This window comes from Dyadobacter diqingensis, from assembly GCF_024220585.1.
GTDB classification, from domain to species: domain Bacteria; phylum Bacteroidota; class Bacteroidia; order Cytophagales; family Spirosomataceae; genus Dyadobacter; species Dyadobacter diqingensis.
Genome location: NZ_JAMXKF010000010.1, coordinates 1 through 57,671, shown reverse-complemented (window position 1 = coordinate 57,671; position 57,671 = coordinate 1). Strand labels below are relative to the sequence as shown.

The 57,671-nt window shown below is 43.7% G+C and carries 51 protein-coding genes and 1 riboswitch (1 of these 52 running past the window's edge); of the genes, 18 read left to right on the top strand and 33 right to left on the bottom strand.

The window, feature by feature from the left end; all coding sequences use genetic code 11:
* The 15 genes from M1L62_RS23415 to M1L62_RS23345 all read right to left on the bottom strand — a co-directional run.
* Positions 1 to 579: the 5' portion of an ankyrin repeat domain-containing protein gene (locus tag M1L62_RS23415; RefSeq protein ID WP_254562068.1), read on the bottom strand. The gene continues 264 nt to the left of window position 1, outside the view; the window shows 579 of its 843 coding nt (coding positions 1–579); the start codon lies at positions 577 to 579; its stop codon lies beyond the left edge, outside the window.
* Positions 580 to 733: 154 nt separating this feature from the next.
* Positions 734 to 1,174, bottom strand: a complete 441-nt coding sequence (locus tag M1L62_RS23410; RefSeq protein ID WP_254562067.1) for a hypothetical protein — start codon at positions 1,172 to 1,174, stop codon at positions 734 to 736.
* 110 nt (positions 1,175 to 1,284) lie between these two features.
* Positions 1,285 to 2,703 (bottom strand): enolase C-terminal domain-like protein, encoded by a 1,419-nt coding sequence (locus M1L62_RS23405; RefSeq protein ID WP_254562066.1) that lies wholly within the window; start codon positions 2,701 to 2,703, stop codon positions 1,285 to 1,287.
* Positions 2,704 to 2,870: 167 nt separating this feature from the next.
* Positions 2,871 to 3,923: a ferritin-like domain-containing protein gene (locus M1L62_RS23400; RefSeq protein ID WP_254562065.1), complete on the bottom strand. Its 1,053-nt coding sequence runs from the start codon at positions 3,921 to 3,923 to the stop codon at positions 2,871 to 2,873.
* A 24-nt stretch (positions 3,924 to 3,947) separates the two neighbouring features.
* Positions 3,948 to 5,879 carry a hypothetical protein gene (locus M1L62_RS23395; protein ID WP_254562064.1) on the bottom strand — a complete coding sequence of 644 codons (1,932 nt, stop codon included), beginning with the start codon at positions 5,877 to 5,879 and terminating at the stop codon, positions 3,948 to 3,950.
* Positions 5,880 to 5,903: 24 nt separating this feature from the next.
* On the bottom strand, positions 5,904 to 6,293 hold the full coding sequence (locus tag M1L62_RS23390) for a nuclear transport factor 2 family protein (protein WP_254562063.1): 390 nt from the start codon (positions 6,291 to 6,293) through the stop codon (positions 5,904 to 5,906).
* Between the two features lie 353 nt (positions 6,294 to 6,646).
* The gene (locus M1L62_RS23385) at positions 6,647 to 7,018 is read right to left on the bottom strand and encodes a hypothetical protein (protein WP_254562062.1); all 372 of its coding nucleotides are present in this window, start codon (positions 7,016 to 7,018) and stop codon (positions 6,647 to 6,649) included.
* A gap of 434 nt (positions 7,019 to 7,452) precedes the next feature.
* A complete protein-coding gene (locus M1L62_RS23380) occupies positions 7,453 to 9,063 on the bottom strand; it encodes an aminotransferase class V-fold PLP-dependent enzyme (RefSeq protein ID WP_254562061.1) in 1,611 nt (536 codons plus the stop codon).
* A gap of 358 nt (positions 9,064 to 9,421) precedes the next feature.
* Complete coding sequence (locus M1L62_RS23375) at positions 9,422 to 11,248, bottom strand: outer membrane protein assembly factor (RefSeq protein ID WP_254562060.1); 1,827 nt, start codon at positions 11,246 to 11,248, stop codon at positions 9,422 to 9,424.
* Positions 11,249 to 11,274: 26 nt separating this feature from the next.
* Positions 11,275 to 11,682: a hypothetical protein gene (locus M1L62_RS23370; RefSeq protein ID WP_254562059.1), complete on the bottom strand. Its 408-nt coding sequence runs from the start codon at positions 11,680 to 11,682 to the stop codon at positions 11,275 to 11,277.
* A gap of 357 nt (positions 11,683 to 12,039) precedes the next feature.
* Positions 12,040 to 13,284 carry a dipeptidase gene (locus M1L62_RS23365; RefSeq protein ID WP_254562058.1) on the bottom strand — a complete coding sequence of 415 codons (1,245 nt, stop codon included), beginning with the start codon at positions 13,282 to 13,284 and terminating at the stop codon, positions 12,040 to 12,042.
* A gap of 52 nt (positions 13,285 to 13,336) precedes the next feature.
* On the bottom strand, positions 13,337 to 13,726 hold the full coding sequence (locus M1L62_RS23360; RefSeq protein WP_254562057.1) for a carboxypeptidase-like regulatory domain-containing protein: 390 nt from the start codon (positions 13,724 to 13,726) through the stop codon (positions 13,337 to 13,339).
* Positions 13,727 to 13,747: 21 nt separating this feature from the next.
* Positions 13,748 to 14,704: a cytochrome-c peroxidase gene (locus M1L62_RS23355; RefSeq protein WP_254562056.1), complete on the bottom strand. Its 957-nt coding sequence runs from the start codon at positions 14,702 to 14,704 to the stop codon at positions 13,748 to 13,750.
* 18 nt (positions 14,705 to 14,722) lie between these two features.
* Positions 14,723 to 15,277 carry a protein-disulfide reductase DsbD domain-containing protein gene (locus M1L62_RS23350; RefSeq protein WP_254562055.1) on the bottom strand — a complete coding sequence of 185 codons (555 nt, stop codon included), beginning with the start codon at positions 15,275 to 15,277 and terminating at the stop codon, positions 14,723 to 14,725.
* 29 nt (positions 15,278 to 15,306) lie between these two features.
* A complete protein-coding gene (locus M1L62_RS23345; RefSeq protein ID WP_254562054.1) occupies positions 15,307 to 16,623 on the bottom strand; it encodes a peroxiredoxin family protein in 1,317 nt (438 codons plus the stop codon).
* Between the two features lie 316 nt (positions 16,624 to 16,939).
* On the opposite strand from M1L62_RS23345, the gene M1L62_RS23340 reads away from it, so the two are divergent.
* Positions 16,940 to 18,253, top strand: coding sequence for a hypothetical protein (locus M1L62_RS23340; RefSeq protein ID WP_254562053.1), 1,314 nt, complete (start codon positions 16,940 to 16,942; stop codon positions 18,251 to 18,253).
* 59 nt (positions 18,254 to 18,312) lie between these two features.
* Here the strand turns inward: M1L62_RS23340 and M1L62_RS23335 are convergent, their stop codons facing one another.
* Entirely contained in the window at positions 18,313 to 19,215 is a 903-nt protein-coding gene (locus M1L62_RS23335; RefSeq protein WP_254562052.1) for an Rpn family recombination-promoting nuclease/putative transposase, read from the bottom strand.
* A gap of 183 nt (positions 19,216 to 19,398) precedes the next feature.
* A riboswitch (SAM riboswitch) is annotated at positions 19,399 to 19,498 on the top strand.
* A 528-nt stretch (positions 19,499 to 20,026) separates the two neighbouring features.
* Between M1L62_RS23335 and M1L62_RS23330 the strand changes: the two genes are divergently transcribed.
* From M1L62_RS23330 to M1L62_RS23320, 3 genes are all read left to right on the top strand, one after another.
* The gene (locus tag M1L62_RS23330) at positions 20,027 to 22,780 is read left to right on the top strand and encodes a TonB-dependent receptor (RefSeq protein ID WP_254562051.1); all 2,754 of its coding nucleotides are present in this window, start codon (positions 20,027 to 20,029) and stop codon (positions 22,778 to 22,780) included.
* Positions 22,781 to 22,803: 23 nt separating this feature from the next.
* Positions 22,804 to 23,610, top strand: coding sequence for a DUF4397 domain-containing protein (locus M1L62_RS23325; protein ID WP_254562050.1), 807 nt, complete (start codon positions 22,804 to 22,806; stop codon positions 23,608 to 23,610).
* A 138-nt stretch (positions 23,611 to 23,748) separates the two neighbouring features.
* Complete coding sequence (locus M1L62_RS23320) at positions 23,749 to 25,605, top strand: right-handed parallel beta-helix repeat-containing protein (RefSeq protein WP_254562049.1); 1,857 nt, start codon at positions 23,749 to 23,751, stop codon at positions 25,603 to 25,605.
* A gap of 10 nt (positions 25,606 to 25,615) precedes the next feature.
* Here the strand turns inward: M1L62_RS23320 and M1L62_RS23315 are convergent, their stop codons facing one another.
* The 8 genes from M1L62_RS23315 to M1L62_RS23280 all read right to left on the bottom strand — a co-directional run bounded on the left by M1L62_RS23315 (position 25,616) and on the right by M1L62_RS23280 (position 32,867).
* Positions 25,616 to 26,182 carry a 2'-5' RNA ligase family protein gene (locus tag M1L62_RS23315; RefSeq protein ID WP_254562048.1) on the bottom strand — a complete coding sequence of 189 codons (567 nt, stop codon included), beginning with the start codon at positions 26,180 to 26,182 and terminating at the stop codon, positions 25,616 to 25,618.
* A gap of 28 nt (positions 26,183 to 26,210) precedes the next feature.
* Positions 26,211 to 26,801, bottom strand: coding sequence for a Crp/Fnr family transcriptional regulator (locus M1L62_RS23310; RefSeq protein WP_254562047.1), 591 nt, complete (start codon positions 26,799 to 26,801; stop codon positions 26,211 to 26,213).
* Positions 26,791 to 27,015, bottom strand: a complete 225-nt coding sequence (locus M1L62_RS23305; RefSeq protein WP_254562046.1) for a DUF2798 domain-containing protein — start codon at positions 27,013 to 27,015, stop codon at positions 26,791 to 26,793. The genes M1L62_RS23310 and M1L62_RS23305 overlap by 11 nt, the downstream gene beginning before the upstream one ends.
* A gap of 123 nt (positions 27,016 to 27,138) precedes the next feature.
* Positions 27,139 to 29,376: a xanthine dehydrogenase family protein molybdopterin-binding subunit gene (locus tag M1L62_RS23300; protein WP_254562045.1), complete on the bottom strand. Its 2,238-nt coding sequence runs from the start codon at positions 29,374 to 29,376 to the stop codon at positions 27,139 to 27,141.
* Between the two features lie 12 nt (positions 29,377 to 29,388).
* Positions 29,389 to 30,408 (bottom strand): FAD binding domain-containing protein, encoded by a 1,020-nt coding sequence (locus M1L62_RS23295; RefSeq protein ID WP_254562044.1) that lies wholly within the window; start codon positions 30,406 to 30,408, stop codon positions 29,389 to 29,391.
* On the bottom strand, positions 30,405 to 30,917 hold the full coding sequence (locus tag M1L62_RS23290) for a (2Fe-2S)-binding protein (protein WP_254562043.1): 513 nt from the start codon (positions 30,915 to 30,917) through the stop codon (positions 30,405 to 30,407). Before M1L62_RS23290 ends, M1L62_RS23295 begins: the two co-directional genes overlap by 4 nt.
* Before the next feature lie 446 nt (positions 30,918 to 31,363).
* A complete protein-coding gene (gene ypfJ, locus M1L62_RS23285) occupies positions 31,364 to 32,218 on the bottom strand; it encodes a KPN_02809 family neutral zinc metallopeptidase (RefSeq protein WP_254562042.1) in 855 nt (284 codons plus the stop codon).
* A gap of 196 nt (positions 32,219 to 32,414) precedes the next feature.
* A complete protein-coding gene (locus M1L62_RS23280) occupies positions 32,415 to 32,867 on the bottom strand; it encodes an NUDIX hydrolase (RefSeq protein ID WP_254562041.1) in 453 nt (150 codons plus the stop codon).
* A 148-nt stretch (positions 32,868 to 33,015) separates the two neighbouring features.
* Here M1L62_RS23280 and M1L62_RS23275 point away from each other — a divergent pair, with 148 nt between their 5' ends.
* The gene (locus M1L62_RS23275; protein ID WP_254562040.1) at positions 33,016 to 33,501 is read left to right on the top strand and encodes an ankyrin repeat domain-containing protein; all 486 of its coding nucleotides are present in this window, start codon (positions 33,016 to 33,018) and stop codon (positions 33,499 to 33,501) included.
* A 111-nt stretch (positions 33,502 to 33,612) separates the two neighbouring features.
* Here the strand turns inward: M1L62_RS23275 and M1L62_RS23270 are convergent, their stop codons facing one another.
* The 5 genes from M1L62_RS23270 to M1L62_RS23250 all read right to left on the bottom strand — a co-directional run bounded on the left by M1L62_RS23270 (position 33,613) and on the right by M1L62_RS23250 (position 37,899).
* Positions 33,613 to 34,869 carry a YihY/virulence factor BrkB family protein gene (locus M1L62_RS23270; RefSeq protein WP_254562039.1) on the bottom strand — a complete coding sequence of 419 codons (1,257 nt, stop codon included), beginning with the start codon at positions 34,867 to 34,869 and terminating at the stop codon, positions 33,613 to 33,615.
* Positions 34,870 to 34,991: 122 nt separating this feature from the next.
* Complete coding sequence (locus tag M1L62_RS23265) at positions 34,992 to 35,690, bottom strand: DUF4097 family beta strand repeat-containing protein (protein WP_254562038.1); 699 nt, start codon at positions 35,688 to 35,690, stop codon at positions 34,992 to 34,994.
* A gap of 27 nt (positions 35,691 to 35,717) precedes the next feature.
* Positions 35,718 to 36,500, bottom strand: coding sequence for a DUF4097 family beta strand repeat-containing protein (locus M1L62_RS23260; RefSeq protein WP_254562037.1), 783 nt, complete (start codon positions 36,498 to 36,500; stop codon positions 35,718 to 35,720).
* A 108-nt stretch (positions 36,501 to 36,608) separates the two neighbouring features.
* Positions 36,609 to 37,397: a HEAT repeat domain-containing protein gene (locus M1L62_RS23255; protein WP_254562036.1), complete on the bottom strand. Its 789-nt coding sequence runs from the start codon at positions 37,395 to 37,397 to the stop codon at positions 36,609 to 36,611.
* The gene (locus M1L62_RS23250; protein WP_254562035.1) at positions 37,381 to 37,899 is read right to left on the bottom strand and encodes a GFO_1088 family ECF-type sigma factor; all 519 of its coding nucleotides are present in this window, start codon (positions 37,897 to 37,899) and stop codon (positions 37,381 to 37,383) included. The genes M1L62_RS23255 and M1L62_RS23250 overlap by 17 nt, the downstream gene beginning before the upstream one ends.
* 289 nt (positions 37,900 to 38,188) lie before the next feature.
* Between M1L62_RS23250 and M1L62_RS23245 the strand changes: the two genes are divergently transcribed.
* The 5 genes from M1L62_RS23245 (at position 38,189) to M1L62_RS23225 (ending at position 44,754) form a co-directional block, all read left to right on the top strand.
* A complete protein-coding gene (locus M1L62_RS23245) occupies positions 38,189 to 39,253 on the top strand; it encodes a hypothetical protein (RefSeq protein ID WP_254562034.1) in 1,065 nt (354 codons plus the stop codon).
* A gap of 110 nt (positions 39,254 to 39,363) precedes the next feature.
* Positions 39,364 to 40,386, top strand: coding sequence for an alkaline phosphatase D family protein (locus tag M1L62_RS23240; RefSeq protein ID WP_254562033.1), 1,023 nt, complete (start codon positions 39,364 to 39,366; stop codon positions 40,384 to 40,386).
* A 158-nt stretch (positions 40,387 to 40,544) separates the two neighbouring features.
* Entirely contained in the window at positions 40,545 to 40,994 is a 450-nt protein-coding gene (locus tag M1L62_RS23235; protein WP_254562032.1) for a VOC family protein, read from the top strand.
* A 175-nt stretch (positions 40,995 to 41,169) separates the two neighbouring features.
* Entirely contained in the window at positions 41,170 to 41,949 is a 780-nt protein-coding gene (locus M1L62_RS23230) for an aminoglycoside 6-adenylyltransferase (protein WP_254562031.1), read from the top strand.
* Between the two features lie 1,614 nt (positions 41,950 to 43,563).
* Complete coding sequence (locus tag M1L62_RS23225) at positions 43,564 to 44,754, top strand: pyridoxal phosphate-dependent aminotransferase (protein ID WP_254562030.1); 1,191 nt, start codon at positions 43,564 to 43,566, stop codon at positions 44,752 to 44,754.
* Between the two features lie 494 nt (positions 44,755 to 45,248).
* On the opposite strand, the gene M1L62_RS23220 is transcribed toward M1L62_RS23225, so the two are convergent.
* The gene (locus M1L62_RS23220) at positions 45,249 to 46,616 is read right to left on the bottom strand and encodes a hypothetical protein (RefSeq protein WP_254562029.1); all 1,368 of its coding nucleotides are present in this window, start codon (positions 46,614 to 46,616) and stop codon (positions 45,249 to 45,251) included.
* A gap of 96 nt (positions 46,617 to 46,712) precedes the next feature.
* A complete protein-coding gene (locus M1L62_RS23215) occupies positions 46,713 to 48,125 on the bottom strand; it encodes a S41 family peptidase (RefSeq protein ID WP_254562028.1) in 1,413 nt (470 codons plus the stop codon).
* Positions 48,126 to 48,224: 99 nt separating this feature from the next.
* Here M1L62_RS23215 and M1L62_RS29630 point away from each other — a divergent pair, with 99 nt between their 5' ends.
* The 4 genes from M1L62_RS29630 (at position 48,225) to M1L62_RS23195 (ending at position 52,662) form a co-directional block, all read left to right on the top strand.
* Positions 48,225 to 49,364 (top strand): helix-turn-helix domain-containing protein, encoded by a 1,140-nt coding sequence (locus M1L62_RS29630; RefSeq protein ID WP_254562027.1) that lies wholly within the window; start codon positions 48,225 to 48,227, stop codon positions 49,362 to 49,364.
* Between the two features lie 376 nt (positions 49,365 to 49,740).
* Positions 49,741 to 51,039, top strand: coding sequence for an NCS2 family permease (locus M1L62_RS23205; protein WP_254562309.1), 1,299 nt, complete (start codon positions 49,741 to 49,743; stop codon positions 51,037 to 51,039).
* Between the two features lie 7 nt (positions 51,040 to 51,046).
* Complete coding sequence (locus tag M1L62_RS23200) at positions 51,047 to 51,853, top strand: 5'-methylthioadenosine/adenosylhomocysteine nucleosidase (protein WP_254562026.1); 807 nt, start codon at positions 51,047 to 51,049, stop codon at positions 51,851 to 51,853.
* 98 nt (positions 51,854 to 51,951) lie between these two features.
* On the top strand, positions 51,952 to 52,662 hold the full coding sequence (locus M1L62_RS23195) for a formylglycine-generating enzyme family protein (protein ID WP_310590000.1): 711 nt from the start codon (positions 51,952 to 51,954) through the stop codon (positions 52,660 to 52,662).
* 609 nt (positions 52,663 to 53,271) lie between these two features.
* Here M1L62_RS23195 and M1L62_RS23190 read toward each other — a convergent pair.
* Positions 53,272 to 53,826 carry an REP-associated tyrosine transposase gene (locus tag M1L62_RS23190; RefSeq protein ID WP_254562025.1) on the bottom strand — a complete coding sequence of 185 codons (555 nt, stop codon included), beginning with the start codon at positions 53,824 to 53,826 and terminating at the stop codon, positions 53,272 to 53,274.
* 256 nt (positions 53,827 to 54,082) lie between these two features.
* Between M1L62_RS23190 and M1L62_RS23185 the strand changes: the two genes are divergently transcribed.
* From M1L62_RS23185 to M1L62_RS23170, 4 genes are all read left to right on the top strand, one after another.
* The gene (locus M1L62_RS23185) at positions 54,083 to 54,535 is read left to right on the top strand and encodes a carboxymuconolactone decarboxylase family protein (protein WP_254562024.1); all 453 of its coding nucleotides are present in this window, start codon (positions 54,083 to 54,085) and stop codon (positions 54,533 to 54,535) included.
* A gap of 54 nt (positions 54,536 to 54,589) precedes the next feature.
* Positions 54,590 to 54,937 (top strand): YciI family protein, encoded by a 348-nt coding sequence (locus M1L62_RS23180; RefSeq protein ID WP_254562023.1) that lies wholly within the window; start codon positions 54,590 to 54,592, stop codon positions 54,935 to 54,937.
* Between the two features lie 55 nt (positions 54,938 to 54,992).
* Positions 54,993 to 56,234, top strand: a complete 1,242-nt coding sequence (locus tag M1L62_RS23175; RefSeq protein ID WP_254562022.1) for an RNA polymerase sigma factor — start codon at positions 54,993 to 54,995, stop codon at positions 56,232 to 56,234.
* A 232-nt stretch (positions 56,235 to 56,466) separates the two neighbouring features.
* A complete protein-coding gene (locus M1L62_RS23170; protein WP_254562021.1) occupies positions 56,467 to 57,153 on the top strand; it encodes a flavin reductase family protein in 687 nt (228 codons plus the stop codon).
* 275 nt (positions 57,154 to 57,428) lie between these two features.
* Here the strand turns inward: M1L62_RS23170 and M1L62_RS23165 are convergent.
* On the bottom strand, positions 57,429 to 57,671 hold a 243-nt coding region (locus tag M1L62_RS23165), incomplete at its 5' end, for a hypothetical protein (protein WP_254562020.1).

The following is a 57,671-nucleotide window of genomic DNA, read 5'->3' as shown; positions in this document are numbered from 1 at the left end:
CGCGTGCCCGTGTTGCGCTGCAAAAGCAAGCGCTAAATGTTTTTGCCTGCTGTCCGACAGTGGAATAAGTTTTGCCACAAAATTCGTTCGTCCTGTCGCGGCGGCGGCTGGCAAATCGATCACTGCACCTTTTGCTATCATCGACTCTACCGCCTCAAACTCCCCATGCGCCAACGCGGCTGTCATGGCTCCGTCGGGATTTGCGCCATAACTACAAAGCAAGTCAATTAACGGAATTTGCACCTTGAATTCACGCGGTACCCGCCCGGAACAAACCAGTCCCAGCGTATAATCAATCTGGTCGGCGTTATTTTTTGCACCCGCTTCCAAAATAACCCGGGCTACCTCTACGATATTCTCAGGCAGCCTGTCGTGGCGCACGGGATTTTCGGCGACGAATTCCAGCAGACCCGGATTTTTGAAATAACCCTCTTCGTCAAACAAAATCCTTTGATACACCAATTCCGGATTTTGAGTCAGATATACTTTCAGTCCGTCGGCATCTCCGGCATCCAGCAAATCCACTGCACTCCGAAATTTACCGTCGGTAATACGTTCATGATATGGTTGGGTTTCCATCCGTGGTCATTTGATAAGTCCAGACAAGGAACAAAAAGCTGTTAGCTAACACGAAGTTAACAAAGTCATTTTCGTTGACCGCAGACTTCTAAAAAAAGAAAGTCCGGATTTCTCCGGACTCTTCTGTGTTGATTCGAAAAAGTAAAACTGCCTGTCACTTAACAGCCGACAATTTGCTTTCGTCGTCAGCAATTTTGCTTTTCAAAGACTCTATATTTTTTTTCAGACTTGCCAGATTATCTTCTGCCCTTCTCGCTTTTTTAGCATCACGTTCCGCCGCATTCGCACTCTTACGAGCACTTTTTGCAAGCTTTCTATCCTGCGCATTGCCACTTAGTTTGGCCGCCATTTTGCCATTTTCATCCGCAGATTTCTGCGCCTGCTCGGCAGTCTTGGTTACCTCAGCCGTTTTTTCTGCCAATTGATTTTCATATTTGGCCAGTTCCAACTTGCGATCGGTTAATTTCTTGCTTATTTCCAGCGATTCTTTTTGTTGTTTCAAGACATTTAATGAATCCTTTGATACCACCTGTGCTGATAGAGAAAGGGATATAAGCATCATTCCCAGCGTGTTGACAATCCATTGCATTTTCATAATCATCATAATTAATTGTAAATCAATAATTTCAGTAGTTCGCAAAAACCATGCCGACTACGAAGTAATTTACAAAAATTATAGAATATATTCTTGATTGCAACAAGTTCTTATCCGGTGACAAATAAATCCAAATAATGCTGTGAAGATTCCAGAATTCCGCCGCTTTGTTCAAAGAAAGTCTTGTCGGTCAAATAAATTCCTTTATTCGTTTGCGTCCAGTTTGCACCGGCTTTGGGGTGATAACTCATCAATCTATCCCAGTTTTTATAATATTGATGACCATTCGTTTCCTGCAAACCGATAGCAATATCCGGAAAGGGAGATAAGCGTGCTGCAACCGACTTGTTCCAGTCTACCAGAATGGGATTAACCGTAAGATCGGCACAGAAACAGGGGATTTTCCTCTCGTGCGCCAGTTGGGTAATTTTCATCGTCATGCTCAAAGTCTTCGCAATGGCTTTCACGATCATCACTGAATAGCCCTGCTCCATCCTTTTGGCAGCATCTTCAACCGTATGCGCACTTTCGTCGGCTCCGATCCGCACACCTACATCACCCACAAAATCATTGTTATCTTCTCCCAAAGGCTCCTCGATCACGGCAATCTGTTCAAGTCCACCAATCTTTTTCATGTGATCAATAAAACGCAACAGCGTTTCCTTTTTTTCGTAACGCCCGTTGGGATCAATGTAATAAGGGATCTTGCCATTTTTGGTATAAGGCGTTTCATAATGCCCGATCGTTTTATGAACTGCAGACATAAAAGCCATGTCCTTTTCAAGCATTTCCGCCTGCGTTCCGGCCGATCCTGTTTTCAGTTTCATGATAAAATAACCTTCATCGGCAGCCGTTTTAATTTTTCCGGTATCGGTACCTACGGCAAACGAAGGAATGCTGGCAACTTTTTCGTGACGATAACTAAGACTGGGTTTGTAAGCAGCCGGTATCATTTCGTCAAACGTTTTCATTTTATTTTCTGCCGCATACAGAAGCCAGGCCGCATTGTCGACACTGACGAGCGCGTTCAGCGCAAAAGTTTTCCGAAGATCTGCATTGCCTGTAATCTTCTTCCCGTAAGCCAAAACTTCCGGCAACAGTTGATCCAGCAGCGCAACCGGATCTGTAAAAGTGGTTCCTTTCATCATTTGCAAAGCCCGCTCAGTCATTGCATACATGAGCGCATTTCCAGCACTTTCCGAATGCCCCGCCGCTACTTTCGAATCCGACCAGAGCACGCCCTGGGTTGCCAAACCGACTTTCCTGATCCCGGAATCAGATTCCAGATAGGCAGCGGTTTGCCAGCTTTCGGTAATCTGGCTGCCCTTAAAACGGTAAGGGTTGAGTGCCTCCCGTTCAAAATTGGCACTGACATTTTTTATACGAACCGGATTTTTTACCGTATTGCCTGCATTCATTTCTTTTAAATTTTGCCCAAAATCTGTTAAACCCAAAGTCGCCAAGGCGCTGGTGTACTTTACAAAATCACGCCGGTTTATCGGACTTTCGCTATCGGAAAGGATGTTCATGGATATCAAATAGTTGATCAGATCAGGAATTGTAAATAACTCCCTAATCTTAAAGCACCGGCGCGTCCGGTTATAACCTGATCATTTTTAAAAGTTATAACATTCGGCAAAACGAAAAAGCGCGGAGCTGTCAAACACCCCGCGCTTTTCTTATTATTTCATCTGTTTTAAACCGCTATTTCAGAAGGAACAGTGATATACTCGAACGATGGCCCGATCGTGTACCCTTCCTTGCCCGGAAACGGTGTCGCACACAATTTTTCGGCAGTCAGTTTGAGGTCGTACATAATCCCGATGGTATTATCCAGCCCGGCAGGATCGCCGTTGAAAGTCTTATGCAACCCTTGCAGCAAAGAAAAATAGCTGGTATTGAACTGCTTCATCCTGTTCCATTCCTCGCTGCCCGTGGGTAACATCGCAATTTTGGTATTCGGGAACAGCGGATAAACGTCATCCGGATTAAAAGGAATATCAGGCCCCGAAAACGAAAATCCGTTTGGCGCCGTATCATCCTTGATCAGTTTTTTACCTTTAAAAAGTTCTTCAAAACGATAATAATGCGCTATTTCACCATCCTGGTCCAACGGAGAAATGGAGGTTCCTTCGCCCTGTTCCACGATGATGTTGATCGCATTCACAGCATCGTGTCGTGTGTAAATCGGGAAAAGCAATGCGGGATCAAAAAATGCAGAAGTCACTTGTTTGCTTTTATCCCCCGGCAATTCAATAGGCGCTATTTCTTCTATTTTTTGTTGCAAAGCAAGGTAAAACTGCCCGATGGTACTGAAATCCTGCGTAGCAGCCAGCGAAAAAGACTTGAAAACCAGTGGATTTTCCGGCTCTTCTATCTCCATGAATACATTTTTCACACAGGCTTTTGAATATTTTTCCAGTCCCACGATCAGGCCGTTCCCTATTCCCATGGGTAGCGGACCGGGATATTCCGGTACAAAATCGCTGTTACTGATATAAGGCTGCCCACCCAGGGCATTCAAAATATTTGCGGCGATGGTCATGTGCATCATTTCTTCAATCACAATGGAATGAATGATCTTTCTGTCTTCCAGGTTTTTCCCCGGTTTGATGGAAAACATTGCCGTCAGGTAAGGCGGGATGGTTGAATGCTCCAGTTCGATGGCATTTTGAAGCAATGGATACAGCTCTTCCAACTCCTCGGACTGCTGCACCTTTTGTATGAATTTTGAATCTATTTTAAGCATTGTGAGGATTTTTCTAACGGTGGATCATAAATTTTCAAACAAGTTATCTGTCTTGGGAAAGCCCGGAAATGATCCGTTTTTAGCTTTGACAGCCTCTTTGTACTTCATCTGTTTTTCGGACAATGCCGTTCCCACTGCAACCGGATTTTCCGATTTGGGTTTTTCGGCAATACCCTTCAGACTGCTGGTGCGGGTTAACACCGGATCCTTTAACCAGTTGAGAATGGTCTGTCTTTTGGGAGCCGACAAATCTCTCGTCACAGGCATGTGCATGGTATCTTCCATCGGACGGGAAAAAGCGAAAATCAGAATGTTCTTTTTCTGAATCAGGTCTTCCGGATCCGAAAGGTTCACCACATATTTACTCATGATCGGATACAGATTGCTATACTGGATCATCATGTCAGAAATATCCGACCAGACCGGTTTCTCGATCACTTCAAAGTAATCACGCAAATGAAGCACGACCGACTCCGTCCCGAAAGCCGGGTCAACCGTGTTCAGCTGATAATCGATCGTGTAGACCTGTCCATCAATATAATGTCTCGGACTGTGGATTGCATTTCCGGTCAGCAGCATTTTTGCTGTTCCTTTTTCACAGGTTGTGATCTGTGACTGAAACGTTATCCCATCAATCGGATAATTATTCCCGTAAAGCTCGGAAATCGGGTTTTGGGGACCAATCGGAGTGTCTGGCGTCGGAGCTTCCAGGGTAAGCGTGATGACATTATTGGCAAGCGGTTTCCCCCACTGAAATGCATAAAAATCTATTTCCACAGAGTCGCCATCATCCAGCCTCTGCACAAAATCATCCGCTCTCACAAAAAGTCCGTCGACCGATTCACGGGCGATGATCGCATACTGCCCCGTCTGGGCGGCAGATGGCGTAAGCACCAGCAACTGATTATCAGCCAACGCATTTATAGTTTCGTCGGATAAATTATTAAACGAAACGATACCGCCGGTTTGGTTCAGCCAGTCAGGATCCGACTGGTAATTCAACGGCCCGATCTCTGTAACATCATTTGGACTAATATAGAAAACCGGAGCGTCTTTGGTGGCGGCATAATTCAACGGAATTTTGCTTACTGCCAGGATCAATGTCTGATTAAAATTGATGGTTCCGATGGAATTGGCAACCGGAAAGCTGGCACCAAAATCGATGGAAAGCCGCTTGTTATCCGCTTCAACAAGAAAGTTGGTATTGTTCAGATAGGTCGATCGAATGCCGCTGTTGTAGTTGATCCCGTATAGGCGTCGGTATGGAGCAAAGGTCGTTGGTTCACCTTCAAAATAAGGCCCGATCGATCCGATGATTCTGCCAAGCGAAAACCTGCCGTCGTTGTGCGCGTAATAATAACCGAAAGGATTCAGGTTTATGGACAACTTATCCCCCTGCGTAGTCGCCCTGAGTTGTTTTAAAAACGGCGAAGAATCCGCCAGTTCTCCCCAGGTAATATTCGTCAATGTAGAATTCCAGGTGGCACCAAGCGGCTGTCCGTTGCTTTTACCCCCATCCAGTTGTCTCAGCTGAAGATCCCGGAAGCAGGTTGTTTTGATATCACCTTTAAAAAGCAGCTCATTCTGTGCGGTGCAAATCCTTAGCTGCACACACCATAAGGCCGACACCATCTGCGCATCAGGATCCAGATCGACCATTTTTCCGGTCGGGCGGCCTTCCGCGCCTACAACAAGCTGACCGATAATGATATCCTGCGACGAGTCGGCCTGTGTCGTTCCATCCGGCAGAAAAATCTGACGAACAGCACAATTCTGAAAATCAAAAACAGCGCCTCCTTCCGGGTTCCACCATCCATTGGTGGCTCCTTTTCCGGGCTCCTGAAAATTGGGTTTAAAAGTGGCATTGTTGTAGTGAGCGGTGTCGTTGTTTACCGTACTGACGTCCGAGAGGAAATCGCCGGTAAACACGAGCCGCGGCGCGTGCAAATAAGACATGGTGAATTTATTTATTATGAGGGATTAATTTTCAGTATTCCAGATGATAAAATGCTGCAACCATTGATCGTCACACTTTTTGTATATCCAAAGTATCCTGCCTACTTCGGATGCCTTTTCTCCGGTTGTTTTGTCGGTAGTAGTCTGATGATAGACATCCCATTCATAGGCAAGATCTTCCCTGATTTCGATATCCTGAGATACGTAACTGATCTGAATGGTAAAAGCATCAAACCAGGATTTAAGGAAATCCACGCCACCGGCTTTGGTATTGATGACGGGAGATCCCGGCGCAATGACCGTAAGATCATCCGCCAATATGGATGCCATCAGCTGTAAATTGCCGGTATTTTCAGCTTCCTGGACAATGAGCCGCAGCTTATCAATTTTTTCTTTTTCATCTTGCATGTTCATGGGTGTGAAGTTTTAGGTAACGCATGGTATCCGACTGATATCGAAGGAGTCACCAAAATCATGTTGTCAAAACAGGACTTTTGCAGACCTTACCAATAAGAAAGCAAGATGAAAGAACTACTCCAATATTCTACATTGAATGTAGAATTTATTTTACTAAACTTATTTAACGGTAAAGTACAACCTTTGTTATGCGATAATCCAATACCGAAACAAGCAGAGATCTGACTGGGAGCGGAGCGTCATAACAAAAAAATCCTGATCGCTGGGCAATCAGGATTTGAATATTCTCGTCACCTATCCGGCAATAGCGGAAAACTATTTTATGCCTGATATTCAGTCTTTCGGCAGCATTAATTTAAACTGCAAATAACCATCGCCTGCGACTTATCGCGCATTGGGGATTTTGTCTGTGCTTTGTAATTTGCACCGGAAGTCAAAGGATTAATAACGCTCATTTGCTCACTTTTTCTTTTCTCGATGACTGTTGAAGGGCGTGAAGCATACTTCGGTGTCCGGGCTTGTCCACTTTCAAAAGATTGCTTAAAAGATTGCCTTGTCAAAACAATATACTGATCGGTAAAACGAGCCTTTGCGGCTTTGTCGGGCATCTTGTAGTTATGTGAAGAGATTCCCGGATCGGATAAATTCTGAGCCTGGGATTGTACAGAAAATAAAACACAGGCTCCAATCGCCATGGTTTTAAAAATACATAATTTGAACATTACAACGATTAACTTTTAAGGATATAGGAATTTAATAATTGCACAAATGTACTTCCGGGTATTTATCAAACGCTATTTTTTTCAAACAAAAAGATATAAAATTCAAACATTTAATAAGCGAAAATTTTAGAATCTTGGCTGATTTATTTTTGCTTTTGAAATGATTACATTTCAGTATATCAAAAGTTACAAATATTATTTTTATTCCAAAAAACACACTTAAAGTAATCTGATATTATTTTGCACTTTAAACAACTTCCAGCAATCACCCCTTCCCCTCTCTTTCCCGGGAGACGAACAAGCACATTTTAAATATTATAAAATTCAAATAATAAATCCAACTAAACAACGTGTTTTCAGCGTAGTTTTATAAAAGGATGAAACAAAAAAAGAGCTGTTTTCACAGCTCTTTTTTTGTACTAAACCAGGCAATGTTAAGTCGCCAGCGGTGGCCCTGACGGGATCATTATTTTTTCCCGTTTCGACTTAAACGTATGACGTTTCGCAGTAAATTTCGCGGTCATGTATTCACCCATGTAAACCGATCCGGTGATGGTATCGTCTTTCACAGTACCCGAAAACATGAATGTAATGGCGTCTCCAAGCTGACGATCCGTACTTCTCATTTTTATCTCGTTTCCTTCCAGCGTTCCCTGCATTTCACGCACACTAAACTCGCCTTTATGCGAACCCACCAGCCAGTTTCCGTCCTGTTCGATAATCAGCGACTGCTTGCTGGTGCTTGAAAAAAACTCAACTTCCATATCCCAGTGCCCTTTAACCGAAGAAGAAGCCGCTGCCATATCTGTTTTTTGCGGCGCACGTTTCTGTGTCAAAACTTCATACAAACGATCTGAAACAACCTTATCGTCGCCAGGCTGCATTTGCCCGGTGGTGATAGAAACAAAAGTAGCGCCATCGCGGGTACCGCCGCCGAGTGCAATACGTGGCTTTGTTCTTCCAAAAAGTTCTGCAATTTCTTCACCCGAAATATTCAGTTTGGCCGGATCCCAGGTGATTCTCAGCTGAGGTGTCCGGTTCGAAAGTTCTTTCGGTTCAACCACCGTTGTTTTCACACCGTCGATCGTTGCCATTTTTTTGGAAATATTATCCAGCCACAGCAGCCATCTTTTCCACTCCCCCGCATGGTCACGTTTTGTCCATGCTTCCACAGCAGCAATCATCCCCATCGTTTCTTCGCGGCCTACCTTGTTGTCGCGACCAGGGCCGTGATGTGGTGCACTGGCCTGCCAGGCAGACATCAGCAAATCCTTTCTGCCTAAAACCAGCCCGGCACATTGCGGACCACATAATGCTTTTCCGCCGCTGTAAATCACCACGTCCGCGCCCATTTTCAAATGAACATTAGGGATGGTAAGATCCTCAGCCGCAGCGTCTACCATAACAGGAACGTTTTTCTCCTTGGCTATTTTTGAAATCAATTCCAGAGACATCGGCCCACTCATCGACTCCTGCATGGCCATCAGATAAATCATGGCCGTACGGGAACTGATCGCGTTTTTCAGCTCGTCGATCGAATCAACCGTGATCAATGTCACGCCTATATTACGGAGTGCATGATCATAAACGTTGCGGGAATATCTTGGAATAATCACTTCCGTTTTATCAAAACCAGCCAGGTTCGGGATCCGTATCAGCTTTTCAGGATTACCGCCCGTAACACAGGCAGCAGTAACATGTTTCATCCCAGCGGCACATCCTGCCGAAACCATCCCCCATTCCGCACCGGTAAGTTCCGCAAGACGTTTTCCCGCCCCAAAAGCCAGTTCATCGTATTGTACAAAAACCTGCGCCGCAGCATCCATGGCATTTCTCACCTCCGGACGTTCAATGGAGCCTCCTATAATGGTAAACGTTCCTCTGCAATTGATAATAGGCTCCACACCAATAGCCTGGTAAATTTCCTTCCCGGCAGCCACCGCAGCACCGTTTGGTTCTGCCACAGGAGCTGACATTTTAGGAAGCATCACGCCTCCTGCGAGCGGGAGCAGTGATAAATCTTTAATAGCATCTCTACGATTCATTTTAATTAAATAAGAGTTTTAGGAATTTTTTCAAGGAAATATTAATCGAAATTTAATGCCGGTTTCTGCATCTCACAACACGATCCTGATATCGATTTTTCGGACAATCTTTTTATGCGGGGTCCGAATTATGCTTAAAGTATAATATTTTGAATAAAAAAAGCAAAACGGCTCATTGTATTGTTGTTTCGGCTAAAAACCGGACGAGTTTAACACTAAAACGGTTCTTAACCAAATATAATTAACCTTTTAAGGTAACGTTACCGGCAAGTGGAAGAGCTATCGAAAACAATGTAATATAGCGAAGTGTGTCCGGCAGGAAAACTGTCAAATTCACACATTTAGGCTTCGCCGGACCTTAGTAAAAATCACTCACGGTGAGTTTGACGAAAAAATTGCCTTTGTGATGATCCGACGCCGGAGATAGGGTATGCATGTAACCCGCCTGAAGTTTCGCGTTGATGATAATCACTTGAAGACCTGCACCGGCTGCGTACCAGGTTTTGGAATTTCCATCGTTGTATAACCTGACCATATCAAACAGCGCGACGGGTTTGATGGCATAAACATTGGCACGGTCGGCGAGAAAATTGATGGTTGGGCGAATATCCCGGTTCACGATATTATCGGCAATTTTCTCAGTTTCTTCGTTATCGGGCAAGCTGTCATTATCGATCAAATCGGATATAATGGCATTTTTTGTCGTTTCCACAACACCTTTCAATGCTGAGCGGAGCGTACTTCTGCGCCGTGCAGTTTCTGAAATAACGATATCGGGGATTAGCGGTCTGGCCCAGGCTCTGATAGGAATGGACAGATTGAGATTAATATGCCAGTAGGCACTCCCACCCTGCAAATACCCCAAAGGATTCCTTATCCCCCCTTCATTTTCTCCCAAACTCCGTACCGAGGGACCCGGCGAGTATCCCTGATTTCCCATACCTGACAAAGACTCATACATAAAGTTTCTTGCACCGTTTCCAGACCAGAACTGATTGTACAAAGGCACATTCCCCCAACTCAGCCCGCCACCGGCCAGCACTTCCATATCAATATTGTTATGCTCTTTACCAATGACGGTGTTATATCCCAAATTCGAGCTAAGCCGCTGATAAGACTTCCCGGACCCAAAGTTCTTGGGAAGGTTATCATCAAAATAAATACCAAACCGCGACATCCCCTGCCCTATCCGGCTATCTCCTATAAATGCTATTCTCAGCCCGCGCTCGGAAACAAACTGACGGGCCTGGTCTCCGAAGTCGTTCCGTGAATATCTGAAACCTGCATTGACAGCATATTTAGAGAACACCAGCAATCGACGGATTCCGGTTATTCCGGCATTTAGGCCAAACATATTTCGTGTACTCTCCTCTTTGCCCAACGGCAAAGACTGATGTCCGTAATAACCGCCGAGGCTCCATCCCAGATTTTTAACATTAAAATCCGACCTGTTGAGTTCGAAACCCGTACCGATATCATTGAAAGACTGGCTCAGCGATTTCCGTATTTGCAGTCCAAAATTCAAATGCCATAAGCCGTTATTTTTATTGCCGGAAGGTTTCCCCAAAACATGCAGCAGGTCGGTATTGGTCCGCACAAAAATTGCCGGGCCATAGTTTCTGTCATTGTAAAAACCGGCGATTGGGGCGGTAATTCTAAGTATGGGCGGAAGCTGCGTAAAAAAAACCGGTCGTGCGCTTCGGGGAATGGGTAGGATATTGTCGCCAATACTAACCAGATCTACACCAAGATAATAAGGGAAAATTTCGACGCTTACCTGACGGGACGTCGAGTCTGTCACAACGGGGCAAACTTTGGTATAGATATATAAAACAGAGGAAGACTGTTTGACAAACCGCATGAAAAAATTTTGCTCCGAACTGACAAGTGCTGTCCTGATTTCCTCTTGTGCCGGGCCCAGTCTTGCCGGATCAAACAACGTTTCAACCCCTATTATCTGCTCAGCTTTTTGTTGTAAAACATCGGGAACAAATCGTCCTTTTATCGAAACAGACCGCACGGTATAGTTCATGCTTGCCGTAATGGCATTGCACGAATCAGCCGCCTGTCCCGACGCGATGTTCGAAACCAGGAGTAAAGACAGGAAAATTTTCAGTACGAATCCGTTCCGAGACAACATTTTAAGCGCAGCTTTGAAACAGACACCATCATTTTCTACCATCATATCAGGAGGTCCGAGCCCCGGAAACATCAGGCATTGATTGCCTTTTTCATTGCCGCGTCAATAGCAGCCTGGTCTGCTTCGGTCGGTACCTGACCATCTTCTCCGAACGGCTTAACCAACGGATAGACATTGTCCCGGAACGCCCGCACCTGTGCTCTTTTCATGCCTTCGTCGGTAATTGCGGCAACTTTATCGATATCATTGGGGTCACCGGCCACAAACTCGACACTCACAATCTGATCAAAATCGCTCTCAGGCGTTTTCTTTTTATAGAGATCAAAAAGCAGCTTCCACACCTCTTCATTTTCAGCCGTGCAGGCTTTCTGAACTTCAATGGTAAACTTATATCCGGATTCGGGACTAAAAACCATAACCCGTAACAAAAAAGGAATGCATCTTTTGACGGTTTCGGGTGTTGTGATGTTTGTTGGCATAGTGATATCAAGTAAAATACTGTTTTACAAAAAAGTACAACCGACAAGAATTTCTTCCTGCCCTCCGGTTAACATGATAATCCTTTCGGCTGCCTTTTCTACTATCATGCATGAACCTGGCAGCTATCAAGTCTCCGTAAAATAACACCCAAACTTAATAGGAACGATGTGAAATCAGTTACAAAACCATCGCCTTTTTATTCAATGGTAATTTTCGGGTTTCCGATTATCTTTTTTTTTCAGGCTGCTCCGGATTTTCACCAGATCACTTTCCTCGGTTTGATTAACGAACAAAAAAAATCTGTCCGGAAAATGGATATTTCCGGACAGATAAATTCAAAACCGCTATGCTGCTGCTCAGCTCTTGCCAGCCTGTTTTTCAACTTCTTTGAAAACCCTCAGGAAGTTGCCTCCCCAAAGTTTTTTGATATCTTCTTCGGAGTAACCTCTTTTGATAAGCTCCTGCGTAATATTCGGGCCGTCGGCTACGCTGGCATAACCTTTCACTCCGCCACCGTGATTAAAATCGGCACTGAAACCTACGTGATCAATCCCGATCAGTTTAACAGCATGGTCAACCGAATTGAGATATTCGTTTAGCGTAGCATACTTCCATTCATTTCGGGAGAATTCCTTGTAAGCATCTTTAAACTTCCGGTATCCTGCCGAATCCAGTTTTTCTTTCGGGTTATCCTTACCCACCACCAGCCCAAGCGGCTCAAATATTTTCTTTTTGTAATCCTCCTTAAAAGCAGCCGTGTCTTTCAGATAAGCCGCAAACGCAACAATATGAACAACCCCGCCTTTGTCCGCAATCGCCTTTAACTCCGCGTCAGACAAATTTCTGGTATTGTCAACAATACTTCTAACGCCCGAATGCGAAGCAATAACCGGCGCTTTGCTCAGCGCCAGGGTCTGGTTTAAGGCATCGGTTGTCAGCTGAGAAACATCAATGATGACGCCCAAACGGTTTAAAATCGGAACAGCCTGTTTTCCAATGGCTGTCAAACCGCCAGCCTCATTGGGTTTGTCACCATAAGCTTCGCTAGGGCGCGACGAGTCCGTCCAGTCGTTATTTCCTGCATGCGCAAAACCAAAGAGACGCACACCCTTATCATAATAATGGCTGATCAGAGATGTATCCTTCCCAAGCGAAAGGGCATTGAGAAAACTTAACAAAATCCCGTGTTTCCCACCATCGGCAATCCGCTCGATGTCTTTGGTCGACTTTACGAATTCCAGTTTGTCCGGATGCTTATTGACAAAATCCTGAATGGTCGTTAGCTTCGAATCCACCTGTTTTCTCGCCAAAACAATATTTTCCGGAGTCCGGCGGAGCGGATCGGCAAAAAGAGCGAGCGTCGCGATATCCAGCTGCCCTTTTTCCAATTTGACCAGGTCAATCTGATCCAGCGTTTCGGTACCGGCGTCATTGCCTTCTGCGTCAAAGTCTTCGCGGATATCGATGTGCGGATCGATCGTGAGCGCAGCCTGATGAACTTTTGCAAAATCTTCCTTGGTAGCAGTTTCTTCCGCTTTTTTCTTGCACGAGAAGTTGAGCGACAACCCCAGAACAAGTGCTGTTACGATTATTTTTTTCATTTTTTATGGTGTTAAAAATCGGTCTCAGGATTGAGACCGATCAGTGATGTTGCTATTTGTTAATTGATGAAGATGTATTTTGTGTAAGCACGTTTTCTTCTTTTTTATCCATTTGCCGGAAAAGATGTCCCGTGCGTTTCTGTCCGTACTTCTCGTCCAGATTGATATTATATTTAAAATCGGCGCCAACAATAACCTCCCGGTCAACAAAATACCTGGACGATAACTCGATCGTATCGCCTTCTGAAACAATCAGATCAAAATAACCGTCATCGGCAGTCACTAAACCCTGGTGCGTACCTTTCACCATCACAATGATTCCACCTACCGGATTGCCGTTTTCGCTGGAAGTAATCGTCCCGATAATGCTTTTCTTTTGCGCAAAGGATGGCGCCGAAATCGCGACAGACAAAATGCCAAGTACTATGATTTTTCGTTTCATAACCGGATAATTAAGTATAAATCACTTCTTTTTAAACCTGTCGTCCGTAAGCGCTTCCAGAAACGAAACGACGTCATCCACTTCCCGGTCAGACAGATTAAGCGAGCTGCCCAGCGACAAATCCCGGTTGATACTGTTACTGATAAATTTGTCTGGTGTGTTGTAATATTGCACCACCTCACGCAATGTCCTGAACATCGCATTGTGCATGTACGGCGCAGTGACGGCCACATTACGCAATCCCGGCACTTTGAACATCCCGATATGCGAGCTATCCTTACTTATTTTAAACCGCCCGGTATCGGTCAATTCTTTCCCATTAAACAATCCGATACTTTTAAAACGGTCGGCTGTGAAGTCCTCTCCTGAGTGGCATGTAGCACAATTCGCTTTGCCGATAAACAATATACGTCCACGAATGGCCGATTCCGACATCGCCTTTTCATCGCCGTCCAGATACCGGTCGTAAGGCGTATCCGTCGTTTCCAGTGTTCTTTCAAATGCGGCGATCGCTCCTAAAAGATTTTTCTGGTTTACTTCTGTCTTAAATACCTTTTGAAATGCGGCGCTGTAAAAATCATGCTTCTTTAATCGCTCAACAGCCTGCTCAACCGGCAAATCCATTTCGTCGTGTGCAGAAAGCGGGCCAAGAATCTGTTCTTCAAGTGAAGAAGCCCTGCCATCCCAGAAAAAGTCTGTCCGCCCCGACAAATTGGTAAGCGCCGGACTATTCCTGGCCACACGTGTACCCTTATCACCAATGCTGAAAGCGGCAGTATCGGCAAATGCGAAAGCCGGAATGTGACATGAGGCGCAGCTGATCGCCTGCCCGCGCGACAAAACGGGATCAAAAAAAAGCTTTTCACCCAAGCCCTCTTTTGTTAAAACCTCCTCTTCTTTCTGAGCCTGAAAAGCCACAGTCAGCGTAAAGGCAAACCCACTAAGGATCACGATAAAAAATTTTCTTATCCTTAACATTTTAGAAAAAATTATTGATCAATTAACCTGAAAATTTTCCTGGAAAGGCACGCAGATTCCGTCTTTGTTATTGCATAGAAGCCCTTTGATGGTCCCTTTCACCAGCGCATCCTTTTTTACAATTTTAATCTTTTGACGAAATTCCGCCTTTTCAAGAAAATAGGTATAAGCCACATCCCAGGTCGGGTCAACGGTTTTTAAAGGAGAAACCGCCGTTATATCACCCAGCAACTTGTAATTCTCTGTGCCGGTAAATTTAAATTCTGTGGGCAGCGGACCGATATCACCCTTAAAATCGGACGAATACAATTTCCAGTCCTTGTTGATATCCGCCGAAAAGACCACCTCAATTTCATCGCCGGGCTTGACGCTGGTTTTTGAAACCGCAACTTTCCATTTCGAAATATCCTTTGTCTCCTGCGCATACACCGACGACGTGATGATCAGTAAAAAAACTATCAGTTTGTTAATCATGATGATGATCCGTGAAATAAGCGAAGCCAATAATTTCAGGTACAAAGCGATAAACAACTGCAAAGTACATCGTTTCCGGAGGCTTTGCAGTTGTTTCAAATTACAGCGTACCTAAACTTACACTCATATTATTTAGAACTCTTTGTTGCAGATGTTTTTGCAGAAGTAAATGTTGATGGTACTGGCTCAGCGATCAACTCGTCAAGATCCTTGTTCCACTTTTTCACATACTCCGTATAGTAATCACCGGTAATGGTTCCGGTATATCCTGTATGGATCTGGCGAACTTCTCCTTTGCGGTCAATCAGGATGGTTGTCGGGAAAGCCATCATGCGGTTAAGGGCAGGAAGTTTTTCAGATGCTACTTTTTTATCAGCAATACCGCCGAAAAGAACATCATACTCAATTCCATACTTTTTCTTCAAAGTACCCAGGGTATATTTTGCGTATTCAAGATCGTCTTTTTGCTCAAAACCGATCGCAATCGCTTCTACACCACGTGCTTTGTTTTCTTTAAACCATGGTGATAAAAATGCAGTCTGGTCTGTACAGTTCGGGCACCAGGTACCTACAATTTCGACGATTACAACCTTTCCCTTATACTTGTCATCGCTTAATGAAACCTGCTTTCCGTTCAGGTCAGGCAGTGTAAAATCAAGCTTGGTATAACCTTCTTTCAGATGCGTAAGTTTGTATGGATCAGGCAATTCCGCCAGCGCGTTTTTAGATCCCTCAAACTTTGTGTTGTCATAAATACCGGAGCTGATCACGCCTGTAATCGAACCGTCTTCATTGATTTTCCCTTTGTAAACCCTTGGGTTTGGGCCAGAGAAATGTGACAGCACAAATTCATCGCCTTCCACAACGCCTTCCAGCTCACGGCTATCGCCCACGGTCGACATCACCACGCCGGTAAGTTTATTCCCTTCCTGTTTCAACAGGGCCACGTTGTCAGGCATTTTTGCTTTACTGTAAACCTGTAAATCCCATTTTCCGGTTAAGTTATGTTTGGTCGGCTGTTCTTTTCCTTTTTCTACAAAACGGTAGTCTTTGCCATGCTCAGCAGAGAAAGGCAGGGAGCTTCCCCGGAAACCAGGAACCAGGCTTCTGTATTCTCCGGTAATTTTTCCATCTGACTCCACATTGGCCACAAGAGCGGCATCATACGTGTTCATTTTGACGAAAATAGAGTCACCGCTCAGTTTTGTCACCTTAAAATCGTCCCTTCTCGTTCCGTTCAAAAGCGTCAGGATCGGATGGTCTTTATCTTTATTGTTGTATTCAAAATTAAATGGAATGTGCGTTTCGCTGATCACGAATTCACCACGCCAAATCCCCTGTTTCGGCGCTTTTGCACTCGGTTTATCATCTCCTGCATTTGCATAACTGCTTAAAATGGTGGCGCCTGCCAAAGCCACGGCTTTAATCTGGTTGTTGATTTTCATACAACTTGATTTTGTTAAGTTTTGAAATAATAGTTAACTATATGCCCTACGGAACTGCTCCGAAAGAACTCTTACTGAACCGGAAACATTTGCAGGATTTTTTCCGATAATACGTTAACTAATCAAAGGTGGTTTTTAATCAGTCGTCTCTTAAACGTTTGGCAAATATAAAGCGTGGGAACAAGGTTACAAACAAATTGTCTATTAATTTTATAGACTTAATAGAATAAATCCGGTTTCGTACCACCAAATCTATTGCAGGGAAGTTTTAGCCCTCCTACTTTTGCAGCTATTCGAAACTTCACTTACCAAAATTATGTCCGTTACAGAAATACCCACTCCGTCTTCCGGCTGGAAGATCTATGAAAAAATTGCCGTCAGAACCGCACTTATTTATGCCGTCATAAGCACCATTCCATTCACCCCCGAGTTTTATTTACAGGATTTCAATGCAGGATTTAATGTGAATTCCTACGCATTTCGCTGGCTTGATGTTATTTCTCAAAACAAGCCCTGGTTTTTCGCCAGTCAGGAAGGCAAGAATTATACGGGCTGGTTTCTCACGGTACTTGTGTGTTTTGCGGCCGGTTTTATCTGGAATATTGTTGACAAAAACCGAAAAAATTTTGAAAGCCTGTACTACTGGTTTTACGTCGCGGCGCGATACGGCATTGCGCTGCGGATGTCCTGGTTTGCCTGGGCGAAGGTGTTTCCCGTTCAGATGCCCTTTCCGACGATCAGCCAGTTAAACACGAATCTGGGTGATTTCACGCCTGGTAAACTGTACTGGCTTACCACCGGCGTTTCTCCCTTTTTCGAAGTTTTTGCCGGCGTATTTGAACTGATCGCCACCCTGCTAATCATTTTCAGAAGAACAACCACGCTTGGAGCCATTATGATGGTTTCTATTTTGTTGCCGATCTGGTTTGTAAACATTGGTTATGATGCCGGTGTGGAGCTCACCAGCCTGCATATCCTGAGCCTTTCACTGCTGCTTTTGGTACGAGATGGCAGAAGATTCTGGGAAATACTGATCGAACACAAGGCGGTTGCATTGACCTACATTCCCAAAATTGTTTTCCCTGAACAGTGGAAAAATACGGCGCGACTTGTATTGAAAGGCAGCTTTATTGCCTTGTTTATCGTTTATCGTGGCTTTGGCTACGGCAATCTTTATGCGAGTGGAAAATCATTCAAGCTTCCGCTGGACAGTGGTCTCTCCGGAACCAACGGACTGTTCAGCGTATCAGAATTTAAGGTCAATAACCAGACCATTCCGAGTACTCCCGGAGATACCACACGCTGGCAAAATGTGGTGTTTGAAAAATTCAACAGCATCAGTGTAAAAATCGACAAACCGTTCAAACTTAACACCAAAAATTCCATTCGAACGACTGAATACTATGGTAACATCGGGCGATATTATTATGGTTATAAGGCCGATACGATCAATAAGATCTTTACGCTCAGCAACCGGGCCGATACGGCAAGCAAGTTAATTTTGCACTACGAACATCCTGACGACAAGCAGTTTGTGTTATCAGGAATCAATGAGCGTAAAGATTCGATTTATGTCGTTTTGAAGAAAATAGAAAAGAAATACCCGCTGGAAGAAAAACGGAAATATTAATAGAAGTTTTCTATAATAATAGGTTCCAAAGGCTGCATGTTATGCGCAGCGTTTGGAGCCTATTTCAATGTCAGAGCAATGGTTTTCACACACTCAGAAGTCACTCCGAGTGTGTCACAAATTACTTCCTCAGTAAATCCTTTCAAGAGCATATTTTTTACATATTCAGCCTGGGCCTTTTCAAAGCCTTTCTCAAAACCTCTCTTTTCACCCTTTTCAATCAACATATCATATGTGCTCATAATCTTATCTTTTAAAGCTTCCGGAATTGACTCAAATATCTCAATAAATTTTGGTTCGTCCGATTTATTAATCTGTAAAAAATAAACGATCAATAGCTCCAACAAATTTTCTGGAACGTCCCGCGTTTTGATGAATATTTTCGTTGCATTTTCTTCCAGCCAGGTATTCTGTTTAAAATGCTTTAAGGTTAACAAGGAAGCCGTAAGAAACTGGTTGGACAATGCTTCCAGCTGCTCATCGGACATCTCCCAAAGGTTATTATAAACATACGAAAAATTTGGAACATATTGATCAGGATCGGGATTGTTAAACAAACCGGATAAATCCTTGTATTCCCAGCGCTGCTCGCCGTGATAAAACAATATTGGAATGATAATTGATAACTTCTCACGGTTATCAAGCTGCTTTTGTAAACCAGAAAAAATATAACTTCCGAGCTGTATCGGGGTATATTTATCGATATAACTTTTGTGTTCAATAAGCAGCGAGACCTTTACCTGTCGTTCTCCCTCTTTTAATTTACAGGTAAAGACCACGTCCGAAAAGGACTCTTTCAGATGTTTTGAAATATAACTTTCTCCAGTCTGAACCAGCGTATCAAAGTCTAGCTTTTCTGTTACGAACGTCGGAAGGTAAGCCTTAAAATAATCTCTGGCAACCTCTTTATCAGCTAAAATACCACGAAAAAAGGTGTCATGCGGTGATTGTATTCTTCCCATGGAACGTCAAATTTATAATCTGTTGCTGCCTGTTTAAAGACTCCCAAAGGCCAATAAAGTCACCATGGGTTGGTGGCATTGTTCCCGATTTTCTCCGAAATAGTTATCCGTATTTTTGACAAACCGGAAATCTTGCGCTTACCTTTGCATCGTCTTACAATTACTACCTGCAAAGTAAATGTGGATTTATAAAGAAAGAGGGAGAGACAGGCTCATTGAACTCTTAGCAACTTTCCAGGGTGGAATAAGTGCTAACCTGCCTAAAATTTAGGAACTATAAATTTACAGCTATGTCACAAAACTGTTTTTCAGCAAACGCCGCTTTGTGCGGAAAAGTAAACAATCGCAGATGTTGTCCGGGAGATAAATGGCGTAGTTAACCATCGTCTTTGTCAGAAACGGGATCGGTATACTAGCGGTTTAAAAATTTAAATTATTAGTATACTAAATTGATAGAATTAATATTCTATCAAACAACAGAACCCAATATCCTGATTCGGCGATAAAAGAAAGGAAGTATTCTCACGAATATCAGTTGTACAGAAGTAATGCCGGGACTGCAGGCTCTCCGACATCTTTTTAAAGGCAATCATCCGATCTTTTCATCGCCGGATCAGGGTTAATGGTTAATGGTTAATGGTTAATGGTTAATGGTTAATGGTTAATGGTTAATGGTTAATGGTTAATTAAAAAAACTCAAAAGCACTTAGCTCTACTCACCCCAAGGGGCTTATTAAAAAATTAATACTCAGCCGTTTTTAATTTGAAGGGTTTATCCCGGCAACTAAAAACACTTCAACCAGATCTTTGAATGAAAAAATATATCCTATTACTATTCCTTCTTGTCTCCCTGAAATCCATTGCACAGCAGCGAACGCTCAGCGGCGTCGTAACCATTTCGGAAGACGGATCAGCACTCCCCGGCGTAAATGTATCCATCAAACACACCAAACAAGGGACGATAACCGACGCCGATGGCCGGTTCAGTCTTAACCTTGTAAAAGGAACAACACTCGTTTTCTCCTTCATCGGTTTTACGGCAAAAGAAGTTGCGATTGGTTCCTCCAACGAATACAAGGTGGTATTGGAACCCAGCACGCACACTTTAGGCGAGGTTCAGGTCGTAGGTTCCCGTAACGCCAATCGTACCAAGTTAGACTCTCCCGTTCCGGTGGACGTGATTGACCTTAAACCCCTTCTTGAATCCGCTCCACAGGTAAGCATCACACAGCTACTTCAATATGTTTCACCATCTTTTCACTCCGTGAATGGCAGTAACGCCGGTGATGCAGGTTCAGCCCTAAACTTATCGCAGCTTCGCGGTCTGGGAGTTGATCAGGTTTTGGTACTGGTAAATGGCAAGCGTCGCCATAAAAGCTCCAATATTAACTGGGGTGGATTAGGGAACGGTGCCACAGGTTATGACCTGAATTCCATTCCGACGGCCTCCATTGAACGCGTAGAAATCCTGCGTGACGGCGCAGCCGCACAATATGGCTCAGATGCCATTGCGGGTGTTATTAACATCGTTCTAAGCAAAAGCACAGACCAGCTAACATTGAGTTCAACCGCCAGTACCCGTCGCCGCGGTGATGGAACGACCACCCGGACCAATGCCAATTACGGTTTTGCTCTGGGAAAAACAGGCGGTTATCTGAATACCACCGCAGAGTTCGCGACACAGGCGATCTCACTTTTACCCGGTAAAGATGACGCCGCACTATACCTCGGGCCGGTTTACGGTGGTGGTGCCAACACAAGAAATTATGATGCGATTTACACCAAAGAAATTGATGAAGCCATTTTGAAAGAACGTGGTATCGACCGTCATTATTTCGATCGCCGTGGCGGAGGCTCCAATAAGGCCAAAGATGCACTGTTGTTTTTCAACGCTGCAATTCCTTTGAAACAAAATGCAGAAGTTTATGCTTTCGGAGGCATCAGTCATCGTAATTCGCAGTTCACAGCGGTTTACCGCTTACCAGGCTGGACTGAACGCAACAATGCATTCCTATATCCTGACGGATTTTTGCCGGCCATGGAAAACATTATCAGTGACAAATCACTGGCGGTGGGGATCAAAGGAAAAATCCATAACTGGGACGTAGATATTTCAAATGTTTATGGAAAAAACAGTTTTGGCAACGTGATCACCAATTCTTTAAACGCAAGTTTGGGATTAAAAACACCGACAACTTTTGACGCCGGAAGTTATAACGCAAGCCAGAATACCGGAAGCATCGACATCAGCAGGTATTTTGACAAAGCACTGAAAGGTGTCAACATAGCATTCGGGGCGCAATACCGGGTTGAAACCTATCAGATCATTGCTGGCGAAGAGGCTTCCTATTCCAAGGGTGATTTAAGAACGGTTTACGGACTGGACACCACCGCAGCCGGCATCATTTACAATACCAAAGAAGGCAGCATCGGATTAAACGGACTATCTCCCGGCTCACAGATTCACGCTGGTTTCCGTCCGGAAAACCAGGTCAATGTCAACCGCTCGATTTTGGCTGGTTATGCGGACGTAGAAGCGAACATTACCACCAACTGGCTTGTTTCCGGAGCCTTACGTCTGGAAAACTTCTCACAGATTGGTAACGTGACCACATATAAGGTGGCGACAAAATACAGTTTTTCAAACTGGCTGGGTATTCGCGGATCCCATAACACAGGCTTCCGGGCGCCGGATTTAGCCCAGTTTTATTACACGGAAACTTCTACAAGTTTCCAGCAGGGCCGCGCGATTGACCAGGTTACGGCTTCCAATCAGAGTGCTGCAACGAGAGCTTTGGGTATCCCGACTTTAACACCTGAAAAATCAAAAGGTTATACTTTCGGATTTACATCACAGCCTTTCAAAAATTTCGAATTGACAGCGGATGCTTATCTGGTTGATGTCAACAACCGGGTTGGAAACACAGGAAATTTCTCAGCAACGGATGTTAACCTGCCGCAGGAAGTGAGATCGTTGTTTGTGCAAACCGGTACAACGCAGGCCAAGTTCTTTTATAATTCTTTCAGTACAAGAACAAAGGGGCTTGAATTAACGGGAAGCTACCGCACACCATTCCGCCGCGGAACACTTAACCTTCTTTTTGGAGCAAATTTTGTAAAAAACGAGGTGACAAAAGTGAACACGCCAAAAGGACTGGAAGCTTATCGTTACATCATCTTCAACGACGGCGAAAAAGCGAGGGTAACGTCTCATATTCCTGGTACTAAAATCAATCTTCAGGGAACTTACAAGGTTGGTAAGCTGACTTACATGGCCCGCGCTATTTACTTTGGATCGGTTACCAATGCTTCTGCACTGAACGCAACATTCCCACAGCCTGATTATTTCTATCAGAAACTGAAACCGATCTGGGTTGTGGACGCGTCCGTTGCCTATGCATTCTCAAAAATCATCCATGCTACGATTGGCGTAAACAATCTGTTCAACGAACTTGGCGACTATTCCGATCCTAAACTATCTGCCTTGAATAATCCTTCGATCATCGGCTTGCAAAACGGAAGCGCAGGCATCCAGCCTTTCGTAAGAATTACGGCCAGACTTTAATCTCAAAACCAAATCCGATCAAGATGAAACTTCAACATATATTTTCGATAAAATCATTGGGCAAACTGACCTTTGGCATTGTGACGCTGGCCGGATTGTCGGGCTGCAAGGATACAGATTATCTGGACGTCAATGCGGCAGATCGCCCTCCCCTGAGCGCTTACATCAGTTTTGTCAATGCCCGTCCGATTAACACAGGCCTGAATTTCTGGACTTTCACGGATAAAATAACACCAACTCCGGTAGCGATCAATGATGCATCTGCCTACTATCCAACCGTTTTCGGGAACGTGCAGATTAACTTCACGGAAGGCACCAACACGAGTTACAAGGCATCCTATCAGTTCGGAAACAGTGCCACGTTTACTGCAACGGGCAGACCCAACGGGCCAATTGCGACTTATTACCATACCGTCGTAGCTGCCAGAACGGCCAGCAACAAAGCAGATTCGCTCATTCTTTTTTACGACGATCTGAAAACGCCTGAGTCAGGAAAAGCAAAACTAAGATTTCTCAATCTCTCTCCGGGTACAGGAACAATAAATGTATTAAACGGTAAAACGCCGCTTTTCAATAACGTGGGTTATGGCCGCGCGGCAAATTCATCACTTGCCGGCGAAAGTCTAAATGTGTGGTCATTGGGACCGTTCCAGTCGGTGAATCCTGGTAAATACGACTTAAATTTTACGGACGCTACCAACGGCAACACTACCGGTTCAACTTCTTCTGTAACATTGGAAGCGGGTAAAATTTATACCGTTTTTACCAACGGGCTCGCGACCGGCTCTCCGTCATTCGGCGTGAAAGTACTGGAACACCCGGCCAGATAAAATGGTGATCAGGGTATCAATCTCCGCTGTTAACTTTAACGGCGGGGATTTTTTGTTTTCAATTCAGCATTTCTACAAGACTTATGCAACATTTACGGTAAAAATCCGCTTTCAACTCCTTCTGTAACATAGTATCGTTTGAATTATTTTACAGCCAACCCTATGCCTTTTACCGGTTTTCTTTCCCGAATTTTACTCCTCATCGTAATCTATTGCCTCACAACATCTCATGCAGACTGCCAGTCTGTTTCCGATTTTGGAATAAAGCCCGACAGTTATGAAAACGTTACGCCGCGGGTTCAAAAAATCATTGAACATATCGGAAAGAATAATATCTCAAAACTTGTTTTCCCAAAGGGCCGTTATGATTTTTGGCCGGACGGCGCGATAAGGGCAAAGTATTTTGTCTCCAATACATCCACGGAACAGGAAGATTCCTTAAAAGTCAAGACCATCGGCATGTTGTTCAAAAACATGAAAAATCTGACGATTGAGGGCAATGGGTCTCTTTTTATTTTTCATGGTAAAATGACAACCGTTCTTTTTGATCGTTGTGAAAATGTATTTTTCCAAAACATCCATATCGATTTTGAGCGCCCAACGATGTCGGAAATGCGTTATACAAACGTGACTGAGGGAGGTGTCGATCTTGAAATTCACCCGGATGCAAAATATTCTATTGAGGACGGACAGCTTGTATGGCATGGCGAGGGCTGGAAAACAAATCATTTTCATGCGGTAGAATTTGATACAACAGTCAAAACGATGCGCTATGCGGACTGGAAAACATTTAACAACAGCAAAGCCACCGAAATCCGTCCTGGCCTTGTAAATTTTGAAACACCACCCGGTTTCAAACCTATTTCCGGCAACATCCTGACGGTGCGGGATATCATCCGCGATCAGGTCGGTATGTTTATTCTTGAAAGTAAAAATGTCACATTGCAGGACGTGGGCATGCACTACATGCACGGACTGGGGATTGTCAGCCAGTACACTGAAAATATCACGATGCGAAGAGTTACCTGTGCGCCCCGTAAGGAAACAAAACGTATCATTGCATCCTCAGCCGATTTCATGCACTTTTCAGGTTGTCGTGGGCAAATTACTGTTGAAGATTGTAAGTTTTCCGGTGCACATGATGACCCTATCAACGTGCATGGCACCAATCTCCGTATTGCTGAAAAACTCGAAAACAACAAGCTGAAAGTACGGTTCATGCACGGCCAGAGTTATGGTTTCAACGCTTTTTTCGCGGGTGATGAAGTTGCCTTTGTACACTCGTCTTCCATGCAGCGGTTTGCAAAAGGTAAGGTTAAGGCGGTCAACAGAACCAGCGACCGAGAAATTGAACTGACTTTTGAAGAGGCGGTGCCGCAAAATCTTGAACCCAACGACTGCGTCGAAAACATGACCTGGACACCCGAAGTATTGATCAAGGGCTCCCATTTTACCCGGACCAATACGAGAGGAATTCTACTGACAACGCCGCGGAAAGCGATTATTGAAAACAACACGTTCTACAAAACCGGCATGAGCGCCATACTCATAGAAGCCGACGCCGAAGGCTGGTTTGAATCCGGTCCCGTGCGTGATGTCACGATTCGTAACAACACGTTTGTCGATTGTGCATATCAGGGCGGTCCCGAAAATGCCATTATCGCCATTAATCCGTCCAACAAAATAGCGGACATCAAAACACCCGTTCACTTTAATATCAAAATTGAGAATAACATCTTCAAAACCTTTGACTATCCGATTCTTTTTGCAAAAAGCACAAAGGGTTTGATTTTCAGCAATAATACAGTGATCAGAACGAATGACTTGAAACCTCAGTCTACCGGAAAAAAAATGTTTGACCTGAATGCCTGCTCCGAGGTCGTGATCAGCAATGTAAGACTGGAAGGTGATGTATTAGGGAAAAATATCAAACTGAACAACATGCGAAAAAGTGATGTAAAGCTGGATAAAAATAGTAGTCTGATGATTGAATAAGGATGGTTTTCTATCCAGTTTTTATCAAATCATACGTAGTTATCACATTCCACTTCTTTCTGTCATGCTGCAACAATTGAAAACCACTCACAGAAAAAGATCCTGAAAACGGTTTCGTCATAAATTCAGGCCAGGCACTGTTAAAGGCTTCCGGTAAGAGATCACGGTAGGCGACCGTTACGTGGGGTTTAAAACTGGCCTCGGTACCACTGGCTATCGAGTTATTGAATGCCGTGTAAAATTGCCGGATCAGTGCCTTTTGCAAATCCATCAGGTCCGGATTGGGCACAGGTTTGATGTAAATAACCGGATGCTTAGGATTTCGGAATGAGTCGAAACCCCTTAAATCGATGTCAAAAGAAGATATTTTTATCGTCAGGTTTGAAAACCATTCTACCAGATTATCATGATCCGCTGCGAGAAGCTGGAACGGTGCTTTTAACGTGATATGGGGCATAACCTTTAACGCCTTCCGGCTTTGGAACCGGTCAGCAATGTCCCGCTGCACCTCAACCACCTGCTTCGCCAGCTCCTCAGGGAGCACAATCGCGATAAAATACAAATTCTGATCTTCCATGAATTGCTGAAATGTAGGTCCGTACTGACTAAATCTTTGACTTTAACCGGCTCAATGTTTCCTGCGAAATATTCAGATAAGATGCCACAATTTTGTTGGATAAACGTTGCACAACCATCGGATTTTGATCCAGTAAGTGACAATATCTTTCGGTCGCGCTCATGGTAATGAACGACATCAAACGGTTGGTATTATTAACGTAGGCATTTTCAAGATAACTCCGGTAAAATTTTTCCCAGGACGGGATAACCTCCAATAAATTTCTGAAATCTTTTTGACTGATGTACAACGATTCTGTCGGCTGCACAGCCTGTATGAATTCCAGCGACGGCTCATCCGTGATAAAACTCACCATGGCGGTTGCAAAACTATTCTCAAATGCCAGATATCTCGTCGCCTCCTGCCCTTCTCCATTGATAAAAAATATCCTTAAACAGCCTTTGCCAACGAAAAACATTCGCTGGCTGGCTTGTCCCTGGGAAACCAAAAATTCGTTTTTAACCGATTTCAGGGGAATAAAATACGATAAAATTGTTTGCAGTTCATCGTCATTAACGACTATTCTTTGCCGGATATACAAAGCAAGTTGTTCATGCATAGGCTTCAAATCATTCTGCATTCGTAACCTTTTCGGCAAATTTCCTAGCCCTTGGGATAATGATAAATGCCGCACCATAGGCAACCGGAAGCATCACGCTCCATGCTTTCAAAAATTTCGAAAACCAGTCCTCGCCAAAGCCATAGTTTCTCACCAGACCAACAAAAGCCATAATCAGCGTCATAGGAATTACAACGAAAAGTGTGTTGATGTACTTAAAATATTTCTGTTTCATTTTTTGATTTAATATTGTTTAATGATCCGGCAAAGGTCAGCCCGCAAAATTGCGAAAACATTGACTCAGGTCAAAAAATGCAAAAATTGAAAAAGAAATTGTTAAAAAATCCCCGCTTTATGTTTAAAGTAACTGATCAAAATGAATCGGCAACTGGTTGAAACGTTTTCCCGTAGCATGATAAATGGCGTTGGCAATAGCAGGAGGCATTGCTACCAACCCTATTTCCCCAATCCCCTTGCTGCCCAGCTCGTTCACAATGTCGTCTTTTTCCTCTACGAAAATCACATCCAGTTCATGAATATCGGCATGTACCGGAATGTGATATTCAGCCAGGTTCTGATTCATATATTTCCCGAACCGATGATCACTGATCGTTTCTTCAAAAAGTGCTTTGCTGATTCCCCATACCATCCCGCCCAAAATCTGACTTCGGGCTGTTTTGGGGTTAATGATATTCCCGGCGGCAACAGCGGTAATCGCCCGGGTAACCTGTATCGTGCCCAGTTCTTCGTCCACTTCCACTTCTACAAAAGCGGCGCTGTGTGCGGCGCGGGTGTAATTTTTCAGTTTAAAAACATTCGGAACACCCGTGTTTGTCGTTTTGATCACCTTCTTTTTTTCAGCAGCGACGATATCCTTAAAATAAACAATAACATTCTGATTGCTCTTTAATATGATACCACCCCGTTCAAATACCACTTCCTTTTCCGACACACTCTTCAACGGAGACCCGGGCATGTTTCCGGCTTTTTTCAATAACTTTTTCCGCAAAGCTTTCCCCGCAGCTTTCACTGCCGCCCCAACCGTTGAAACAGTAAAGGATCCGCCCTGAACAGGTGCAAAAGGCATTTGACTCTCACCATAACAAAACGTTACGTCTTCGAGCGCCAAACCCAGTTCATCCGCCGCAATCTGCGTCATCACGGTGAGTGTTCCGGTGCCGATGTCGGTAATAGCACTGCTTACTTCCAGTTTTCCCTCGGCGGTCATGACAGCCTCAACACGGGCAAGTACCTGCATGGCTTCCCATATTCCGGTGGCCATGCCATAACCCACCAGCTTATGCCCCCGGCGCATACTCCGGGGTTCTGGGGTTCGTTTTGACCAGCCAAATTTTTCAGCGCCCTGCACATAACATTCCCGCAACTCCTTGCTGGAATAAGGCCGGTCTGCCGTCACGTCAAAATCAGTATAATTGATGAGCCTCAGTGCCAGCGGATCTATTTTAAGTTGATAAGCTAATTGGTCCATACTGCTCTCGATGGCGTGCATACCAGTAACGCCGCCAGGTGCCCGCATATCCAACGGACTGAAAACATCCAGCGGAACCAGTTTATAGTCAAACGAAGTGTGCGGCGCCGGGTACAACATATTCGACCAGTTGACTACAACCTCTGTATAATCCTCATGCTGTGATGTTTCCGCAACGGCCTCATGCCCTAGCGCAGTGACTTTCCCCTGACTATCCGCAGCAAAACGTGTTTGTTGAATCGTTGGAGGACGATGCCCGAAGGTGAACATTTGCTGCCTGTCGAGCGTCACTCGCACGGACCGCTTTAACTGCAACGCCGCCATAACCGACATAAACAACTGATATTGTGGCCTCAAACCCGATCCGAATGCGCCACCAACGTATGGAGAAATAACCCGTACATTTTTATAATGCAGCCCGAAAACATTCCCGACATACAACTGGCAATTAATCGTTCCCTGGGTTTTATCATAAATGGTTAATTTACCATCCTCCTCATAAACAGTGGTTGTGGCGAACAATTCGATGGGATTGTGATGTTCTGCGGCATGAATAAACTCCGCAGATACTTGTGCTGCTGCGTTATGAAATGCCTTCCCGAAATCGCCCTTGGGTTTCGCTGGCAACGGTTTCAAAAAAGTTGCAAGTCCTTTTTTAGGATCGCGCGCTTTACCTTTATTACTTTCAAGATCTGTAAAAAAATGCTGTTCTTCATATCTTACCGCCATGATCGAAGCAGCATATCGTGCGATCTCAAAAGTTTCCGCAACCACCAGGGCAATGGGTTGTCCATTGTATTTGATATCAGCATTTTGCAAAGGCCGGAATGGCGAGCCGGGCGGTGCATCCATATCGGCGTACTGCAAGTCAAACCAAGCCAGCGACGGCCTGTTTTTATGCGTAAAAACTTCAATCACACCCTTTATTGCCTTTATTTGTTCGGTATCAATTTCAAGTATTTTCCCTTTGGTAATGGTACTGTTCACCACATAACCATACAGCAGTTCAGGCACGTGATAATCACCGGCATAACGCGCTGCACCGGTCACTTTTTGCTGCCCCTCGATACGGCTCACCGGCTGGCCCGTCAATAGTTTATGAGACATAATGTTCTGTTTTTAGATCGAAGGATGTGCACCAGGTTGTTGCGATTCGGGATTCAGTGCCATCAGGCAATTTCGTACAACGGCTCTTTTTGCCAGATCGATTTTGAAATTGTTATGCCCGTAACCCACAGCTCCATTTAGAATTATCTTGGCTGCTGCGGCAAAGTTTTCGGCGGAGGGAGATTTTCCGGCCAGAAAATCTTCGGCATCTTTGATCCGCCAGGGTTTATGGGCGACACCACCCAGCGCAATTCTTGCTTCTTTTATCACATCACCTTCCAAATCAAGTCCGGTAGCGACTGAGACCAGTGCAAAAGCATAAGAACTCCTGTCCCGCAATTTCAAATAGGAATAATTTTTCTCAAATCCTTTTTCAGGTAAGTCTATACTGGTAATGATTTCACCTGGTTGCAAATTGTTATCCCGTTCCGGGTTATTACCTGGCAGGCGATGGAATTCTGCAAAAGGTAAACTACGGGTTCCATCCACCCCGTCAATCCGGACAACAGCATCCAAAGCAGAAAGTGCCACACACATATCCGAAGGAAAAACAGCGATGCAGTCCTCGCTCGCTCCCAAAATAGCCATGATCCTGTTGTATCCGCCAATCGCTGAGCAGCCGCTGCCTGGCTTTCGTTTGTTACAAGGCGTGTTCGGATCATAAAAATAATAACATCTCGTGCGCTGCAACAAATTACCTCCGTTGGTCGCCATATTTCTGATTTGAGCTGACGCCCCGGCCAGAATAGCCCTGGACAACAACGGGTACCGGGTTTCAATGAGTGGATGATAGGCCGTTTCCGCGTTCGTCGCAAAAGCGCCAAGCTGTACTCCCCCGTCCTCCGTTTCCAGAATGCCACGATGCTCCGGAATATGATTTATGTCCACCAACAATTCAGGGTGGACGAGATTGTATTTAAGCAAATCAACCATATTGGTGCCTCCTGCCAGAAATCCGGCATCAGAATTTTGGCTTACCAACGACATGGCTTCCTGGATATTTCCTGCCCGGGTATAGTTAAAATTATTCATAAGCGCGCATTTTTAACTTCCATGATCGCGTCGATAATATTGGTATTGGCCCCACAGCGGCACAAATTCCCACTCATCAGTTCTTTCACTTCGGCCCGGGAATTGGCTTTCCCTTCGCTAAGCATACCGATCGCACTGCATATCTGCCCCGGCGTACAATAGCCACACTGAAACGCATCGTTTTCAATAAACGCCTTCTGCAATGGATGCAGAACATCATCCTGCGCGATCCCTTCAATGGTCGTAATTTCTGCTCCTTCCTTCATTACCGCCAGCGTCAGACAACTCAGAATCCGTTTCCCGTCACACAATACCGTGCATGCCCCGCATTGTCCGTGATCGCAGCCCTTTTTTGTTCCTGTCAAATCAAGGTGGTCCCGGAGTGCATCCAGTAAACTAACCCAGGGTGCCACATCCGCGATTCTGGGAACGCCGTTAACATGAAGCGAGATAATCCGTGAATTTGTCAGGTGAACATCTGGCTTTAAGCCCGTTGAAACTGTCTGCATGGCGCGTATCTGATGAAGAATGTAGAAATAAGGTGTCTGGTAAATTCTGAAAGTATAAAGAACTGTGCCAATAAAACGGTCTCTTTTTTACGGAATTTCAGTTAAAGCCGGGGCATTCCAAAATGAATATCAGAACCTTTCACCAGCCGTCGGACTTTCTGTTTTGGAATTTAAATTAAATAATTGACAGACATACTATTTTGTTCCAAAATCAATTCCATAGCGATCTTCAAGGGAAGTCATCCCGGGTAGGTTAAGTCATGGCGAGCCTTAATCCGTCATCAAATAAATGGTTTTTTACGATTCCTTTCAAATGCATAATGCTAAGATTCACCAGGTTACAGTCGTTGAAAAATAGATGATTCTCTAACCAAAAACAGGAGACCGCACCGATGCAATCTCCTGTTTAACAATTATGTTTACTATTTCAGTAGGAAACCGAAGCGTTATTGTATGTCATTATATTTCCCCTGATTCAAATCTCCGGTATCAAACCCTTTCTTAAACCAATACATACGCTGCTTGGAAGAACCGTGTGTAAATGCATCAGGAACAACGTATCCCTGCGATTGTTTTTGCAGCTTGTCGTCCCCGATCGCGTTGGCCGCCGTCAGGGCAGCTTCCAGATCGCCAGGGTCAAGGATACCGTTTGCAGCCATCTTTTCTGCGCGATTAGCCCACACACCAGCCAGAAAATCCGCCTGAAGTTCGAGTTTAACCGATAACTTGTTGTATTCGGCTTCGCTCATTCGGCCGCGCGCCTCCTGAAGTTTATCCGTAATCCCCATGAGATTCTGTACGTGATGCCCTACCTCGTGCGCCACAACATAGGCCACAGCGAAATCACCGGGGGCGTTATACTTTTCTCTCAGTTCGTCACAGAAAGAAAGATCGATGTATACCTTCTGATCAGCTGGACAGTAAAAAGGTCCCATCGCAGCAGATGCGCCTCCACAGCCGCCTTGGGTAGAATTTTCAAAAATCTGCAAGGTCGGTAATTCATACTGACTACCGTTTTCTTCATAAATCTGTTTCCAGACATCTTCCGTACTACCCAGAACAGCCGTTACAAAATCGGCAGTTTTGTCATCCGGACGCGGACCCGGCGGACGGTCTCCAACTTGTTCGGTTCCCTGCGTCTGCTGCAAATTGGACAGAATTTCGGACGGGTCCTGTCCTGTCAGTAAGCCTATTGCCAGCACAATGATAAAACCGATACCGCCAATGGCTACTTTACCGCCGCCAGACATCCCGCGACGATCTTCCACATTTCCACTTCTTCGTAAATCTTGCCAACGCATATTACTTAATTTTTTAAGTGTTGTTTTTAGTTTTGTATAGCGAAAACAAAAGTACCATACTTAATCATATCAATACAATGGTCCGTTTAAAATGAGTAAAAAAACGCACATGCACCGTGTCCTTTAACAGATGATTATGTACTGTAAAAACTTATTTCTACAAAAAATCACCTGCCCTAAAATATCGAAAGAATTATCATGCCAGCAATACTTCCAGTTGATCCAGAAATGAAATCTGTGCCTGATTAATTTTTTCTCTTGCTAAATCCATCGAAAACCAGCCCGCTTTATCCACCTCCGGGAAAGTTTGTATTTTACCAGAATGTGGTGGCCAAATTATTTCAAATGTATTGCTGACAACCGCCTCCGCATCAATATCTCCTTCCACAGCCCACGCCACAACAACCTTACCGCCCTTTTGCTTTATTGGTAAAAGTGGCACAAAATTACCCAAAATATCAAATCCTGTTTCTTCCCGAAATTCTCTTTTCGCTGCCATCAAAGGGTCTTCTTCTGAATATTCACCCTTGGGAACAGACCAGCTTCCCAGATCCTTTTTTGCAAAAAATGGCCCGCCCGGATGAATTAAAAAAACTTCCGTACCCGTACGTTTCCGGAATAAGAGAATACCTGCGCTTTGTTTTGCCATAACTCTTTGGTTAAAAACAGAACGAATATAACCTTCCGCAAAGATTTTTCACGGAAACTGGAACAGTTTTTTAACCGGATGGATAAGTTCAGCTTTAATATTTGACAACAATAAAGTTACTTTCACCACGAACTTCATCATACCGGTTATGGAATACTTAGACAAAGTGATCATTCAGGCTGCCCGCGTAGGAAACGCCGGGGTAATACAGGAATTAATTTCACAAAACACGGATGTGAATTGTCAGGATGAAAAGGGATATACACCGCTTATCATAGCTTGTTACAATAACCACTATGAAGCGGCGGAACAGCTTTTGAAAGCAAACGCAGATGTAAATGCGCAGGATCTGGGGGGCAACACAGCGTTAATGGGCGTGTCGTTCAAAGGGTATGCTGATATCGCAGCACTCCTGATCCGCAACGGAGCTGACCTGAATATACAGCATGGCAATGGTGGAACCGCTTTGATGTTTGCAGCGATGTTTGGCCGGAATGAACTGGTGAAATTATTGCTCAACGCCGGAGCAGACAAACACCTTGTCGACAACAGGGGGATGTCGGTTTTTGATCTTGCCGCACAGCAAGGGAATGAAGAGGCGATAATGATCCTGGAACAGCAGGCAACCGTATAACCTGCCAATAATTTATTAAACCCGTTAAGGGGCTCAGGATTTACCAGAGCCCCTTAATGAGTTATTCCAAAAAGATCACTCCAAACGCTATACGTATTGACAAATTTGAAATTAGCCTTTTTCTTTGGGCATCAGCATCTGCCGGATCATTTCTCTGAACTTCCCTTGGTAAAGCACACTTACGGATATCATCACCAGGAAAAAACCCAGTAACACAACATATCCCAGATAATCGCTTTGCAGCCAAAGGTTCAAAAAATACCCGGAAAGCAGGACGAGGGTGATGATGATAGCAAAAACGACAATTCCAAGAAGAACGTAATAGACAGCCGGTGTCAGCAGTTTCGCAATGACCGCTTCAATTTCGTTTCTTAACAATGTAAATTTATCTTCAACAAACTTACTCACCGAAGCGATCAAATGATGTCCCTTATCCTCCGCCTTTTCTTTTTCCAGTGCAACTGACAAAGTTGTCTCCGCTTCCTTTCTCTCCACCAAAACAGCATGATCATTCGGAGTAATACCTACTCCGTCGGACTTGGCATAAATCTTGGTAAATTCCGCCCCGAAATAAAGAATAATCGAGGAATAATATATCCAGGTTAGCAGAATCACAATGGACGCCGAAGTTCCGTAAGTAGCGCCAAGATCCGATTTGCCGAGATAAAAACTGATCGCAAATTTCCCGATTAGAAATAAAACTGCGGTAAATACGGCCCCGATAAAACATTCCTTCCAGCGCAAATGCCCGTCCGGCAGTACCTTGAAAATAATCGTAAACAATGCTGTGATAATGGCTACGACCAAAACGATGTTCAATCCGGAGAAAATGATAACTGAAACTTCTGAGAAATAACGTTCCAACCTGCCGCTGAGCACGTCTACCAGCGCATTTACGCCCAACGATACCATCAGCAAAAACCCCAGTGCAATGATGATCGAAAAAGACAAAAGCCTGTTTTTAAGATATTGCAGCCAACTCTTTTTGGGTTTGGATTTGATGGACCAGATGTAATTGATAGAATCCTGGATTTCTGCAAAAACCCCTGTGGCACCTATCAACAGCGTCACAATCCCAACCGTAGCCGCTGTGACCGACTTATTTGAAATTTCTGCATTCTTGATTATTTCCTGAAGCTGCACCGCAGCCTGTTTTCCAACCAGCCCGGCGATCTGACTGAAAAGTTCTCCCTGAAAAACTTCTTTCCCCAGGAAAATGCTGACCATCGAAATGATCACGAGCAGCATCGGCGCCAAAGAAAAAACGGTGTAGTATGACAGGGCCGCGCTAAGTTTCAGCGCGTTGTCCTCCATAAATGCATTGAAACTTTCTTTGACAAGAGAGAAGAAAAATTTAACCCGTTGCATATCCTCTTTATTTAAGTAAACGCTATTTCATTGTTTACTCTAAATAAATATTCATGCCATAAGCAACTCCTTGTCAATAAGCTGAATTGGGTATCGATAAGATGAAATATCGTACCAGCGGATCAGCCTTTCTTGCGCAGGTATACGTTATTGCTCACAGATTCAAGCCGGATTTCCGGGCCGCCACCGTTCAAAACTCCGTCCAACGGATAACCTACGATCGGATTTTTCTGTTTTTTAGTCTTGAAATCAATGTTAAAATCGGTGTATACTTCGCCGGTTACCGTTTTCATAGCCAGATTTGCACCTTTGGCTTTTGGCCAGGTCATGTCAACAAATCCGCTTATTGTTTTGGCAAAAACAGCCGTTGATGCGCCCTCGATATCAATATTTCCATTGATCGTTTCCAGCTTTAATTTCGCCTGGCGGGGCAGATAAATCTGATAGTTGATCTTACTGCACACGTAATAACGCTTGCCATCGTGCTCACTGAACGAGTGGTTTTTATTCCCCGGACAGTCTTCTGCTTTCCCTTCATAAAGCATATTCTGGTCAAAATCCGTTTTGAGACTGGTTTCTTCCTTGGTTCTTCCGTATGTGACGAGCAGGGCATCATTAAGCCTGCCTGAATTAATCGTTACTTCAATTTTCACAGAAACCTCGTCTTTATCCCAGTAACGGACCTGGATGCTGTCGCCGAACCTCAGGTTGAGATTAACCAGCTGACCTTCCGAATAAGGAAGTTTTTTGTCGATAACTTTCTGAGCGAAAAGACGGAATGAAAGAAAGGACAACAATACTAAAAGGATGATATTTTTCATGGCTGCAAAGGTTTGAGGAAGTACGGATTATTTTTGTTTGCGGACATAGATATTGCCACTGATCGTGTTCAGGTTAATTCCCACGCCGCCGCCATTGATCTCAGCCTTGATATTGTTACCAAAACCGGCTTTCGTCAACACGTCTTTCGTTGGTTTTTTCCCCAGATCAAAGTCTGTGTAAATTTCACCATTGATCGAGTGCATGTTCAGATCTGACTTGGCAGAAGCTGGCAAAGCGATATCCACGGCACCGCTGATATTGGAAATACTCGACGGTTTTTCCTGATTAAAATTCGTGTAAACCACTTTGATCGTACCACTCGTGCTGTTGGCAACTACCGGCCCTGTCACATTAATCAAATCGACATCGGCATTTAATGAGGTTATTTCGAGATCACCGTCCATGTTACTGATGGAAATCTGGGAGCCGCCCTGCCAGTTGGTTTGCTGAAATTTTACCGCCACTTTTCTCGGCAACCGAACCGTATATTTAATCGACTTGCGGACTGCCTTTTCTATTTTAAATCCATTTTCATCCTTCGTCACGGCCAGACCTATACCCGTATTGTCAACAACATCGTAATAAACAGCCTTCAAGCCTTTGGCTCTGTCGGGAACCGGTTCTGCATCGGAACTGCCCTGGATAATGAGCTCATCGCCATTCGTGCCTTCAATTTTCAGATCGGCAGCATTGATTTCAAAAGTAACCTTGCGATCTTTCGCATTGGCCAGTTTAACCTTGTATTCCTGAGCTTGCGTGCAGGTTGTAAACCATATGACGCCAAAACTTAACAACATCAGTTTTTTCATTTGTTTGGGTTTTAAATTGATATAAAAGAAACTTGTTTGATAATTTTCGAACATAGTAATCCCGTTCTCCCTTTTCGGGATTTATGGATTTCCAATAAATAAATGGTGTCAGGACTGTGACTTTTCCTGCTCAACCAGCGTGTTAAGCCCCTCCCGGGCCTTCAAGCGGACTATCTCAATCACTTCCTGATTTCTCGCCAATTGCTGCATAGGCTCCACAGCTCTTTTTTCCTTCAAAGCCACGAGTGCTTCAATAAGTCGGATCTGTATATTAGGATCCGTTTGAATCGACAACGACTGTATCAAGGTCTGGTGTACGCCGGGTTCATTTTCAAAACGCAGTAAGGCCTGTAAAGCAGCCAGCCGGACATTGACATTAACATCAAAATTAAGCACATTGGCCAGCAATGCCGTAACGTCCCGGTCAACCTGAGAAAGTTCATAACTCTGGTTAACCGCCTGAATCCGCTCACTGGCTGAGGTTTGCGGTATCTGTTCAAAAGCCAACACTTTTCGCATCGCGCTCACCGGCATTTCGTCATCGCCAGCCGTTAGTGTTGTAAATTCGTCAGCTTTGTTGTCATTTTTATAGAAAGTACCCGCAGAAAATCCGATTACCAACAGTGCAAAACCTGCGGCAATCCGGAATATCCAGCTGTTTAACTTAACGACTTTTTGAGTATCCCGTTTATTCAGTTCTCCTGCCAGCCTGTCATTAAATGCTACCGACGGAAATCGGTTTCGTTCCTCTGCAAAATAGCGGAATTGCGCCGCATGACTTTCCAGATGCACGGGAATATCCCGGTTCTGAAAAAACGCCCTCAGCTGTTTTTCCTCTTCCACGGTTGTTTCCCCCTCGTAATATTTTCTCAGCAATTCTTCAATATTCGCCTTCATAATCATTGTTCTTTAAATAATTCTCCCTCAACTTCTGCCTCGCTCGGGACAGGATCACCCGGATATTCGCACTGCTCAGTCCGGTTACCTGCTCTATTTCCTCGAAGGAATATTCTTCCACATCCCGTAAATGCAAAATCAGCTTCTGCTGATCGGGTAACTCATTCATCAGCCGGCGCACGAGCGACACGCTGTCGGTCAATTCAACCTGAACGTAGGGCGAAACTTCATCCGCATTGATCATCGTAATGTCTGCGTCATAAGTCGTTTTTTGCCTGCTATGCGACTTGATCCTGTCCAGACATTCATTTTTCGTCATCTGAACTGCCAGCGCCTCAACGCTATGATAAGTTCCCAGTTTCTGCCGGTTTGTCCAAAGCCTCAGCAACACATTCTGCGTGGCATCTTCCGCTTCTTCGCGGTTGCGCAGAAACATCTGTGCGAGCCGGAAAAGGCGTGCCTGTACAGGGAGAATATGTTGTTTGAAAGCTTGTAAATCCATTTCAATGACAGAGACGACTGAGGCGAAAAATTGTTACAGTCACACGGAAAAATAATTCAAAAAACAGTCAAATAAAAAACTAACCCGTTAACTAACAAACAATTATGCATTAAATATTTTTATACATGTAAATAAAAATCAAAATACCGACCGAAGTAAATAATGCATCGGTTACTTCCTATATTTTCCATACTTTTGTATTAGGTACAATTCTCGAATTGATGTCAATCAGTAATCCATTGACAACGAAAATAGCCTGTAACTCGGATAGCCATAAAATTTTAAAATCTTGAAAACGCAACGTTCCCTTCAAAACAGCCGCTTATTGCTGCTGTTTCTTTCCATTGTTTTATTCAACTGTTCCAGCCAAAAGGAAAATGACAGTCCTGAACCCGAAAGCCAAATGGGCTGCAAACTTTCAGCAATTACCTTTGAAAATAGCGAAACAGACGAGTCGGGTAACATTATAGTCCGTACTAAGGAAAGACTGAAACACGAGTACGACGATAAATTAAAACTGATCTCGACGGATCAGGCTTCAGAACGCTGGGAAAATGACACATTAGTTTCCACAAGAGCTTACCGAAATGATTATCAATATAACACGGACGATTTTTTAACCGGTAATATTGTAAATCTCGAAGAAAGTATGCTTCAAAACGGGCAACTGATCACCACAAAAACCGGCTCAAAAAATGCTTATCAGTATCAAAACCAAAAACTGACAGGGAACACTTCAAAATCCTTTACCGGCGCAGATACTACCGGCACTTCGACACAAACGCTGGAATATTCTTCAAAAGGTCAACTTATCAAAAAGACCAGCACGACACCAAACAATAAGATCACCAGCATTTTTACCAATGGAATCCTTACTTCTCACGAAGAGTCTAACCCGGTCTATCCGCAAAAGATTACCCTAAATGCTCAGGGCTTTCAAAGCATCGTAACTTCCATTTTTTCAGGTATAAAAACAGAAAGCCGAAACATCTATGACAGCCGGGGCAATTTGACCAAGGCCGAGTTCTACATCAATTCCACGCTATCGTCCTACGTAACTTATTCGTATGGCAGTACAAATATGCAAAACAAGGCCGTCTTTCAATTTAAAGGACATCCGATAATCCCTTCGATCATAGGCAGTAATGCTAACCTTATTTCGAAAACCGAATCTTTTACAAAGGACAAGAATTCAGGTTTCAGAAAGGCTATGGAAACAACTTTTGAATATGATTTTAACGCTTCTGGTCACTACTCCGCGTTAAGAATAACCGGAAAGTATTTCGATGAAAAAGGCAATATCTACAAAACCAGCAAGGGCACCCAAACGATGAGTTATGTTGGTTGTCTGTGATATAAAAATCACTATTTCTGTAAACCAGCGGCCAATATGAACAAATTGTAAACTTGGTTAAAGAGCGGTTCCATTTTCTACTTTTGTGGGGTTAATCACGCAATCACCTCATGAAAAAACTTTTTACACTGGGCATTATCGGCACTTTGGCTTTGGCCGGCTGTCATACTTCAAAAACCAATACCACTGCTGCTAACCAGGCCAAAACGGTAACGACCATCGCATTCGGATCGTGCAGCGATCAAAAACGCCCCCAGCCTTTGTGGGATGATATTCTGGCCCAAAAACCGGAAATCTGGATCTGGCTGGGCGACAATATCTATGGCGATTCGGAAAACATGGATACGCTGAAAGCCAAGTATGACAAGCAAAAATCCAATCCGGTTTATCAGCAATTGCGGAAATCAACTTCGGTTATCGGTGTGTGGGATGATCACGATTATGGGGTTAATGATGGTGGCAAGGAATATCCCCGCAAAAAAGAAAGCCAGCAGCTGATGCTTGATTTCATGGATGTGGCGGCAGACAGCCCCCAGCGCACACGGGAAGGTGGTTATTCCTCTCATGTTTACGGCCGCAAAGGTCAGCGCGTGAAAGTTCTTTTACTCGACGGGCGTTATTTCAGAGATCCTTTGAAGAAAAATGGGAAGGATAATGTGCCGGATCCGTCGGCGGATATGCTGGGGGAAGCGCAATGGAAATGGCTTGAAGCCGAACTGGCAGGATCCGATGCTGATGTTCACATAATCGGCTGCGGGGTTCAGTTTTTGCCTGAAGAACATCCTTATGAAAAATGGGGCAACTTCCCGGCCTCACGTCAGCGGTTTCTGGACTTACTGAGCAAAACAAAACCAAAAGGTGCCATACTGATCAGCGGCGACCGTCACATGGCGGAAGCCTCTAAGGTGACTTTACCAGGATTAAATTATGATCTTTTCGACATCACCAGCAGTGGATTAACCCATGTTTCCAAACCGCATGAAGAGCCAAACAAACACCGTGTGGGTGAGATCATCACAAAACTAAACTATGGACTGATCACCATTAACTGGGACAAAAAGCCGCTTTCTGCTACGGTTAAAATCAATGGAGACGAAAATGCAACATACCTGACGCAGGAAGTTAAGTTCTGATCTGTACATTTCAGAAAGGCCTCATCACTAAACCGGATTTAAAATTAGCCAGACTGCCATAGCCAGCTTTTCCTGAGCTAAATTTAAATTTTTGATAAAAATATTACTATTCCTACCCTACCTTTGATGAGGCAATAATCCACTAACTTTTTTCGCTGATGAAAAGAATATTTTTTTTATTATTACTAGCCCAATTACTCCACACTGCTGATGCCTCAGCGCAAGTTTCCACGCAAAAACTTGGAAATGTGACCTGGAACCATCTTGCACTTCAGGTGAAGGACATTGAGGCCAGCAAAACATTTTATAAAGACATTATCGGACTGACCCCGGTTACTGTTCCTGACAATTTGAAGGCCATCCGCGGATGGTTTGATATCGGAAATGGCCAGATGATCCACCTGCTCGCCGGAAGAACGACACCGGTGGTTAACGATAAAAACGGAAGTCATTTTTCAATTTTTGTGGATTCAATAGATCAGGCTGAGAAATTCCTGACTTCGCAAAAAATCGAATTTCACAAACAGGTCCGTTTCGATAACGTCACACAGATTTATTTCGCCGACCCTGACGGTTATCTGATTGAGCTAAACCAGCGTGCAAAATAAATAAAGGTTTAAAACAAAAAACGGGCTTACGATATCGTAAGCCCGTTTTTTGTTTTAAACCTTGAACAATTTCCGGTAGGTATTTGCTCCGAAAATTTCCTTTCCTGTGTGTATTTTCTCATATTGAAATTATTTGCATTACAGTCCATCCAATATTACCAGTCAACTTTTAGCCATGATCCCTGAACATTTCCTACATTTTGTCAAAAATCTTTCTAATATTCTCGCTCAGGATTCCGAATTTCTGGCCCTTGCAGCTGGCGGATCATGGATTGAAGGCAAGATCGACGAATTTTCAGATATCGATCTTGTTATTGCCCATCAGTCCGCGGCCTTGCCTGTCGCACAACGAAAAGCCATTGCTGAATCGGCAGGTGATTTACTGTCGTGTTTTACCGGTGAACACGTGGGAGAACCGCGGTTATTGATTTGTTTATATGACAACCCGCTTTTACACGTTGACCTGAAATTTGTTCAGCTGTCAGACATGACGGAACGCGTTGAAAACCCGGTTATTCTTTGGGAAAGAGATCAAGTCCTGACCGATATAATTGCCAGCTCCACAGCACAATTCCCTCACCCTGACTTCCAGTGGATCGAAGATCGTTTTTGGGTCTGGATTCATTATGCAGCCGTCAAAATCGGGCGCGGAGAATTGTTCGAAGTGCTGACATTTGTGTCTTTTATGCAGCAAACCGTTCTGGGCCCGCTCGCACTGATCAGCAACGGACAACTTCCGAAAGGCGTTCGAAAGCTGGAAATGATCTTACCTGATGCCGATTTACAAGCTATGTTGCAAACTAATGCCACCTACGACAAAGCATCCTGTCTGGCCTCGCTTCGCAGTATCGTTGACTATTATTGCAGACTCCGGGAAGTGTTAATGACTGATAAAGTTGAATTTAAGGTCAGGGCAGAGCGTCAGGTTAGAGCGTATTTGAAAGGTATTCGGTAAAACATGGTTTATGTTGTGCGTAGTGTTCGCAAGAACACTGCGTACTCAAAATAAAATACCGTCTGTGACGGTTTGGAAAGCACCAGAAATTCAGTAAAACAGCGATAAAGGCTGACCGTCAAAGACGGTATTTTATTAGATATTCGTAGTTTTTTAAACTACGAATAACGGCTCCGAACAACAGCTCCTCGTGTTGTGCTTATGTTGTGCGTAGTGTTCGCAAGAACACTGCGTACGCAAAATAAAATACCGTGTGTGACGGTTTGGAAAGCACCAGAAATTCAGTAAAACAGCGATAAAGGCTGACCGTCAAAGACGGTATTTTATTAGTTATTCGTAGTTTAAACTACGAATAACGGCTTCGAACAACAGCTCCTCGCGTTGTGCTTATGTTGTGCGTAGTGTTCGCAAGAGCACTGCGTACGCAAAATAAAATACCGTCTGTGACGGTTTGGAAAGCACCAGAAATTCAGTAAAACAGCGATAAAGGCTGACCGTCAAAGACGGTATTTTATTAGATATTCGTAGTTTTTTAAACTACGAATAACGGCTCCGAACAACAGCTCCTCGCGTTGTGCTTATGTTGTGCGTAGTGTTCGCAAGAGCACTGCGTACGCAAAATAAAATACCGTCTGTGACGGTTTGGAAAGCACCAGAAATTCAGTAAAACAGCGATAAAGGCTGACCGTCAAAGACGGTATTTTATTAGATATTCGTAGTTTTTTAAACTACGAATAACGGCTCCGAACAACAGCTCCTCGTGTTGTGCTTATGTTGTGCGTAGTGTTCGCAAGAACACTGCGTACGCAAAATAAAATACCGTGTGTGACGGTTTGGAAAGCACCAGAAATTCAGTAAAACAGCGATAAAGGCTGACCGTCAAAGACGGTATTTTATTAGTTATTCGTAGTTTTTAAACTACGAATAACGGCTCCGAACAACAGCTCCTCGTGTTGTGCTTATGTTGTGCGTAGTGTTCGCAAGAACACTGCGTACGCAAAATAAAATACCGTGTGTGACGGTTTGGAAAGCACCAGAAATTCAGTAAAACAGCGATAAAGGCTGACCGTCAAAGACGGTATTTTATTAGTTATTCGTAGTTTTTAAACTACGAATAACGGCTCCGAACAACAGCTCCTCGCGTTGTGCTTATGTTGTGCGTAGTGTTCGTAAGAACACTGCGTACGCAAACATAAACTACCGTCTGTGACGGTTTCGAAAGCACGGAAAATCCAAAAAAAACAATAAATGCCCTACCGTCACAGACGGTATTTTATTTTCAATTCGTAGTTTTTCAAACTACGAATAACGCGAGCAACGCCAATAATTAGACAGTATATTATTTCACCAAATATAATAATATAGAAATTTTATTCTACATAATTAAAATACATCAATACAATATAAATATTCAAATAGTAAAATACACATTTTCATCATTCTTTAAACCTACCTATAATTTTCCTAGATTTTACTTTTACCTCGCCACCTGATTTACTATATTTATGATTAGCAAGTAGTTATCAAACTACCCGTTTCAAACTCGCCGCAAGCCAAGTTTTATTTCCCGGTAGCTATCCTACCATATTTATCAACCATCAAAATTTCAACTTTATGGGAGTGAAAATTGACCGTAGAAGTCTGTTAAAATCAGGGTTTGCATCACTTGGGGCGATGGCAGTTGCGCCATTTTTGAACGACGGGGCCTTCGCAGAAACTCCGCTTCGGCTGGATAAAGCTGACCGCCTTTTTCTGAGCCCGATGGTACGGGCCCATTATCTGGACCAGGAACCCAATTTCGCAAAGGTTGTTGCGCGTATCGGCTCAAACGAAAATCCATACGGACCACCTCCTTTGGCCAGAAAAGCAATTGCAGAGTCGATAGAAAAGGGAAATCGTTATGCAAGAACCGAACTTCGTGATCTTGTAGCCAAGATCGCAGCGAAGGAAGCACTCACGCCTGATAACATCATGATGGGTAACGGCTCGGGTGATCTTCTTGAAAAAACGGCGCTTGCGATGTTTGAAAAAGGCGGAAACATTGTTTCAGCGGATCCTACTTACATGTCGCTGATCCGCGTGGCGGAATCGGTTGGGGCAACCTGGAAACCCGTTCCGTGCAAAGCAGACTGGTCACATGACCTCGATGCGATGGAAAAAGCGATTGACAAAGACACGAAACTGGTTTATTTATGTAATCCGAACAACCCTGTTGGCTCGGTAACATCCACCAAGGCACTGACAGATTTCTGTAACAGAGTCTCTGAAAAAGTCCCGATTTTTATTGATGAGGCCTATCTTGAGCTTGTCGAAGGCGCTGATAATACGAGCATGGTATCGCTGGTGAAAGACAAGAAAAATATAATCGTAGCACGTACATTTTCTAAAATTATGGGCATGGCCGGACTTCGCGTGGGTTATGTTGCAGCCATGCCTTCCACATTGGAAAGCATCCGAAAAGTGGCAAAAGGCGGCGGCAGCGGCATTGCCTGCACATCCGTATACGCAGCATCCGCAGCCATGGACGACATAGAATTCCAGAACAGCACCCGCAAGTTAAATACGGAAGCCAAAACCTATCTGTACGAAAACCTGACGGCGATGGGTTATAAATATGTTCCTTCCTACACCAATTTTGTGATCTTCCCGATCAACATGCCAGGTAAAGAATTCCTGACAAAAATGTCGGACAAAGGAATTATCATCAAAGCCATGGATATTCAGGATAAACCCTGGTGCCGTGTGAGTATTGGAACAAAAGACGAAATGAAGTTATTTGTAAGCGCATTGCAAACCCTGAGTTAACACTACGAATAAATCCCGGTCTGAAAATTTTCAGCCGGGATTTCCATCACCATTCAACGCCAGTTTAAATTCTGTCTGCCTAAATCGTTTAAAGGCCCTGATAAGTATTCAGTTCAATAAGGTTTAAAATTTAAACCTTTCACGTCTGACGAAATTTCTGGTGCCGTTCTCATACCAGCCATTGTTGGTATCTGTTCAGGAGGAAGAGGCTTCGGCCCCTCGGGTTTGTTACAGCAAAATAATCCAAAAGTTAAAGCGATGAATAACGAATAATTAAGAAAGTTTTTCATGGAAATGATTACTGAATTTTTATAAAAATGATTGATTGACTTAACAGCCAGTCTGCGCTGAGAAGGCAATGCAAACATAGACAGGATGAAATCCGTCAACTATTTTTGGAGGTATACAAAAGGTTTATCACCCAAAAAAACAGGTATACAAATCGTTTACAGGCTGATTAATCGGCTTAAAATCATTCGGTTTGGCACATTTGCCTAATTATTTCGCTTCCTTAAATCGTAGGTCAAACCGATTCGCGAAGAGACATTGGATTTCAGATAAGGACTCCCGATTTGCCAGCCACCTGTTTTTCCAGTCACCGACAGCGCGATGCCAACGTTTTTACCAATATCATATCTTCCCTGAAACTCAAAAGAACCGCCAAACAGATTATCAGAAGCATAGAAATTCCTGGGCTGATCCCACAAATGGACGATTAAATCTGTTTCCAAACGGTTGCTAATCCTCTTATTATAAGTGCCCAAATCGAGACCAAAACCCTTTCTGTCTTTATTACTGTATTCGTGCAAAGCAAAAAGCAGGTCACTTTTATTGAGCTTCATCGGCAGATAAACGGCCACATCATTTCCAAAGTGTGTCGGCACATATTGGGCAAAGAAATTGAAAGAAAAACTGCGGCCAAGTTCAATGCGGTTAATAAAGAAAATAGCGGGGTTCGCGAAATTCAGAAGCGACAATCTCTTCTGTTTACTGATAAATTTTTGCGCATCCGTTGAAAGTTCTGAAAATCCAACCCTCCTGTTCACTCCCTCACCGTTTGGGAAAAAACTTCTTTCTTCGAAAGCGCGATCAGGGCTAAACATGTCATAGGCCCATGCCGTCAGATCCGCACCCGCAAAATCCCGCTCCCGTGGATTGGTATTTTCGTGCGGCGATACCCACACTTTGACGGAGTCACTTTCGGGACTGGCAGAAAATCTGAAATAATCATAAACATAATAGGCGTTGTATAACAGCAAAGCGTTTTTAGCCAACGTCCTCTTTTTGTAAAAATCCTGCGTAGAGATCTTTTGATTTAAAAGTATTTCCGACTGCACGCCAGCCACATAGGCATATAATAGCTGATCAGGATTCGTTCTTTTCAAATTACTTAACTCCGTATCACTAACTCCGTAAACGGTGCCGTCCCATCGGTTCAAAATCCAGTTCCCATTTTTTGAATTAATACCGCCTATTCCCAACACCGAGCGGTGAAATTCCTCATGCGCCCAAACCCCGAGCGGGATAGGCAATTCACTTCCATATTTGGCAAAACCCAAACTCGCTGCATATTTAAAAATCCCGTTTATTAATTTTCTCCCTTTTGTATAAGGCCTGGTTTTGGGTTTAAACAACCCATTTCCAAGTTTGTCAATACCCAGATATCCCAATTCATAAAAATCATTCGAAAATTCGAGCGCCTGGTTCATGGACGGATAACGGTAAGGCAGGTCATTAAGCTGCGGGAAGTCGGCCAACGGGACGGACAAACGAAGCTGATAACGGGTGGTGTCCTGCGCAAAAACACACGGGTAACTGAGCCACATTGCTATGGCCAAAGGTAATAATCTGCTATTTTTCATGGCTATTGTTAAAAAATTGATGCGTTATTCTTGTTATCAGAAATGCGCCGAAACCATATCAATAGTTCGGTTTTCAATCAAAAATTGTGGATGCACTCAGTTTTCCAGTACCTGATTTAAAACTGTATCCCTATTATTCAACAGATCCGAAGCGGTTGGTTTGACGACCAAATCAGGCAAAATACCTCTTCCAATTTCTTTTTGAGATTTGACAGCAGCGTAATATGCCGCCACCGGAATCCCCAGATCAATCGACGAAGCAGGTAACTTAAAAATCAAAAATGCACCACTGTTATCACCGGTATAGGTACCTCCGCTTTCTTCACCGACAAATTTCCCACGGGACTGATCATGCGCAACGGCCAGGAATTCCGATGTCACCGAATAACTCAGCCCGTCCATCAGGAATACAACCTCACCCGTATACGCATGTTTTGCTGGCTTGTGATTTCCAAGATTCTTATGCAATGTCCAAAACAGTTTCCCTTTTCTTTTCTTGATAAATATAGAAGCAAGCCCGGAAAACCGTGGGAAGTATGCTAGCTTGTTGTAAGTAATATTTTTTCGCTTCCTGACTTTCATCTCGATGCGATCATAATATCCAAAATCCCGTTGAGCAATAAACGCGAATAGTTCCATGCCCAGTTTATCATTCCCGCCTTCATTCCCACGTACATCAATAATGAGTTTTTTCACACTTTTCTTCCCGATGCCGGCGAACGATGCGGATAGAAATTTTGAAAAATCCTTGTTAGAAACATCCGGCATGAAACTCGCGATCCGCAGATAGGCCGTTGAATCATTTTTGAAAATCAGCTCATTCTTTTTGCTTAAAAAACTAACCTGCTTATCCATTTCCTGCCATTGCGGAACAGAAATACCTGACAATTTCACATCCTCTCTTTTACCCGAATGATCCGTTACTTCTACAAGAAAAGAATTCTGATCCTGAATAAAATCAGCATACCAGGCACTGAAATATTGCTGAATCTGGGCATCGGCAGCAGCCATGACGTTTCCATCGACGAACATATTCGCTCTCAGCATTTCCAGAATTTCATCTATCGGTCGATTGTTGATCTTCGAAAAATACTTTCCCCGAAGTTGGTCATTTTGTGCCTTTACAATCAGCAGCCGGTTATTTTCATCAAACCGAACAATCACGGGCAGAATATTTTCCAGATAATAGTAGAACGGAAAGTCCTTTACGGGCGGCAAAAATTTAACATGTCCGCATTTGATACTGGACAAAAGCGGGTTTACAATACGAAAAAAATCGAGTGCAGTAATGGAGTCCCGACCGGAAATGATGGTGTTTATCGAATCATATCTTGCCGCAAATCCAGCCTCCTGACCGAAACGGTTCAGACCTGGATGCACCTCTTCGACAGATTTCCTGAGAATCTGTAAATCGTTTAACATTTGCTGTTTTCCAATTTTTCTTAACGGCTGGCCCCAGCAATCGGGCAGGATGGCGACGATTAAGATTACAAGTAATTTGAATTTCATGAGCTAATATTTTTTTCGCAAAAATCAGCCATAATTGTGACTGTACGGTCTTTCCCGATAAGTTCAGACCTATTAATTTTGTCTTGTAAAATTCACAAAGTGGTCACAGCAATAATAATTTCAGGAATACTGCAAGGGCTGCTCCTGGTAGCGCTTTTGTGCAGGAAGGGATTCAACAAAATACCAAACCGGTTTCTCGCCGTATTAATATTCCTGTTATCGGCCCACCTGGGGTTGATCGCCATGGATATCAAGGATCTTTTTTTGCAATATCCAGATCTGAGCAGGTTATCCTGGCTACTGCCGGTGTGTTATGGACCGTTGATTTTACTTCTGACACAAAGCATCACCGACCGAAACTTTTCTGTAAAGAAAACACACCTGCTCTACTTTTCACCCTTCTTCATTTACCTAATTCTACTCTTGCCTTATTATTTATCCGGAGCTTCTGATAAGCTGGCGTATCTTTCGGATCATGAAAAAATGCTAAAAGCAGACTTTGGCTGGATGAACCATCTGACAAACTACTTTCACATTGGTTTTGTGTTAACGGCTTTGATAACCTACAACATCAGAAAGTCTAAATTTTCCAAATATGACGAAACATCTGAAAAAGTAGATTTACGCTGGCTTGGGCATTTCCTTTGGGTCGTTTTGAGTATTATGGTATTCTCTTTGCTTACTTTTTACAGTAAGAAATTTGGCATTGCTTTTTTCTCGAACATCTATCCAAAACATTTTCTTCTGGTTGTGATGCTCGTTTACTGGATCGCCTATAAATTGTTGCAGGAAAAATCAGATTTTGCAAACGGATCGTCCCTTGAAACAGAAAAAGAAAGCCAGCCAAAATATTCAAAAACCGGATTGGATTTTGAAACTTCAAAGTTTATAGGAGCGCGGTTGAAGGAATATGTCGAACATCACAAACCTTACCTCGATTCCGGTTTGACGATCACGGAACTTGGTAACAAACTTTCGCTCAGCAAACATCAGATTTCGCAAGTGATCAACTCGGAATTTGACGTAAACTTTTACGAATTCATCAACGATTACCGTATTAATGAATTCAAGAAATTGTCTCTCGATCCCGGAAATAACCACCTTTCGTTACTTGGAATAGCTTTCGAGGCTGGTTTCAACTCCAAAGCGACCTTTAATCAGGCTTTTAAGAAGAAAGAAGGCGTTACACCATCAGAATTTCTGAAACAGCATAAAGCAAAGGCGGTCGAAATCAATTAAAAGCCGACAATAGGCAAAACAGGAGATACTTGGCAGGAAAAGTCCGCTCCTATTCAGCTCCCTGTTTATAGCAAATATAACCCAGAGCAAAACATGGCTGCATCGCAGCCTCCTCTGCCTGGAATCGATTCACAGGAAACTCCGATGGAGTTTTCAGATAAATTTAAACAATACCTCTCTATAAACAGGAAACGGCGATGCCGCCTGATTCTGCCATACAAACATTAAAATTTATTCTCTTAAAACCATCAAGATCGTCCCCGCATGGTATTCACAGCTGGAAAAATATAAAACAACGAACAAGCGATGACAACCCCTCGACATCAATTTTTAAAAACGCGGGTTAATGAATATATTTGAAAGAAACCCCAACGCTATGTTTTCCGTCTCCGGATTAAAAGAAAATAATACCACCGTTTCCACTGAAATTCTTGCCGGCGTTTCGTCATTTTTAGCCACGGCCTATATTATCGTGGTGAACCCATCCATTTTAAGCCAGACCGGAATGCCCTTTTCAGCGGTGCTGACTGCAACCATTCTCGTTTCATTTTTCAGTAGTTTTATGATGGGCTGGTATGCAAATAACCCCATATTGGTTGCACCCGGAATGGGTTTAAATGCATTTTTTACCTTTACGGCCGTCTTTACCGAAAAGCTGAGCTGGCAGGTTGCCTTAGGCACTGTGTTTTGGTCAGGAATATTTTTTCTGCTTTTATCTGTCTTCAACATCCGTTCCTATATTGTCAAAGCTATTCCCAAACCGCTTCGCTATGCCATCGCATCCGGAATAGGCTTATTCATCACGCTGATTGGTTTTGCCAATGCAAAATTTATTGTTGCAAATCCGGCTACGATGGTGGGACTTGGGAAATTGAATGTATCGACGCTCACATTTCTGGCGGGTTTACTGATCACCGTTATCCTGTTGATTAAAAATGTAAAAGGGAGCATCCTGATCGGTATCGTGCTCACGAGTCTGCTTGCATGGCCAATCGGGAGATATTGGGGCGGCACAGAAACTGTGATCACCATTAACCAGCTTGTTGCCAAACCGGATTTTAGCCTTTTGTTTCAACTGGATCTGGTAAATTCTTTGAAGTGGAGCCTCGCTCCTATCATCCTCGCGTTTGTCTTTACCGACATGTTTGACAGCCTGTCCACTTTCGTCGGACTTGCGGAAGCAGCCAATCTGCTGGACGAAAACGGAGAGCCTAGAAATATCCAAAAATCCCTGATCGTTGATGCATTTTCCACCACCATTGCCGGCCTGACGGGCAGCAGCCCCGGTACCGCCTACATTGAATCGGCCGTTGGTATTGAACAAGGAGGTAAAACCGGCCTCACTGCCATGGTGGGTGCCGCTTTGTTTTTACCGTTTTTATTCTTGTCTCCTCTGATCAGCGCGGTTCCTGCCATTGCCACAGCTCCCGCGTTGGTTCTGGTTGGTGTTTTTATGATGAAACCGGTTGTGAAAATAAACTGGCAGCAGCTCGACGAAGCCTTTCCGGCATTTCTCGCCATGGTTCTCATTCCCTTCACCTATTCGATTACACAAGGCATTATCTGGGGATTTTTAAGCTGGACGATCCTGCACATCGCGACAGGAAAAACCAGACAAATAAGCCTGGCGCTCTGGATTATCGATATTTTTGCCATTCTGGCCCTAATCTTGTAAACAATTTATGAAAAAAATTTTCCTGTTATCATTCCTGATTTTTATTACGCATGCACCTATTTTCGCCCAGGATATCACCGGTATTCTCGGCGCTTTTCCTCCGGAACTTGTGTTGCTTCGAAGTAAAATGACAAACCCGAAAGACACGGTAATTGCCCAGATCCGATTTACAAAAGGCAAACTGAACGGCAGAAAAATTGTGCTTGCGCAAACGGGAATCGGTAAAGTAAATGCAGCCATCACAACAACCCTGCTGATTGAGCATTTTAAACCTCGTGAGATTGTGTTTTCGGGTATAGCAGGTGGCATTGACCCTGCTTTGCTACCGGGCGATATCGTCATCGGAACACAGGTGGCTTACCATGATTATGGCACGATTGAGGACTCCGGCATGATTTACACGCCTACAAAAAACCCATCGGATATGACTGAGAATCCGGTTATTTTCAACTGTGACTCGGTACTGGTTCAGAAAGCAATACAAATATCAAAAGATTTAACATTTGAAAAAGTTAAACGCGAAAATGGCAGCTTTTTCCCTGCTGTTATCAAAGGCATTATCGTTACCGGCGACGTATTTGTAGCCTCAGAAATTGCCACACAGCGATTACGAAAAGATTTGAACGCAGCCGCGACCGAAATGGAAGGTGCAGCCATAGCGCAGACCTGTTATCAGCAAAAAGTACCATTTCTTATTATCCGGAGCCTAAGCGACAACGCCAACAAAAAGGCCTCGTCTGACATCAAAAACTTTTACCAAATTGCGGCAGAAAATGCGGCGGTATTGGTGATGGGCATTGTGGGTGGAATCTGATCTGCAAACGGCCAGCCTGGTTTAAGTTTCGTTATAAAAGTTAGCATCGACCATCCCCGGCCAAACGAATTGCTATATTTGAGAAAAAAAATTAGCCAATGAATCAATTTGTTAATAGCATTTCCGAAATCCAGGTGATCGACAGCCAGATGGTTTCTATTCCGGGTGGCGAAATCACATTAAGGGATGACAGAATAAAACGACAATGGACAGTCGGGATTCAGCCCTTTCTGATATCCCCCTACGCCGTTACCCAGTCGCTATACTTCAATATCACCGGGGACTCCCCGGCTTATTTCACGAATACAAACTGCCCCGTTGAGAGCATTTCGTGGAAAGATGCTGCCAGCTTCTGTAATTTACTTTCTGAAAAAGCAGGCTTAAAAATCTGCTACTCCATATCGGATACAGATGACAACATTACGTTTAACCCGACAGCAAACGGATACCGGCTTCCGACGGAGGCCGAATGGGAATACGCCTGCAAAGCAGGAACCACCGGAGTCAGATATGGCGAAATTGACGCGATTGCCTGGTATAAAGAGAATTCAGCGGGCACAACACAGGAGGTAGGAACAAAGCAACCAAATGCCTGGGGATTGTATGATATGCTCGGCAATGTTTGGGAATGGTGTTCGGATATTTATGACGAAACGGTCTATGGCTCCTACCGAATTTTCCGCGGAGGTGGTTGGTGTGACGACGAACGCGGCTGTATGGCCACCAATCGCAGACGCAGCCATCCAACTTCCTTCAAAATTGATGATCTCGGATTTAGGCTAGCCAGAAATTTTAGCGACGACTTATAAGTGTTTACTGTACTTTGTTGAGTCAGTTCCTCAGTTGTGCGTAGTGTTCCAAAGGGACACTGCGTACGTAACATAAAATACCGTCTGTGACGGTAAGTCCAGGTATCAATAATATCGCAAAGCCGTCAAACAAAACCGTCACAGACGGTAAATCCAAGTATAGATAATATCAGAAAAACTGTCAAACAAAACCGTCACAGACGGTAATTTATTTTGAATTCGTAGTTTAAACTACGAATAACTCTCTATGTTGTGCGCGGTGTTCCGAAGGGACACTGCGTACCGAAAATAAAATACCGTCTATGACGGCAAACCCACGTATCGATAATATCAGAAAAGGCGTCAAACAAAACCGTCACAGACGGTTGTTCATTTCAAATTCGTAGTTTAAACTACGAATAACTCTGTGTTGTGCGTAGTGTTCCGAAGGGACACTGCGTACCTAACATAAAATACCGTCTGTGACGGTAAACCCAGGCCTCGATAATATCAGAAAAACCGTCAATCAAAACCGTCACAGACGGCTATTTATTTTGAATTCGTAGTTTAAACTACGAATAACATCAATACCATTACGTCAGCATTATTACAACTTTTCACGAAGTCAGATCACAGTAATTCAACTTCGAGAAGTCCCTTTTTGTTACACATATAATCTCTTGCTGACGAATACCGATACTCCCAGGGCTCGTCTACCAGGCCTGACTTGACAGGATTTTCGTGGATATAGGCTAATTTCTGGTCGATGAATTTATTGCTGAATATTTCTATCGGATGATTGTCCTGCTGCCAGAACTGATAAAATGTATTTTTAGAATTTGCCTCCCCTGCTTTACGAAACAGCCATAACATCCACCCCCTCCTGCTTTCCGGCAAATTTTTATCCTCAATCGCAGCCACAATTTGTTTGGATGTGAATTTTTTGAGATCACGTAATACATCCGATGGATGATGTCCCACCTTTGTCGAAATGATCAGATGTACGTGGTTTGACATGATGCACCAGCCATGAATCCTTAATCCTTTTTCTTTTTGACAATATCTTAAACTATCCAGCAATATGTCGGTGTAGTTACTTCGACTAAACACATCAACCCATTGAACCGTTGCGAATGTAACAAAATACAATGCTTCCGGATTTGTTATTCTTCGTGCAAAAGCCATAGTCTCTTTGGTTTTTTAAACTATGGACGCGGACTTTGATCAGCCGTCACAACAGGCATTACCATATTTATTTATTGAAATAAAAAATAAAGTAACGGATTATCAATCTCAATAAACAACTGATAATCAAAAGAAAAAACAACAATAAACTCATCATTGAAAAAAAATATCAGATTATCAGAAAAATATTTCTTCAACTTTGTCCAGAACTGAAAATCCGATTGTCATTAGTTTTTAACAATTAATTTTCAACAAAATGGAACAAAGAATCAACGTCCATCAGAAAGGACAAAACGCTTTAAAAGCACTTTACGGTATTGGTGGTTATTTGAAAAAATCGCCGGTTGAAATAAACCTTTTGGAACTGATTTATTTTAGGGTTTCACAAATCAACAGCTGCGCTTATTGCCTGGATATGCACTCCAAAGACGCCCGCGCCAAAGGCGAAACGGAACAGCGGTTATACGGGTTGAGTGCCTGGCGCGAAACTCCCTATTACACCGAGCGGGAGAGAGCCGCGCTGGGCTGGGCAGAAGCCGTAACGAAATGCCATGTGCCCGATGAGGCCTATCATGAAGTAAAAGCACAATTTTCTGACGAAGAATTAATCGATCTGACCCTGGCGATTACAACAATTAATACCTGGAATCGTATTAACCTTGCATTTCCAAACGAACCCGGAACTTATCAGGTAGGACAATTCGGTTGATGACTTTCAGCTAAACATTCACCATACATTCATAACAGTTAAAACTAAACCACAATGAACGAGTTTCTAATCGTGATTCACAGGGACCTGACCAGCAAAGATGCCAAACCATCTCCCGAGCAAATGCAGGCGGCAATAAAACCCTTTCAGGACTGGATCGGAGGAATTGCTGCTCAAAACAAACTGGTTACTCCGCCAAAAAGATGGGAATCCGAAGGCAGAGTAGTAAGTCAGAATAACGTTGTTACCAACGGTCCGTATGCCGAAATTAAAGAATCCATTGGAGGCATGATCCTCATCCGGGCCAGCGACTATGATGAAGCTGTGGAAATCGCAAAAGGTTGCCCGATCATTCAGTGGGGCGCAAAAGTCGAAATACGCAGGGCTGTTCCGACCGAATAGTCTGCAAAAAAATAACTGCCTTTGTATTGTTCACGAAGGCAGTTATATTGCTCCCATGAAAGATAGAGAACTTTTGCCGCATTTATTCAGAACCGAATACCGGAAAATTGTTGCCGTGCTTTGTTACCTGTTTGGTATTGAACATATCGAAATTGCAGAAGACATTGTAAGCGATACATTTTTGTCTGCGACCGAAACGTGGGCTATAAAAGGACTCCCAGAAAACCCGACCGCATGGCTCTACACGGTGGCTAAAAATAAGACCAAAAACTACCTGAAACGAAATTCTCTTTTCGAGCAAAAACTCTCGGCCGAAATAAAATATAATACCCCAAAGACAGAAGAAATTGAAATCGACTTGTCCCGCAAAAACATAACGGATAGCCAACTGGCTATGATTTTCACCGTTTGCAACCCCGTCATTTCCAGCGAATCACAGGTTGCGCTTGCCCTGAATTTGCTGTGCGGTTTCGGGATACAGGAGATTGCTGATGCCTATATAACCAATAAGGAAGTTATCTATAAAAGAATAAATCGCGCAAAGGAGAAACTAAAAACGGCCAACATAAAAATTGAACAACCCACGATTGCAGATATCAACAACAGATTAGAGACCGTTTTAACGACCGTTTATTTACTGTTTTCAGAAGGTTATTACTCCATCTCGCAAAACACGATTTTACGCAAAGATCTTTGTGCAGAAGCCATGCGCTTGTGTTACCTTTTGATTGAAAATGACCGGACCAACACCCCGGCTGTAAATGCATTATTTGCCTTAATGAGTTTCCATTCATCACGTTTTGAAGCAAGAATGAATGAAAATGGTGAAATAATTTTGTATCAGGATCAGGATGAAACACTTTGGAATCAGGAGCTGATCGACCAGGGCCATTTTTTTCTAAACAAGGCGTCAACCGGAAATCAATTATCAAAATATCATCTCGAGGCCGGCATAGCCTATTGGCACACACAAAAAGAAGACACGAACGAAAAGTGGGAAAACATCTTACAGCTTTACAACCACCTGCTTATCCTCGAATACTCTCCTATCGCTGCTTTGAACAGAACCTTTGCGCTGGCAAAAACCAATGGAAAAAAGGAAGCAATCATCGAAGCTGAAAAATTAGACCTTACCGATAATCACTTTTATTATTCACTCTTGGGTAATCTATATACCGATGTCGATAATAAAAAAGCACTAGTTCATTTTGAAACTGCACTGAAACTTGCCGGCTCAGACGCTGATAAAACAACGATAAACAGAAATATTGAGCGATTAAATTTGACTTCCAATTGAGCGCTTTTTTTATAATAGTCATGATATTAAGTCTATTAGCAATGTGAGGAAGTTGTAATGTTAGACAGTTATAAGGCTGGGTATAGCCCCCGTTGGGCATAGTCGCCAGACTACGCCCGAGTGTCATCGGTCTCTGACCGAACCTCCAAAACAAACAACGCAAGAATCAGGTTTAACCCGCGAATCAAATAAAATAGTTTTGTGATATCGATAACCTCATAAACTATTCCGCATGCATCTCAACAGCAAACCTTCAATTTTATACTTCGGTACACCGGTCGTGCTCATCAGTAGCAAAAATGAAAACGGCACGGATAATCTTGCCCCGATGTCTTCCATATTCTGGCTTGGCTGGCGTTGCGTTATTGGTTTAGGAGCCAGCTCACAAACTGTCAAAAACCTGATGCGTACGAGGCAGTGCGTTTTGAATTTGCCGTCCGTCAATGAAGTAAGCCAGGTGAATAAACTGGCCAAAACCACCGGTGTTAATCCTGTACCACTATGGAAAACGTCAAACGGTTACCGGTTTGAAGAACACAAATTTGAGATAGCCGGTTTTACCAGGCAAATTTCAGAAACAGTTTTACCGCCAAGAGTCAAAGAATGTCCGGTTCAGATGGAAGCAGTGGTTGAAGCCGTACACGGTTTGGCGGAAGGTGATATTGACATGCGCGGCCGCATCGTGACCTTTGAATTACGGATACAAAATGTGCATATTGAAGAATCCCTGCTGATGAAAAATCAAATCAACCGCGTTGATCCTGACAAGTGGAAACCTCTGATCATGAGTTTTCAGCATTATTACAGCCTTGGCAACAATGTACACGCCTCCGCTCTTGCCGAGATTTCCGAAACTGCCTATAATTCTCCTGATCGGGCAAAAGTTATACAAGGTCAGATGGTGGCTATCAGCAATTAATATATCCGGTCATAGTTGTGCGTAGTGTTCCGAAGGACCACTGCGTACATAAAATAAAATACCGTCTGTGACGGTAAGTTCAAGTATACGGAAGCGTCGAAAAAATTTACAAACAAAAACCGTCACAGACGGTTGTCTATTTCAGATTCGTAGTTTAAACNGTCATAGTTGTGCGTAGTGTTCCGAAGGACCACTGCGTACATAAAATAAAATACCGTCTGTGACGGTAAGTTCAAGTATACGGAAGCGTCGAAAAAATTTACAAACAAAAACCGTCACAGACGGTTGTCTATTTCAGATTCGTAGTTTAAACTACGAATAACAGAGGAGCCGTAGTTGTGCGGAGTGTTCCGAAGGATCACTGCGTACTTAAAATAAAATACCGTCTGTGACGGTAAGTTCAAGTATACAGAAGCGTCGAAAAAATCGACAAACACAAACCGCCACAGACGGTTGTCTATTTCAGATTCGTAATTTAAACTACGAATAACGGAGGAGCCGTAGTTGTGCGCAGTGTT

What these genes read in the sequence shown, in the direction of transcription:
- M1L62_RS23410 (WP_254562067.1), bottom strand. Translation starts at nt 1,174, where the DNA reads ATGAAAATGCAATGGATTGTCAACACGCTGGGAATGATGCTTATATCC.
- M1L62_RS23405 (WP_254562066.1), bottom strand. Translation starts at nt 2,703, where the DNA reads ATGAACATCCTTTCCGATAGCGAAAGTCCGATAAACCGGCGTGATTTT.
- M1L62_RS23400 (WP_254562065.1), bottom strand. Translation starts at nt 3,923, where the DNA reads ATGCTTAAAATAGATTCAAAATTCATACAAAAGGTGCAGCAGTCCGAG.
- M1L62_RS23395 (WP_254562064.1), bottom strand. Translation starts at nt 5,879, where the DNA reads ATGTCTTATTTGCACGCGCCGCGGCTCGTGTTTACCGGCGATTTCCTC.
- M1L62_RS23390 (WP_254562063.1), bottom strand. Translation starts at nt 6,293, where the DNA reads ATGAACATGCAAGATGAAAAAGAAAAAATTGATAAGCTGCGGCTCATT.
- M1L62_RS23385 (WP_254562062.1), bottom strand. Translation starts at nt 7,018, where the DNA reads ATGTTCAAATTATGTATTTTTAAAACCATGGCGATTGGAGCCTGTGTT.
- M1L62_RS23380 (WP_254562061.1), bottom strand. Translation starts at nt 9,063, where the DNA reads ATGAATCGTAGAGATGCTATTAAAGATTTATCACTGCTCCCGCTCGCA.
- M1L62_RS23375 (WP_254562060.1), bottom strand. Translation starts at nt 11,248, where the DNA reads ATGATGGTAGAAAATGATGGTGTCTGTTTCAAAGCTGCGCTTAAAATG.
- M1L62_RS23370 (WP_254562059.1), bottom strand. Translation starts at nt 11,682, where the DNA reads ATGCCAACAAACATCACAACACCCGAAACCGTCAAAAGATGCATTCCT.
- M1L62_RS23365 (WP_254562058.1), bottom strand. Translation starts at nt 13,284, where the DNA reads ATGAAAAAAATAATCGTAACAGCACTTGTTCTGGGGTTGTCGCTCAAC.
- M1L62_RS23360 (WP_254562057.1), bottom strand. Translation starts at nt 13,726, where the DNA reads ATGAAACGAAAAATCATAGTACTTGGCATTTTGTCTGTCGCGATTTCG.
- M1L62_RS23355 (WP_254562056.1), bottom strand. Translation starts at nt 14,704, where the DNA reads ATGTTAAGGATAAGAAAATTTTTTATCGTGATCCTTAGTGGGTTTGCC.
- M1L62_RS23345 (WP_254562054.1), bottom strand. Translation starts at nt 16,623, where the DNA reads ATGAAAATCAACAACCAGATTAAAGCCGTGGCTTTGGCAGGCGCCACC.
- M1L62_RS23340 (WP_254562053.1), top strand. Translation starts at nt 16,940, where the DNA reads ATGTCCGTTACAGAAATACCCACTCCGTCTTCCGGCTGGAAGATCTAT.
- M1L62_RS23335 (WP_254562052.1), bottom strand. Translation starts at nt 19,215, where the DNA reads ATGGGAAGAATACAATCACCGCATGACACCTTTTTTCGTGGTATTTTA.
- M1L62_RS23330 (WP_254562051.1), top strand. Translation starts at nt 20,027, where the DNA reads ATGAAAAAATATATCCTATTACTATTCCTTCTTGTCTCCCTGAAATCC.
- M1L62_RS23325 (WP_254562050.1), top strand. Translation starts at nt 22,804, where the DNA reads ATGAAACTTCAACATATATTTTCGATAAAATCATTGGGCAAACTGACC.
- M1L62_RS23315 (WP_254562048.1), bottom strand. Translation starts at nt 26,182, where the DNA reads ATGGAAGATCAGAATTTGTATTTTATCGCGATTGTGCTCCCTGAGGAG.
- M1L62_RS23310 (WP_254562047.1), bottom strand. Translation starts at nt 26,801, where the DNA reads ATGCAGAATGATTTGAAGCCTATGCATGAACAACTTGCTTTGTATATC.
- M1L62_RS23305 (WP_254562046.1), bottom strand. Translation starts at nt 27,015, where the DNA reads ATGAAACAGAAATATTTTAAGTACATCAACACACTTTTCGTTGTAATT.
- M1L62_RS23300 (WP_254562045.1), bottom strand. Translation starts at nt 29,376, where the DNA reads ATGTCTCATAAACTATTGACGGGCCAGCCGGTGAGCCGTATCGAGGGG.
- M1L62_RS23295 (WP_254562044.1), bottom strand. Translation starts at nt 30,408, where the DNA reads ATGAATAATTTTAACTATACCCGGGCAGGAAATATCCAGGAAGCCATG.
- M1L62_RS23290 (WP_254562043.1), bottom strand. Translation starts at nt 30,917, where the DNA reads ATGCAGACAGTTTCAACGGGCTTAAAGCCAGATGTTCACCTGACAAAT.
- ypfJ (WP_254562042.1), bottom strand. Translation starts at nt 32,218, where the DNA reads ATGCGTTGGCAAGATTTACGAAGAAGTGGAAATGTGGAAGATCGTCGC.
- M1L62_RS23280 (WP_254562041.1), bottom strand. Translation starts at nt 32,867, where the DNA reads ATGGCAAAACAAAGCGCAGGTATTCTCTTATTCCGGAAACGTACGGGT.
- M1L62_RS23275 (WP_254562040.1), top strand. Translation starts at nt 33,016, where the DNA reads ATGGAATACTTAGACAAAGTGATCATTCAGGCTGCCCGCGTAGGAAAC.
- M1L62_RS23270 (WP_254562039.1), bottom strand. Translation starts at nt 34,869, where the DNA reads ATGCAACGGGTTAAATTTTTCTTCTCTCTTGTCAAAGAAAGTTTCAAT.
- M1L62_RS23265 (WP_254562038.1), bottom strand. Translation starts at nt 35,690, where the DNA reads ATGAAAAATATCATCCTTTTAGTATTGTTGTCCTTTCTTTCATTCCGT.
- M1L62_RS23260 (WP_254562037.1), bottom strand. Translation starts at nt 36,500, where the DNA reads ATGAAAAAACTGATGTTGTTAAGTTTTGGCGTCATATGGTTTACAACC.
- M1L62_RS23255 (WP_254562036.1), bottom strand. Translation starts at nt 37,397, where the DNA reads ATGAAGGCGAATATTGAAGAATTGCTGAGAAAATATTACGAGGGGGAA.
- M1L62_RS23250 (WP_254562035.1), bottom strand. Translation starts at nt 37,899, where the DNA reads ATGGATTTACAAGCTTTCAAACAACATATTCTCCCTGTACAGGCACGC.
- M1L62_RS23240 (WP_254562033.1), top strand. Translation starts at nt 39,364, where the DNA reads ATGAAAAAACTTTTTACACTGGGCATTATCGGCACTTTGGCTTTGGCC.
- M1L62_RS23235 (WP_254562032.1), top strand. Translation starts at nt 40,545, where the DNA reads ATGAAAAGAATATTTTTTTTATTATTACTAGCCCAATTACTCCACACT.
- M1L62_RS23230 (WP_254562031.1), top strand. Translation starts at nt 41,170, where the DNA reads ATGATCCCTGAACATTTCCTACATTTTGTCAAAAATCTTTCTAATATT.
- M1L62_RS23225 (WP_254562030.1), top strand. Translation starts at nt 43,564, where the DNA reads ATGGGAGTGAAAATTGACCGTAGAAGTCTGTTAAAATCAGGGTTTGCA.
- M1L62_RS23220 (WP_254562029.1), bottom strand. Translation starts at nt 46,616, where the DNA reads ATGAAAAATAGCAGATTATTACCTTTGGCCATAGCAATGTGGCTCAGT.
- M1L62_RS23215 (WP_254562028.1), bottom strand. Translation starts at nt 48,125, where the DNA reads ATGAAATTCAAATTACTTGTAATCTTAATCGTCGCCATCCTGCCCGAT.
- M1L62_RS23205 (WP_254562309.1), top strand. Translation starts at nt 49,741, where the DNA reads ATGTTTTCCGTCTCCGGATTAAAAGAAAATAATACCACCGTTTCCACT.
- M1L62_RS23200 (WP_254562026.1), top strand. Translation starts at nt 51,047, where the DNA reads ATGAAAAAAATTTTCCTGTTATCATTCCTGATTTTTATTACGCATGCA.
- M1L62_RS23195 (WP_310590000.1), top strand. Translation starts at nt 51,952, where the DNA reads ATGAATCAATTTGTTAATAGCATTTCCGAAATCCAGGTGATCGACAGC.
- M1L62_RS23190 (WP_254562025.1), bottom strand. Translation starts at nt 53,826, where the DNA reads ATGGCTTTTGCACGAAGAATAACAAATCCGGAAGCATTGTATTTTGTT.
- M1L62_RS23185 (WP_254562024.1), top strand. Translation starts at nt 54,083, where the DNA reads ATGGAACAAAGAATCAACGTCCATCAGAAAGGACAAAACGCTTTAAAA.
- M1L62_RS23180 (WP_254562023.1), top strand. Translation starts at nt 54,590, where the DNA reads ATGAACGAGTTTCTAATCGTGATTCACAGGGACCTGACCAGCAAAGAT.
- M1L62_RS23175 (WP_254562022.1), top strand. Translation starts at nt 54,993, where the DNA reads ATGAAAGATAGAGAACTTTTGCCGCATTTATTCAGAACCGAATACCGG.
- M1L62_RS23170 (WP_254562021.1), top strand. Translation starts at nt 56,467, where the DNA reads ATGCATCTCAACAGCAAACCTTCAATTTTATACTTCGGTACACCGGTC.